This window comes from Pseudomonas nitroreducens, assembly GCF_024170165.1.
Taxonomy (GTDB): domain Bacteria; phylum Pseudomonadota; class Gammaproteobacteria; order Pseudomonadales; family Pseudomonadaceae; genus Pseudomonas; species Pseudomonas nitroreducens_C.
The window spans coordinates 1-57,671 of the sequence record NZ_JALJXP010000005.1 but is presented as its reverse complement, the minus strand read 5'-3'; the positions used below and the strand labels follow the sequence as shown (position 1 = coordinate 57,671).

General features: G+C 65.3%; 47 protein-coding genes (1 of these 47 running past the window's edge). 12 read left to right on the top strand and 35 right to left on the bottom strand.

What is annotated here, in order from left to right; translation table 11 throughout:
- The 6 genes from J2T47_RS11630 to J2T47_RS11600 form a co-directional block, all read right to left on the bottom strand.
- Window positions 1–768: the beginning of a hypothetical protein gene (locus tag J2T47_RS11630; protein ID WP_253446340.1), read on the bottom strand. The gene continues 1,125 nt to the left of window position 1, outside the view; 768 of the gene's 1,893 nt are visible here — the first part of the coding sequence; the start codon lies at window positions 766–768; the stop codon falls past the left edge of the window.
- Window positions 765–2,432: a hypothetical protein gene (locus J2T47_RS11625; RefSeq protein WP_253446337.1), complete on the bottom strand. Its 1,668-nt coding sequence runs from the start codon at window positions 2,430–2,432 to the stop codon at window positions 765–767. Before J2T47_RS11625 ends, J2T47_RS11630 begins: the two co-directional genes overlap by 4 nt.
- A gap of 18 nt (window positions 2,433–2,450) precedes the next feature.
- The gene (locus tag J2T47_RS11620) at window positions 2,451–3,686 is read right to left on the bottom strand and encodes a Druantia anti-phage system protein DruA (protein WP_253446334.1); all 1,236 of its coding nucleotides are present in this window, start codon (window positions 3,684–3,686) and stop codon (window positions 2,451–2,453) included.
- 642 nt (window positions 3,687–4,328) lie between these two features.
- The gene (locus J2T47_RS11610) at window positions 4,329–4,688 is read right to left on the bottom strand and encodes a nucleotidyltransferase domain-containing protein (protein WP_253446328.1); all 360 of its coding nucleotides are present in this window, start codon (window positions 4,686–4,688) and stop codon (window positions 4,329–4,331) included.
- Complete coding sequence (locus J2T47_RS11605; RefSeq protein WP_253446325.1) at window positions 4,637–5,278, bottom strand: hypothetical protein; 642 nt, start codon at window positions 5,276–5,278, stop codon at window positions 4,637–4,639. Before J2T47_RS11605 ends, J2T47_RS11610 begins: the two co-directional genes overlap by 52 nt.
- Window positions 5,275–5,967: an HNH endonuclease gene (locus J2T47_RS11600; protein ID WP_253446321.1), complete on the bottom strand. Its 693-nt coding sequence runs from the start codon at window positions 5,965–5,967 to the stop codon at window positions 5,275–5,277. Before J2T47_RS11600 ends, J2T47_RS11605 begins: the two co-directional genes overlap by 4 nt.
- Before the next feature lie 237 nt (window positions 5,968–6,204).
- Between J2T47_RS11600 and J2T47_RS11595 the strand changes: the two genes are divergently transcribed.
- From J2T47_RS11595 to J2T47_RS11585, 3 genes are all read left to right on the top strand, one after another.
- A complete protein-coding gene (locus tag J2T47_RS11595) occupies window positions 6,205–7,965 on the top strand; it encodes a hypothetical protein (RefSeq protein ID WP_253446318.1) in 1,761 nt (586 codons plus the stop codon).
- Window positions 7,962–9,824: a chemotaxis protein gene (locus J2T47_RS11590; RefSeq protein ID WP_253446314.1), complete on the top strand. Its 1,863-nt coding sequence runs from the start codon at window positions 7,962–7,964 to the stop codon at window positions 9,822–9,824. Before J2T47_RS11595 ends, J2T47_RS11590 begins: the two co-directional genes overlap by 4 nt.
- 855 nt (window positions 9,825–10,679) lie before the next feature.
- Window positions 10,680–11,111 carry a hypothetical protein gene (locus tag J2T47_RS11585; RefSeq protein ID WP_253446304.1) on the top strand — a complete coding sequence of 144 codons (432 nt, stop codon included), beginning with the start codon at window positions 10,680–10,682 and terminating at the stop codon, window positions 11,109–11,111.
- A 143-nt stretch (window positions 11,112–11,254) separates the two neighbouring features.
- Here J2T47_RS11585 and J2T47_RS11580 read toward each other — a convergent pair whose 3' ends face one another.
- From J2T47_RS11580 to J2T47_RS11565, 4 genes are all read right to left on the bottom strand, one after another.
- Window positions 11,255–12,709 (bottom strand): NAD-dependent succinate-semialdehyde dehydrogenase, encoded by a 1,455-nt coding sequence (locus J2T47_RS11580; RefSeq protein ID WP_253446298.1) that lies wholly within the window; start codon window positions 12,707–12,709, stop codon window positions 11,255–11,257.
- 34 nt (window positions 12,710–12,743) lie between these two features.
- Window positions 12,744–14,027, bottom strand: coding sequence for a 4-aminobutyrate--2-oxoglutarate transaminase (gabT, locus tag J2T47_RS11575; protein WP_253446295.1), 1,284 nt, complete (start codon window positions 14,025–14,027; stop codon window positions 12,744–12,746).
- A gap of 158 nt (window positions 14,028–14,185) precedes the next feature.
- Complete coding sequence (locus J2T47_RS11570; protein ID WP_253446292.1) at window positions 14,186–15,754, bottom strand: PucR family transcriptional regulator; 1,569 nt, start codon at window positions 15,752–15,754, stop codon at window positions 14,186–14,188.
- Between the two features lie 138 nt (window positions 15,755–15,892).
- Complete coding sequence (locus J2T47_RS11565) at window positions 15,893–16,930, bottom strand: ABC transporter substrate-binding protein (RefSeq protein WP_253446289.1); 1,038 nt, start codon at window positions 16,928–16,930, stop codon at window positions 15,893–15,895.
- 779 nt (window positions 16,931–17,709) lie between these two features.
- Between J2T47_RS11565 and J2T47_RS11560 the strand changes: the two genes are divergently transcribed.
- From J2T47_RS11560 to J2T47_RS11530, 7 genes are all read left to right on the top strand, one after another.
- Window positions 17,710–18,195, top strand: a complete 486-nt coding sequence (locus J2T47_RS11560) for a BRO-N domain-containing protein (RefSeq protein WP_253446286.1) — start codon at window positions 17,710–17,712, stop codon at window positions 18,193–18,195.
- Window positions 18,196–18,563: 368 nt separating this feature from the next.
- On the top strand, window positions 18,564–19,292 hold the full coding sequence (locus J2T47_RS11555) for a hypothetical protein (RefSeq protein ID WP_253446283.1): 729 nt from the start codon (window positions 18,564–18,566) through the stop codon (window positions 19,290–19,292).
- Window positions 19,293–19,630: 338 nt separating this feature from the next.
- Complete coding sequence (locus J2T47_RS11550) at window positions 19,631–21,466, top strand: monovalent cation:proton antiporter-2 (CPA2) family protein (protein ID WP_253446280.1); 1,836 nt, start codon at window positions 19,631–19,633, stop codon at window positions 21,464–21,466.
- A 10-nt stretch (window positions 21,467–21,476) separates the two neighbouring features.
- Window positions 21,477–22,580, top strand: a complete 1,104-nt coding sequence (locus J2T47_RS11545) for an AI-2E family transporter (protein WP_253446277.1) — start codon at window positions 21,477–21,479, stop codon at window positions 22,578–22,580.
- Between the two features lie 13 nt (window positions 22,581–22,593).
- Complete coding sequence (locus J2T47_RS11540) at window positions 22,594–24,114, top strand: efflux transporter outer membrane subunit (protein WP_253446274.1); 1,521 nt, start codon at window positions 22,594–22,596, stop codon at window positions 24,112–24,114.
- A complete protein-coding gene (locus tag J2T47_RS11535; RefSeq protein WP_437180976.1) occupies window positions 24,111–25,235 on the top strand; it encodes an HlyD family secretion protein in 1,125 nt (374 codons plus the stop codon). The genes J2T47_RS11540 and J2T47_RS11535 overlap by 4 nt, the downstream gene beginning before the upstream one ends.
- Window positions 25,225–26,241, top strand: coding sequence for a DUF2955 domain-containing protein (locus tag J2T47_RS11530; protein WP_253446271.1), 1,017 nt, complete (start codon window positions 25,225–25,227; stop codon window positions 26,239–26,241). Before J2T47_RS11535 ends, J2T47_RS11530 begins: the two co-directional genes overlap by 11 nt.
- Here the strand turns inward: J2T47_RS11530 and J2T47_RS11525 are convergent.
- The gene (locus J2T47_RS11525; RefSeq protein WP_253446267.1) at window positions 26,238–27,965 is read right to left on the bottom strand and encodes a SulP family inorganic anion transporter; all 1,728 of its coding nucleotides are present in this window, start codon (window positions 27,963–27,965) and stop codon (window positions 26,238–26,240) included. The two genes, J2T47_RS11530 and J2T47_RS11525, sit on opposite strands and share 4 nt — an antisense overlap.
- A gap of 180 nt (window positions 27,966–28,145) precedes the next feature.
- Here J2T47_RS11525 and J2T47_RS11520 point away from each other — a divergent pair, with 180 nt between their 5' ends.
- Window positions 28,146–28,820 carry a MarC family NAAT transporter gene (locus J2T47_RS11520; RefSeq protein WP_253446264.1) on the top strand — a complete coding sequence of 225 codons (675 nt, stop codon included), beginning with the start codon at window positions 28,146–28,148 and terminating at the stop codon, window positions 28,818–28,820.
- Between the two features lie 37 nt (window positions 28,821–28,857).
- Here the strand turns inward: J2T47_RS11520 and J2T47_RS11515 are convergent, their stop codons facing one another.
- From J2T47_RS11515 to J2T47_RS11420, 20 genes are all read right to left on the bottom strand, one after another.
- The gene (locus tag J2T47_RS11515) at window positions 28,858–30,207 is read right to left on the bottom strand and encodes a DUF2252 domain-containing protein (protein ID WP_253446260.1); all 1,350 of its coding nucleotides are present in this window, start codon (window positions 30,205–30,207) and stop codon (window positions 28,858–28,860) included.
- 222 nt (window positions 30,208–30,429) lie between these two features.
- A complete protein-coding gene (locus J2T47_RS11510) occupies window positions 30,430–31,359 on the bottom strand; it encodes an electron transfer flavoprotein subunit alpha/FixB family protein (RefSeq protein WP_253446257.1) in 930 nt (309 codons plus the stop codon).
- Window positions 31,359–32,108, bottom strand: a complete 750-nt coding sequence (locus J2T47_RS11505; protein ID WP_253446253.1) for an electron transfer flavoprotein subunit beta/FixA family protein — start codon at window positions 32,106–32,108, stop codon at window positions 31,359–31,361. The genes J2T47_RS11510 and J2T47_RS11505 overlap by 1 nt, the downstream gene beginning before the upstream one ends.
- A 173-nt stretch (window positions 32,109–32,281) precedes the next feature.
- Window positions 32,282–33,421, bottom strand: coding sequence for an acyl-CoA dehydrogenase family protein (locus J2T47_RS11500; protein WP_253446250.1), 1,140 nt, complete (start codon window positions 33,419–33,421; stop codon window positions 32,282–32,284).
- Window positions 33,422–33,434: 13 nt separating this feature from the next.
- A complete protein-coding gene (locus J2T47_RS11495; RefSeq protein WP_253446247.1) occupies window positions 33,435–34,628 on the bottom strand; it encodes an acyl-CoA dehydrogenase family protein in 1,194 nt (397 codons plus the stop codon).
- Window positions 34,629–35,088: 460 nt separating this feature from the next.
- Window positions 35,089–36,240: a thiolase gene (locus tag J2T47_RS11490; protein ID WP_253446244.1), complete on the bottom strand. Its 1,152-nt coding sequence runs from the start codon at window positions 36,238–36,240 to the stop codon at window positions 35,089–35,091.
- Window positions 36,237–36,626, bottom strand: coding sequence for a Zn-ribbon domain-containing OB-fold protein (locus J2T47_RS11485; RefSeq protein ID WP_253446241.1), 390 nt, complete (start codon window positions 36,624–36,626; stop codon window positions 36,237–36,239). The genes J2T47_RS11490 and J2T47_RS11485 overlap by 4 nt, the downstream gene beginning before the upstream one ends.
- Before the next feature lie 14 nt (window positions 36,627–36,640).
- A complete protein-coding gene (locus J2T47_RS11480; RefSeq protein WP_253446238.1) occupies window positions 36,641–37,087 on the bottom strand; it encodes a PaaI family thioesterase in 447 nt (148 codons plus the stop codon).
- Window positions 37,084–38,061, bottom strand: a complete 978-nt coding sequence (locus tag J2T47_RS11475) for an NAD(P)H-dependent flavin oxidoreductase (RefSeq protein ID WP_253446235.1) — start codon at window positions 38,059–38,061, stop codon at window positions 37,084–37,086. The genes J2T47_RS11480 and J2T47_RS11475 overlap by 4 nt, the downstream gene beginning before the upstream one ends.
- A 16-nt stretch (window positions 38,062–38,077) precedes the next feature.
- Window positions 38,078–39,169, bottom strand: a complete 1,092-nt coding sequence (locus tag J2T47_RS11470) for a Zn-dependent alcohol dehydrogenase (protein ID WP_253446232.1) — start codon at window positions 39,167–39,169, stop codon at window positions 38,078–38,080.
- 9 nt (window positions 39,170–39,178) lie between these two features.
- On the bottom strand, window positions 39,179–40,585 hold the full coding sequence (locus tag J2T47_RS11465; RefSeq protein WP_253446229.1) for a coniferyl aldehyde dehydrogenase: 1,407 nt from the start codon (window positions 40,583–40,585) through the stop codon (window positions 39,179–39,181).
- A gap of 26 nt (window positions 40,586–40,611) precedes the next feature.
- Window positions 40,612–41,397: an enoyl-CoA hydratase/isomerase family protein gene (locus tag J2T47_RS11460; protein ID WP_253446226.1), complete on the bottom strand. Its 786-nt coding sequence runs from the start codon at window positions 41,395–41,397 to the stop codon at window positions 40,612–40,614.
- Between the two features lie 67 nt (window positions 41,398–41,464).
- Entirely contained in the window at window positions 41,465–42,613 is a 1,149-nt protein-coding gene (locus tag J2T47_RS11455) for an acyl-CoA dehydrogenase family protein (RefSeq protein ID WP_253446222.1), read from the bottom strand.
- A gap of 78 nt (window positions 42,614–42,691) precedes the next feature.
- On the bottom strand, window positions 42,692–43,519 hold the full coding sequence (locus J2T47_RS11450) for an SDR family NAD(P)-dependent oxidoreductase (RefSeq protein ID WP_253446219.1): 828 nt from the start codon (window positions 43,517–43,519) through the stop codon (window positions 42,692–42,694).
- Window positions 43,520–43,534: 15 nt separating this feature from the next.
- Window positions 43,535–43,942 carry a MaoC family dehydratase gene (locus J2T47_RS11445; RefSeq protein WP_253446217.1) on the bottom strand — a complete coding sequence of 136 codons (408 nt, stop codon included), beginning with the start codon at window positions 43,940–43,942 and terminating at the stop codon, window positions 43,535–43,537.
- A 10-nt stretch (window positions 43,943–43,952) separates the two neighbouring features.
- Window positions 43,953–44,396, bottom strand: coding sequence for a MaoC family dehydratase N-terminal domain-containing protein (locus J2T47_RS11440; RefSeq protein ID WP_253446214.1), 444 nt, complete (start codon window positions 44,394–44,396; stop codon window positions 43,953–43,955).
- Between the two features lie 16 nt (window positions 44,397–44,412).
- On the bottom strand, window positions 44,413–45,597 hold the full coding sequence (locus J2T47_RS11435) for a lipid-transfer protein (protein ID WP_253446211.1): 1,185 nt from the start codon (window positions 45,595–45,597) through the stop codon (window positions 44,413–44,415).
- Window positions 45,598–45,632: 35 nt separating this feature from the next.
- Window positions 45,633–47,189, bottom strand: a complete 1,557-nt coding sequence (locus J2T47_RS11430) for an acyl-CoA synthetase (protein WP_253446208.1) — start codon at window positions 47,187–47,189, stop codon at window positions 45,633–45,635.
- A 424-nt stretch (window positions 47,190–47,613) separates the two neighbouring features.
- On the bottom strand, window positions 47,614–49,302 hold the full coding sequence (locus tag J2T47_RS11425; protein WP_253446206.1) for a GMC family oxidoreductase: 1,689 nt from the start codon (window positions 49,300–49,302) through the stop codon (window positions 47,614–47,616).
- 47 nt (window positions 49,303–49,349) lie between these two features.
- A complete protein-coding gene (locus J2T47_RS11420; protein WP_253446203.1) occupies window positions 49,350–50,480 on the bottom strand; it encodes a CaiB/BaiF CoA transferase family protein in 1,131 nt (376 codons plus the stop codon).
- A 273-nt stretch (window positions 50,481–50,753) separates the two neighbouring features.
- Between J2T47_RS11420 and J2T47_RS11415 the strand changes: the two genes are divergently transcribed.
- Window positions 50,754–53,465, top strand: a complete 2,712-nt coding sequence (locus tag J2T47_RS11415; RefSeq protein ID WP_253446200.1) for a LuxR C-terminal-related transcriptional regulator — start codon at window positions 50,754–50,756, stop codon at window positions 53,463–53,465.
- Between the two features lie 288 nt (window positions 53,466–53,753).
- On the opposite strand, the gene J2T47_RS11410 is transcribed toward J2T47_RS11415, so the two are convergent.
- From J2T47_RS11410 to J2T47_RS11395, 4 genes are all read right to left on the bottom strand, one after another.
- Window positions 53,754–54,587 carry an HpcH/HpaI aldolase/citrate lyase family protein gene (locus J2T47_RS11410; RefSeq protein ID WP_253446197.1) on the bottom strand — a complete coding sequence of 278 codons (834 nt, stop codon included), beginning with the start codon at window positions 54,585–54,587 and terminating at the stop codon, window positions 53,754–53,756.
- A 14-nt stretch (window positions 54,588–54,601) separates the two neighbouring features.
- The gene (locus J2T47_RS11405) at window positions 54,602–55,792 is read right to left on the bottom strand and encodes a CaiB/BaiF CoA transferase family protein (protein WP_253446194.1); all 1,191 of its coding nucleotides are present in this window, start codon (window positions 55,790–55,792) and stop codon (window positions 54,602–54,604) included.
- 79 nt (window positions 55,793–55,871) lie between these two features.
- Entirely contained in the window at window positions 55,872–57,221 is a 1,350-nt protein-coding gene (locus J2T47_RS11400) for an MmgE/PrpD family protein (protein WP_253446191.1), read from the bottom strand.
- Between the two features lie 18 nt (window positions 57,222–57,239).
- The coding region (locus J2T47_RS11395) for an acyl-CoA dehydrogenase family protein (protein WP_253446188.1) at window positions 57,240–57,671 on the bottom strand (432 nt) is incomplete at its 5' end.

The window sequence follows — 57,671 nt, the reverse complement described above, 5'->3', positions numbered from 1 at the left end:
GCGCGCCACCGCATGCGATACCTCTTGCTGCGCCCCGGCCGTTGACTGAGCCAGTTCGCTCAGTTGTTGCAAGCGGTCAGTGACACTGCGCAGCGCAGTACGCAATGCTTCGACATCATGGTCAACACCAGCGAAACTGCCCGTCAGTTGCTTAACCGTTTCAGTCGTTGCAGTGACATTCACTTCCAGTTGGTCGACGCGCTCAGCGGTCTCCTCCGCCGCCGATTCGGCCAGTTCAAAATAACCCTCAATTTTATCCAAACGCCCCGGCAAGCCATCGATCATGCGATCCCTGGCCAGGGTGGACGCCGGATGAAAGCTGTTCAGGGCTGCCTGCATCGCCGGGTTTTCGGCGAAACTGCTGTACGCGGCCAGTCGCTCGACCGTTTCCCGAGGAGCGTCCGGGTACAACTCGGCTAATCGTATGAAGAACTCAGCGCCTGCGTCTGCCGATTGGGATGACTTGTCTGCAGCGGGAAACGCGCTGTCCAAACGGCTCTTTGCCCACGCCACCCACAGGCTAGCGAAAGCTTGCCAGTCTGCCTCCCCTTTCTGACCCGGCTGAGGATGCACCAGGTGCCCGATCAACCGCCGTTGTTTCTCCTTGACTTCTAGCGGGGACCCGCGCCTAAACCCGGGGATCGAGGCTTGACGGTCGAAGAACGACTTGCGAAAGGCATGGGGTACCTCTTCGATGAACTCGGTAATCATCGTGACTCCGAGCGCCGAGATCCGCTCTCGTGCCTCTTGGCTGTACAGGTAGCTCATCGCGAGACTCCATCTCCTGAAAAACGAATTTCAAATCCACAGGCGCGCACAGCAGTCACCAGTTGACGGTAGTGAGGGAGCAACTCCGGCCTAGGCACTAATGCACCAAGCGCGCTGACCAATGCCTGATCACTGCCAGAGATTGCAGTTACCCCACCGACGTGTAGCTGGGATAGAAAGCTCTGCAGACGCAAGCGTAAGGATCGCCCGAGCGACAGCAAAGCGGGTGTGGGAGTGGCCGGCAGTTGTATAGCCCCGATGGCCAACCGGCCCAACCCGCCAAAATCCAAATAGAGCTGGTAATGCGGGTCAGTGAGATATTGTTTGAGCAGGCTATTCATTGCCGGTGGCAACTGGCATGCCTGTGGTGCGTGGTCAGCCGACACTTCGCTAGACGCCAGTCGGCGGTACTCCTTATGCCCACTGGGTGAGACAACCTCCAGCCTACCTTGGGCCCCTCTCGGCATTGTGAGGGAGTCAAAATGCAGCTCCCCCGCTCGCGTGGCCATCACATACGATTGGCTTTGCCTACGGTGCAATGAGGCAACAAGACGTTCGCCACACTCGTCAATGAAGACCAGATCCACCGTAGGGTGTTTAAAGCTTCGTCCCAGCGATGTGCTCTTGAAAAAAAACTTGTCGACATCTGGGTGACCGCTCTTGCCGACCCTGAATTCATCGCTTCCAGCGCGTATCACTGTGAATAGCGCGGGTGATCGATCGGGGGCTGTTGCGGAAATGCGATCATGCTGATTGAAGGCTTGTAAGGTTGGTCCGCCGTCGTGGGGGCTACCCGGCATCCTATGGGCGGCCAGGATGACCGCGTCGGACTCGATATATTCAACCGTATTGATGCTCGCGTTGCGGCTCAGGAACGGCCAAATGGTCGTGATCGCAGGCGCCGCAGGCATCACGCTCAGTTGAGTAAAGGCTTCCAGCCAACTGATACAGGCGTCTGAGGGGGCTTCCGGTACTGTGACCAGGGCCAAATTCCAGCCTTGCCGCGACTTGAGTCTGTCCACCAGCAGTTCTTCAGGGAACTCCGGGGTCACCGGTGCCGACCATAGCAGGGCGTAGGTTTCGCAGCGATTTAGTCCTTGCGCGCGGGGAAACCCCCTTTCGGCGCCTCGGCCAATAGCGGTGAATGCGGCCGCACCCAATGCAGGTAGACCTGGGCACGTCCGAGCAACTTCCATTACGAACGAAGGGTCCGGCTTGCCTTCGAAGGACATGATCCTGTAGTCGTTCGCCGTGGGCTCGGCCATGACCCTGAAGCCTGAGCCCATCCCCCGCATATCGAGCTTTTGTACCCTGCCGCCGACATCGAGTTTGACGAAGGCATGACATGCTCGACAGGGGGGCAGGATTAATTCAATCCACCACGCCCCGGCGTTCTCACCTTTTTTTATCAGCAGGCGCAGGTCCATCTGCCGCGTTGGCAGTTGTTGAACCTTGTCATGACTGACGTGGCTCAATGAGCCCGCCATGAAATAGGGGCAGGAACTGGAGGATACGCCACGCCAATGGGCGAAGTAGTTTTTTCGCGATGGCCCCGAACGAAGTCCGACCCGCTTGCGGCAGTAGGAACAAATATAATAGCCGGTGCGCGACGCTATATCGGCGGTAACCGATTTATTCTTGACCGGGTCTATGGCGCAATCCATCGCTCATATCCTTCGTATTTAACTGCGTAAACCTACAACGCAACGCGACTCGGTGGCTAAGTGGCTGGGTGCTGAAAAATGGCACGCTTGGCTGCCGTACAGGTGAATTAGATCCGTCGGCTTCCAATCGCGAAACTCGGGCCTGTTCCTTGAGCGTGGAATCATCCAGCGATTCAGCGCTAATTCACCGATTTCACCTACCGACAACAGCGATTGGGTGTCTGGTTTTCCGCTGCCGCATTGCAGGAGCTTCGCGGCGTTGCCGGCCAATTGACAGATGAAGACTTCACGCTGGATGCCGTGGCGCATCAGATCGTCCTTGAAGCCCAGTGCCTTCAGTGCCGCGCGCGTGGTGCGCAACCGCCAATTAGGGCCCTGGCCGAAGGCGTGTTGGTCGGCATAATGATGGTCGAGTTCACGAAGATAGTCTCGAAGCTCAATAAACAACCAGTCGGGTATATGAAAATGTCCCCAGCCACCGGTAAAGCCGATGGACTTTAGGTACTCCGTGCCATCCAGTTTCAATCGGTTATAGACCGCGGAACGCCCCATCGACGAGGTTGTCACGACCGCCAGCAGACGCGCATTTTTTTCGGCCTGCGAAATGATGCCTGTAGAACCTCCGTAGGCACTGGCAAAATCATCATAAATGTCCCGACTGCGAAGCAGGCAAGCGACTAGCTTACCGCCCAATAAGGCGTTGTAAGGTGGGACCGATCCAAGGACATAGGCATCCATCAAGTTGACCAGCCGGGCAGCCCTGTCCGCCGTATCCCAGCCGATGAATTTGTCTCTGACGCCAAGGTTGAAAACCGGATCACCTATGGCAATCAACCCCATCAGTTTGCCATTCGCCTGGTCCCAGACAAGGTAACGCAGGCGCCTGCCAAAACCGTTAGACACAGGGACGGACCAAGACAGTGACGCCAGCCGAAAGAGGTCACTTTGCCATGTGCCGGACGACACGCGTTCAAGCACCGGGGAAATCTTTTCCGGTACAACCTCGCAGCCATTCGCAAAATATGGCATCAGTTTGGCACTGCTCCGCGCGATAAAGCGTTCGCTGGCGCTGAGCCGTTCTTCGCGTTGGGTGCCGTGCAAAGCACGGATGGCTTCCTTACCATTTCCAGGAGGACACAGGGCCCCCTCCTGTGTCCTCGTGAAACCTAGCTGATGCAAATGCTCTCGCACTTTTCGCTTGAGATTTGCTTCTCTCGGATTGACTCCAATAATAATCGCTCTGCCAGTTGGCATGTTGCTGCATCCTTGCTTGGAGTTCATCTGAGGTAGGCGAATAAAGGTCGAGCTGTTTCGCCTCCGACGCCCAGAAGTAATTCGCACAGGCGTCAAAGCACCCCACGTCGAGGGGAAATGCACGTAGTTGCCATATTGAGTCCGATCCTACGCCGCCACCACCGTTTTATGAAGAGGCGCGCCACTAAAATGACATCAACGCAGCCAGGCATGCCTGATGGAGCGATTCAGATGTCTTGCCGGCTCTTGGTCTCAGTTGGGCGGGTCTGGCCAAACACCTTAGCTATCCCGAGGCATCCTTGTTGGCCGCTCTACGATCTCAAGCCGCACTGGATGCGGACTTAGCTGTACGTCTTGAGCAAGCAGGAATTGGATCGGCTCGCGATTGGGGCGCGATGCAGATGGCCTACGACCTAGCGCAAGCACGGCAGCCCACGCAGCCAACCATACAGCCATTGAAACCTTGACCCCCTGATAACAAAGGCGATGTGAGAGTTCTTCATCACTATGCCTCCGACAGGGACCAAGGGAACTGCTCGGCGCAGCCCCTTAGTAAGCATGTACCCGGCAGTTGCCGACCCAGGCATTACCAGAGGGTTGAGCAGGAATGGTGGGGCCTGTGAAGACAGGCCGAGGAAGACCTCAAAATAGCTCCTGGACATAGCTAGCTGAGCGAGCCAACTGCGAGAGTGGAACGCACCCCTCACGAGAGACGAACGCCGTGGCCTCCGCCTCTGTCGGCATCATGTATAAGATGTCGAGCGGAAGCTTAGCACCAGCGGCTTTCAACTCACTTTTGAGTCGAACGAGCGGTGCGCCAGATGGACCAACAACCAACACGTCGTAATCGCTGCCGACACCACGGAGTGATGAACCAAACATGAAGGTCTCGAAGTACCGCAACGTCGGGCAGGTTTCGAGTAGAAAGCCTGCCACTTCCGCTGCTGTCATCAGCCCTTCAGCAAAATCGCCCTCAAGTCTTCCCACTTCAGTACTTTGCACCCCAGCTCCCGGCCAGCCTCAATGGCGCTTTGATCTGGTGATCCATTGGGGTTGATGTTCCACGCAATGTCCACCGCACCGAAATCGTCCCAGAGACTGCGGACGGCATCTGCTGTCGGCTCATACTCCCAGATCATCCCTATCCTGAGTGAGCGACCACTAGAAAGGGCAAGACTGAACACACGATCGAACTCACGACGGATATTCGTTACGTAACGTAGCTGCAAAATCAATCGGTAAGAAAATGCGTAGTTTTTGTGAGATGCCCTTCTTACTGAGCCCTTCGGAATTGCCGATCCAAGTGTTCCATAATTTCCCCATCCGATCGGTTTGTCCTCCAGGAAAGCGATTGCCCCCCCCTCCCAAACGCATTCCTTGCGATAACCGCAGAGGAAATCCATCTCCGGCCATTGCTCGTAGAATCGGGCAGCCAATTCGGCGTCCATCTTATAGGTGTCACTGATGACAGCCAAAACGTCAGGTTGCTCACTAACCGAGATGCGAATAGCGTCGCCCCCAGCATGCTCTGCCGAGATGACGCCGCTTTCACGCCGGATGTTTTCCAGCGCATATTTCACCTGCCACTTCATGCAAAAATTCCATCTATTTGTACCGGATAGCGAATAGCGCGGCCGGAGACGCCACAGACGTGACGTTCAACCAGCCCTCGGACATGCTCCTGGTACTGGGCAAAGGCCTCATGCTCGGCCGCGCTCATGTGGTGCTGGTTCGCCGTGATAATGCGTTGGATACGAAAGTGATTGGGCAGGATGACGTTGCGCATCCTGTGCGACCAGGTGTTCGCTGACTCTGACTCCGGGTCATACTCGAAGCTCGTACCCTCGCAAGGAGCGAGCCTCTTCCAGATCGCCTTGTTCTCCGCCATGGCAGTCGTAATGGCGTTTCTAACCTGCGAACGCTCCTCATAGGCGTGCACGCCTTGCTTGCTGGCCAGTGCCGCGAGGTGGTTGCTCTTCCACATCAACAACGTGGCGCGGTTGTACAAGGGTGAGTTCTTGTCGATGGTCGTATGGCAACTGGGGCATAGGAGCAGGAGATTCTCAAAGGAGTCGGCTTCGAATTCACCAGCAGGTCGCTCCTCATGACGTGGCCCCTTTTCACCATGCGGGATCACGTGCGCCATCTCCGCGATGTGCTTTTCACCTCCCATCTCTACCGGAAACAGGGGTTGCAGGCAGTCCGGGTGCTGGCAGTGGCCAGCCGCCTCCGCGAAAAGCCGAAGCTTGATTTCCTTTGGGATGTGCTTTCGATCTGCCATGGTCGCGCTCCAAAAGTTGTGGTACGTAGACTAGCGGTAGACCGTGCAGACTCATAGACCGGCCTTGGGCGGGTCCGACATCAAATGATGCAGTCGGCTGCGATTTTTCCGGACGCTAGCGCCTGAAGCGGTGCCGGCGCTACTGGCCACTCGCCTCTTTCCTGTGGAGGTCGTAACATCGAGTGCATGGCCGAGCTCGGCTACGCCTGAGCAATGGATTGCTTGAAGGGAGCTGAGATGACCACCCCATCGCAAGATGAAATCGTTGTAGCTGCTGCAGAAGGCAGACTGCTTGATCTGATTTTTAAGGACAGTTGGCAGCACGATAGCGCGCCTTTTTCCCAAGCGTTGATCAATGCTCATCAATCAAAGGAGGTCGATCTCCGCACCCTGCTCCCCCTGCCTGAGTCGTCCCGCTTTTCGAACAACGAATTGCATCTGGGTATGGAAGTTCTCCTGCCGGCATTCGGCTCCATTGCAACTAGCTGCGGGGATTTGCTTGAGCTGATGGCTGGGGCAATCCCTCACGATGACCTCTTGCTCAGCCACTCCCCGTACGCTGAGATATTAAAGTGGTGCCAAGCTTCACCAGAGCGCCTGACTGAGCTTCTGCAACTCATCAAATCAGGCGCCCCGCTTTCTCAGCGATTCCATTGCGTCCAGGTATGCATCAGTGCCGGGCTGAAGGCGGATGCTGAATTCTACTTGGGCCAGGCGATTGGGTTTCTCGACAACGGTGACGCCTCTCAGCGCGCACAGGCAGCCAGAGCCCTCTGTAGTTTGTCTGCTGAGGTAAGAGGCTCGGATGTTGGTCTGGTCGAAACCATCCTTGCCGTGATCGAGCGTGAGACCGAGCCTACAGCGCGCGACGCGTTGCTCGCCTTGGCACTTACATGGCAAAAGGATGCCCCGGCCGAACTTGAACGATCGACGTACGAACTAATCAAGCGAGCCGCTACCCCAGTCACTTTGACGGCAAAACAAACTATCGCTCGTGAATTACTGGGCAACTCAAACCCATACACCGCCCAAATACATCGCGATCTTCTTGCGCTTGTGGCGTCAGGTCAGCCAGAGGAGGAAATCGTCCAGTTGCTGGACGTCATCTTGGCTGGGCTAATTAGAAAAGGCGGGGTTTCGGAGGCTCGGGAGGTGATCGAGAAGTTCATCCTCAGTGAACCCAACGTCCCATTCACTCGTTTCGGTTCCGTGCTACATCAACTTGAGAGCGGGGACGATTCAGTCTTGGACGAATGGGTGGTGACTTGGCTTCAGTCTGAGTCAGTGCACTTATCCACGGCGCTCCGACGCGGACTGTTTGCGGCCAGTGAGGGGCGAGTGTTCACGTTTGATTTCCGCCAAGCGTTGGATGTGCCGGAAAGCGATTATTTGTTCATCGCACGCAAAGCGCTTGGAGTGTTTTTCTCGAAGCCCGTTTTCATTGCGTCTCTGATAGTCAGCCTGATGCGCAACGCCACGGATGCGACTGCGCGGGCGCTGCAGAGCCTTCTATTCGATCCTGTTCTGATCAATTATTCCGGTCTGCGATCAGATTATCTGGGCGCGATAGCGGCCAATGCCAGCGATCCCGCTTCAAAGGCAGTACAGCAAGCATTGCAGGAATTGCAGATGTACCTGGACAGCCTCGGCAACACGCACATCCGCGAACTGCAGCCCTCGGAGCGTGAGCGTCAGTTGGAACATTATCGCCGCAATGAGGAAATGCAAAGTCAGATGGTAGAGGCCCGCAAATCATCAATCATGGCGAGCCTGGTGAGTGAAAAAATCCTGCTTTATGGCACTGGCATGGCCAACTGGGTTCCGGAGTTTCCACCATCACAGGGCATGGCCGAAGGTGAAACGGGGCCAATGCGCCGCGTGGAGCAGTCGCTCGCCACTATTCAACACTCCTTCCAGCTACCGCGACATTCGGTTCTAGAGCCCTCCACGCTGGAGCTTCAGATCCTCAACTTTCTGTACGAGAAGCGATCGCAATGAAACTCGTCTTCCGTGAGTACCTCGCGTCGCTCCGAGAACGCAATGAGCTGGACGTCGTTTTGCCTGATCTGTTGAGCGAGCTTGGTTTCAACGTGATCTCCCGTCCATCGACGGGGCCACGTCAATTTGGCGTCGACGTTGCCGCTGTAAGCCCAGCGGTGGACGGCGAGCAAAAGCTCTACCTGTTCACAATCAAGCAGGGGGACTTGACCCGGGCCGAGTGGGATGCGGTACCCCAAGGGGTACGGACTTCAATCAACGACATCATCGACGTCTACATACCCAAGCGGATTTCCACCCAGCACGAGTCATTGAAGATCGTCATCTGCCTGTGCTTTGGGGGCAGTGTGAAAGAGGCAGTGAGAGACAACCTTACAGGTTTGATCAGCAGACTCACCAATGACCGAATTTCCTTTGAGGAGTGGAATGGCGATTACATGGCGGGCTTACTCGCTGATGGATTGCTCCAGCACCAGCAGGTGAGCAAGACCCTGCAGTCGCGGTTCCAGAAGTCCATCGCGATGCTCGATGAGCCTGATGTCTCAGTTCACCATTTTACCGCGTTGATTGAAGGGCTCGTGAAGGCCGACAACCTGGACGCGTCCCAGCGGCTTGCCACGCTGCGGCAAATGTATATCTGTCTCTCGGTGCTGTTCGTTTGGGCACGCACGCAGGAGAACCTCGAAGCGCCCTACCGAGCCAGTGAACTGGTCATTCTGCGTGCATGGGAACTGGTTCAGGGTGACATCGAGGCTGCATCGATCGGACACAAGCATATTGGGCTGACCTTCAGTGAACTGCTGGATCTGCACACCAAGATCTGGGCGGAGCTGATGGAAGTTAAAATCCTGCCACTGACGGCCAAGCGAGATGCGCTAGCCAGTTCCGTGAACTCTCACAGTGCTGTGGACATCAACCTCAAGCTGTTTGAGATCCTGGGGCGTATCGCGGTCAGGGGGCTATGGGTTCTCTGGCCTCACTTGGAGACTGATGAGCTACGAGTGCTTGAAGCCTCCGACGTACCGGAGGAAGCATCCAGCCTCGCCCGGCATATCGTCGAACTCATCAATAACAATCGGGCGCTCTTTTCGCCAATAGCCGATGAACAAGTCATCGAAATCAGTTGCGCTTTGATGTTCCTGTCGATGATGGGGGACTGGCGCAGCTATGCGCAGGATTACTGCCGCGAGCTTTTGACCTACTACCAATTCAATTTCACAAGGCACCATCAATACCCCACCATCCACGGCACCTATCAGGAGCTGATACGGCATCCGCAGGCCAGGACTGAAGAGTATCGGGTGCAGCATACGAAGGGCAGCGCTCTCATTCCGATCATGTTGCTCTGGGCCACTTTGGGTGGCGAAACGGAAGCTAGTGAACACTTCGCTCGATTCGTGCGAAGCAAGATGGCGCATTGCAATCACCAGCTCTGGATGCCGGGGCCTGACACTGAGGCTGCCCTATATCGCGGTGATCCCTCGCACGGCATAGCGCTGTGTGACATACCCATCACAGCTGACGGCGCTGCAGCCAGAAATATTCTGGTGAGAGAATGCTCTGAGGATGGACACTACGCAGGCCTGTCTGCTGTACGCCTAGGCCATTGGCCAGTCTTTGTGATGGCCTGCCGTCATGGTCGGCTTCCACTGCCGCCGCAGCTTTGGTTCCCACTGGTGATGAGAGAAGAGCCTTCTCCAAGCCCTGTTGCACATATTTGGCAACCTACCGTAGGCACCTTCCAGGCGCACTCGATGTGCTGGTTTCCGCGCTGGGCCAGCGCAGACCTGAGGTCAGCCGGGGACAAAACGATTCACTTCGTTTCATTGCCAAAATGGGAAAGCGGTACCTCGGAGTAGCTTCACCCCCTCATGGCCCAGTCCGATGCGCCAATGCGGCCCACCAAAGACTTTAGCTGCATCGACACCATAACCATTGTTTGACCAGAAGCCCTTCACGGCAAACACAGCAAGTACTTCAGACCCTACGGACTGACCACGTGATACGGAGCGCAGACTGACATCACTGCGCCAAACCGAAACATCAGCTTAGCGCCACGATTTTCGTACCGTTCGCCCGCTGCGCGTATGGGAAGACAATCAATCGATGGATTGTTCGTGGACCCGATGCATTCAGCAACCCTTCGCCATCGATTTCTAATCCAGATTCCAAAGCGGGTTTCTGAAAAACAGCATCCCTGAACTGGGACTGTCAAAGGTTGGGGCGGCGAGGCTAAGGCGAGCGGTCAAACAAGGCCTATGAACAGCAAGCTATGAACAACTGCACTCATTTCGAGAGCATTGAGCCAGCACTGGCATAGCCGTGAGCTGCTCATGAACACTTAACATCGCCCATAAGTTAAATTGCGTAGATACATCATGGGATGCTGCTCCCTGGACTTCTGTATGAAACGCCCCTGCCAGATTGTTAGGAATGGATGATGGAAAGCAGCCAGCTGCTCCAGAGAGATTATGGGAAACAAAAATCCACATGCTCTCGTCATGGAACGCTCACGCTGGCTTCTGCAATCTGCCGATGGACTGTGCTTGTCGCGCTCACGCCTGATCGTCCCGATCCCGTTGCCGCGAATGTCGGTTCTGCTTTCGTCAGGCTGGAATACCGAGCGCCATGGCACTGCATGTGGCCTGGAGCGAGCCGCGGTTTACTGACCGGCTCGTGACTGCCTGTGGCCAACCTTGCCGGATGACTGCGCCGTGATGAAGACTGCCTTCGACCACTCGTACCTGGGTGTTGGAATCCAGGATGCCCATTCACTGGAACATGTTGCGAAGCGAATCTCCCTGGCGTTGGGTGTCAGGCTCGAGCGCGCCGGGACATTCGATGAGTTCGCAGCCTTCAGCGTTGCGCAGAAGGATATCGAGTACGTGCTCTGGGGAAGGCCCGGAGACGAGTCGTCAGGGCGTGCCGCCAATCGACCCTGTGACTATGCGCTGACCATCTATATCAACCCTCCTGAGGCGATACAGTCCTCCCCTGCTCTGCTGAATCGCCTGCGCGCTCCCGGCCGGGATGCCGGTGATAAGGAGTTGTCCCTGGCACTTGCCAGCGAGCTGCAGAAACTCGGATTCAACGCGGAAAGCCTGCTCCCCACGCACCGGCAGCCGCATCACGACCCTGGATTCTGAATCCGCGGGGCTCCGCTTCGCGGGAGGCTCCGGGAATCCGCACGAGACCCTGCAAGGCAATGCCCACGGACACTTCCCATGAGCTGATACAGGCCGGCTCGCCAGCCCTCTGCAGGACTGCGAGCCGGATCCCTCATCCCGCCTCAGCGTGGCTCCAGGCCAACGGACACGAACTTGGTGTCCAGGTACTCCTGGATGCCCCAGACACCACCCTCGCGGCCGATGCCGCTCATCTTCACCCCGCCGAACGGCGCCTGGGCAGTGGACGGTGCGCCGTCGTTGATGCCGACGATGCCGTAGTCCAGCCGCTCGGAAACCCGGTGCGCGGTATCCAGGTCACGGGTCCAGAGATAAGCGGCCAGGCCGTAGGGCGTGTCGTTGGCGGCGGCCACCACCTCGTCGACCGTGTCGAATTCGATGATCGGCGCCACCGGGCCGAAGGTCTCCTCTTCGAGGATGCGCATGCCGGGCGCGACGTCGCGCAGCACCGTCGGCTGGTAATAAAGGCCGCCCAGCGCCTGGCCGCCGACCACCACGCTCGCACCACGGCTGAGGGCATCTGCAACGTGCTCGCTGACCTTGCGCAGCCCCTGCTCGTCCACCAGTGGGCCGATCTGCGTAGCGCGGTCGGCGGGGTCGCCGACGCGCAGTTCCTGCACGCGGGCAGCCAGCGCCTCCAACAGTTGCACGCTGATGGAGCGATGCACATAGATGCGGTTGGTGCACACGCAGGTCTGCCCGGCGTTGCGGAATTTGCAGGCCATGATGTCGTCCACCGCGCGGCGGATATCGGCGTCGGCGAAGACGATGAACGGTGCGTGGCCGCCCAGCTCCAGGGACACCCGCTTCATGGTCTCGGCGGACTGGCGATAAAGCAGCACGCCCACCTCGGTGCTGCCGGTGAAGGTCAGCTTGCGCACGCGGCGGTCCTTGAAATACACCGCCGAGACGGTCGCCGCCTGGTTGGAGGTGATGACCTGGAAAGTGCCTTCCGGGCCGCCGACTTCACGCCAGTACTTTTCCAGCAGGATGGCGGTGATCGGCGACTGCTCCGCCGGTTTGACGATCACCGTGCAGCCCGCCGCCAGCGCCGGTGCCACCTTGCGGGTGATCATCGCCGCCGGGAAGTTCCACGGCGTGACCGCGAACACCGGGCCGACCGGCTGCCGGCTGGCGTACAGGCGCTTGTGTTCGTGCTGGCTGGAGAAGGTCTCGCCATACACGCGCTTGGCCTCCTCGGCGTACCACTCGGCGAAGCCGGCGGCGTACATCACCTCGCCCAGGGCTTCCTGGATCGGCTTGCCCATCTCCTGGCTGATCGCCGAGGCCACTTCATCCGCCCCGCGGACGATACGGTCGAACCACTTGCGCAGCAGCTGGCTGCGGTGGAAGGCGGTAGTCTGTTTCCAGCTGTCGAAGGCGCTGACGGAAGCCTCCAGCAGGCGCTCGGCGTCTGCCGCGCCGCAATCGGGAACGCGGGCGAACACCGCCTGGGAAGCGGGGTTGATCACTTCGTAGAAGTTGCCTTCGGCGGGGCCGCCGGCCAATGACGGCAGCTCCCAGTCGGTACCGGGGGCAACGGTTTTCGAGTCATTCACGAATCATCACTCCAGCGAAGAATGTGGGCTTGCGTCATGCGTTCGCCGCCACCAGCGCGCGTTCGAACAGGCGCAGCGCCTCGGCAACGTCCTGCTCGGAGATCACCAGGGGGCAGAGGAAGCGCACCACGTTGCGGTACACGCCGCACTTGATGACCAGCAGCCCCTCCTCCCGCGCGGCATCGATGATGCGCTGCGCCAGGGCGGCATCCGGGGCCTTGCTGTCGCGGTCGGCAACGAACTCCACCGCCGCCATGGCGCCGATGGTGCGCACCTGGCCGATGCTTGCGAAGCGCGATTCCAGCGCGCGGAAACCTTCCATCAGTTGCGCACCAATAGCCTGGCTGCGCTCCAGCAGGTTCTCGCTCTCGAAAATCTTGATCACCTCCAGCGCCGCGGCGCAGCCCAGCGGGTTGCCGCCGTAGGTGCCGCCCAGACCGCCGGGTTTCGGCGCGTCCATGATCGCCGCGCGGCCGACCACTCCGGAGATCGGCAGGCCGCCGGCCAGGCTCTTGGCGACGGTGACCAGGTCCGGCTGGATGCCCGAGTGCTGGAAGCCGAACAGCTTGCCGGTGCGGCCGAAGCCGGTCTGGATTTCATCGCAGATCAGCACGATGCCCAGTTCCTCGGTCTTCTTGCGCAGCGCGCGCATGAACTCCACCGGCGCGGCGACGAAACCACCGTCGCCCTGCACCGGCTCGATGATGATGGCGGCCACGCGGTCGGCGGCGATCTGCGTGTCGAAGACTTCCTGCAGCGCCTCCAGGGCCTTCTCGCTGCTCACCCCGCGGTACTCGTTCGGGTACGGCACGTGGTAGACGTCCGGTGCCAGCGGGCCGAAGTTCTGCCGGTATGGCTGGCTCATGCCGGTGAGGCTCATGCCCATCAGCGTGCGCCCGTGGAAGCCGCCACGGAAGGCGATCACGCCGGGGCGATTGGTGTGGCCGCGGGCGATCTTGATGGCGTTCTCCACCGCTTCGGCGCCGGTGGTGAGGAACACCGACTTGTAGTGTTCTTCGCCGCCGACCAGCTGGTTCAGCCTGGCTGCCAGCTCGACGTACTGGTCATAGGCTGCCACCTGGAAACAGATGTGCGAGAACAACTCCAGCTGCTTGCGCACTGCCTCGACGACGCGCGGGTGGTTGTGGCCGACGTTGAGCACGCCGATGCCGCCGACGAAGTCCAGGTACTTCTTGCCCTGGTCGTCCCAGACATAAGCCCCGGCGGCGCGGTTGAGGGTGATCGGGTGCGCGACCGCCACGCCAGTGGAGACGTGCTGGTTGCGGGCGGCGACAGACGAATACGGATTGGAGGACATGGGCTTCACCTTTGCGGACAGTGGGGAAAGCCTATCCACCGCCCCCGGCGCCAGATACCTGCTTCAGGAAGGAGAATCCACGGAAAACTTAGGACTGGAAGTAGGAAGGTCCGGCGCCATGAAATCGGCCGCCGGCCCCGGGAGATGATCAGCCGCCGCTAGCCGTGCTCATGGATCAGCCGGTACATCTGCGCGGCAACCTGTAGCCGGAAGCGGTCGTCCGGGTTCTCCAGCGAGATGCCGAGGATCGTCTCCATCCGCGACACGCGGTAACGCAGCGTGCTGATGTGGATGTCCAGCGCCTTGGCGGTATTCAGCAGTTGGAACCCCTCGCTCGCCAGGCACAGCGCGGTATCCACCAGCGAGTTGCCGCGCCGGGGATTCTCCAGTGGCGCGATCAGCCGTTCCAGCAGCATGCGCCGGGCGTCCTCGTCGCCCATCAGCGCCCGTGGGAACAGCACCTCGTCGAAGTTGTGCAGCTTGCCCGGGCGCAGCAGCGGCATCAGTGCCGCCACGTCCTCGGCGCCCAGAGCCATGCCGGAAGCGCCGCGGTGCACGCGGCTCACCGCCAGCGCCCCGCCCTCCTCCTTTATCGCCTTCCAGACGCCGTCCGCCGAGACCTCGGCAGGCAGCAGGAAGCTGATCTGGTTCAGCGACACGGAAATCAGCGGCGCCACCTCCAGACCCTGCATCACCTGGGCAATGCGCTCGGCGCTGCGCGCGCGGCGGTTGAAGCCATCCAGCGCCAACGGGATCGGCTCATCGAGCAGCAGCAGGCACACCCGGTAATCGCGGTTCTCGCTCCAGCCGGAAGCCTTGGCCCGCTCGATGGCGCTGGGCGTTGCCGAGAACTTGCCTTCCAGCAGGCCAGCGACGAAGGCATAGCCCAGGCGGGTTTCCTGGTTGGACAGCTCGCGCTGGTGGGTCAGGTGCAGGGCCGCGATCACCGCCGCATGTTCCAGCGCGCGGGAGTCCAGTTCCTCGAATTCGCTGCCGGTGCTCTCCAGCCAGACGATGCCGATGACCTCGTCATGGGCACGGATCGGGCAGCCCAGGCGCGCACTGGCCAGGCCGTGAGAGGCATCGAACAGCGTCGGCGCATTGCCGTGGAAGGCACTGAACAGTGACTGGCGCTGGGTGATCCGGCTGATCAGCGCGCGTTCCTCGGTCTCCTTGCAGCCCGGCAGCGATGTGCCGAGCAAGGTGCCGTCCGCGGAAACGATCGTGGCCGGCTTGTCCAGTGCCTGGTTCAGGGCGATGGCGACGCCCTCCAGGTTGCTGGCGTCGATCGCCGCCGCTGTCAGCGTGCGGTGGATGAGGTCTGAGCGGCGGATGATTTCCGCCTGCACGTTGATGATCCGCGCCAGGACATCGTGGGTGATCTCGCTGAACTGGATTTCCCAGGGCAACTCCAGCAGCGGCAGGTCGCAGCGGTTCGCCTCGTCGATGGCGGCCTGGGTGAAGTGTTCACGGAAATACGGTACCGCCAGCACCACGCCGGCCAGGCCGATACGGCTCAGGTTGCGCACCATCTCGCGGCAGGCCTGGTCGTCCTCCGGCCAGTTGTAGCCGGTGGTCAGCAGCAGCTCGCCGGGTTTCAGCCAGTTGGTGATCTCGGGGTGGTCGACGATGTGCACCCAGGTGATCTCGCGATCCATCGCGCCGCATCCGGCGACGACCGTGGCCTGGCGCAGAACCGTGTTCTCGATGGCGGTGTCGAGCTTCATGGGGCCCCTTCAGATAGCTGAAAACCCGCCGCCCACTCGCGACAAAACCCTCGTGGCGAGGGTTCTGGCGCAGTAGCGGCGGGTCGAACGTTAAACATCAGCCATGGGCCTGCGCCCACGGCTGATCGATTGCATCGCTCAACGACTGGCCCAGGACATGAAGCGCTGCTCCAGCGCCTCGCCGTTCTCGGTCCAGAAGTCCACGTCCATCTGCAGCGCGTTCTTCATGTTCTCCGGCGCGGTCGGCAGCGCGCTGGCCAGTTTCTTGTCGAGCAAGGCGGCCGCGGCGGTGTTGGACGGGCCGTAGGCCATCTTCTCGGTATAGAGCTTCTGCTGCTCCGGGCGCATGGCGAAGGAGATGAACTTGTAGGCGGCGTCCAGGTTCGGCGTGCCCTTGAGGATGGCCCAGTCATCGAACTGGTAGAGGTTGCCGTCCCAGACGATCTTCAGGTTCGCGCCACTCTCCTGCGCGGCGTGGATACGGCCGTTGTACGACGAGCTCATCACCACGTCACCGGACATCAGGTACTGCGGCGGCTGCGCGCCGGCTTCCCACCACTGGATGCTCGGCTTGATCTCGTCGAGCTTCTTGAACGCACGGTCGACGCCGGCCGGGGTGGACAGCACCTTGTACACCTCGCCCGGGGCGACGCCATCGGCCATCAGCGCGAACTCCAGGGCGCCACGGGCGGATTTGCGCAGGCTGCGCTTACCGGGAAACTTCTTCAGGTCCCAGAAATCCTTCCAGCCGGTGGGCGCGACCTTCAGCTTGTCGGCGTTGTAGGCCAGCACGTTGGACCAGACGAAGATACCCACGCCGCACTCGGACTTGGCGCCCTCCACCAGCGGTTCCTTGATGCCCAGGCGCTCGTAGTCGAGCTTCTCGAACAGGCCGTCCTCGCAACCGCGGACGATGTCGGTGTCCTCGATGTCCAGCACATCCCAGGAGACGCTCTTGGTATCGACCATGGCCTTGACCTTGGCCATCTCGCCGTTCCACTCGCCGGCGATCAGCTTGGTGCCGGTTTCCTTCTCGAACGGCTTGTAGAAGGCCCCCACCTGGGCCTCCTTGCTGGCGCCGCCGTAGGAAATGACGGTCACGCTGTCAGCCGCCATCGCCTGGCTGGCCATGGCCAACCCGCTCAAGGCCGCTAGGGCCAGTGCTTTTGCCTTCATTGCTGCGCTCCTGTAAAGCTGCAAGTCATTGTTGGTATTAGAAAAGGCAGAATTGGGGAACAGGCGGATCGGCTTTCTTGTGGGGTATTTCCGCAGTGCCAGGGGCAATGGGCCAGGTGCAAACCGGCGATTTCGTCAGCGTGACCGGCCAGGCGGGATCCGACTGTCCCGAATGATCCTAGGGGAGCCGTGCGCTGGCCGCTATCTACTTCAAGTATCAGGTTGGCGTCTGAATTTGATACATGAAGTGGGAAATTCTCACTGATCATAGCGGCGCAAACGTCAGAAAAGCATCCCCTTCGCGCACCATTAGCTGATGTTCTGTAGGGCGAATAATGCGCAGCGTTGTCCGCCTTCCTTCGCGCCACAGCGAAACGGCCGACATACGCGAACCACACGACCTGTCACCCTCTCTCGCCTTTCCTGAACCTGGTTCCTACGCCGCGAAGCATCCTTCCGGCGCGGCGCTGGTTTCCGGGAAGTTCCTGACTCGCCATCGGCATTGCGATCCTACAAAGCCTCTGCTTAGCGTTCTTCCCGCCACGGAACAGCCGTGGTCAGGTGTGGAAACCTGTTTGATAGAGCCTTGCTGTAGCAGGGACGACCCAGCCTTTCGCGAGGCGGGTTCGTCCCTGGCTGTCTATGGCGGACCGTGTGAGGCGGGCTTCGGCCCGACCGGTCTATGGCTCTATCAGCCGGTTTCCACCCTTGCACGGTCCGCCTCCCCTTTGGGTGGCGGTTTGATCGCTGTACTTCCTGCCCTGAGCAAGGAGAACGCCATGACCCCAAGGATCGAATTCCCGGCCACCCCCGGCCTGAGCGTCCAGACCTTCCACCGCTTCGACCGCACCCTGCGCGCGCTGATGATCGACCACCAGGCCTGGTTCGTCGCCCGCGACCTCGCGCGCCTCACCAACACCCACTTCAGCGCCCGCGTGCCGCGCAAGCTCGATCCCGACCAGTACCGCTGGGAGCTGCTCGCCGGCGGCCGCGAGGATGAACTGCTGGTCAGCGAAAGCGGGCTCTACACCCTGCTGCTGGTCTACTTCTTCCACCCGGAAAACCGCAACCTGCGCCAGTGGCTGAGCAACGAGGTGGTGCCGGTGCTGCGTGATTCGCGCCTGCAGCAAGGCAGCGGCCCGCGCTACTTCCTGCGCAGGGTGCAGGAGCATTCGCTGGCGATGCTGGAGTGGCAAGGCGGCGTGTGGATGCGTGTCGGAGATGCGGCGATGCTGCTGGAAGCGGAAGCCCGCGAATTGCGCTGAGGCTCGTCCCGAAGTCTGTGCGGGATCGCCTGTCGGCGATATCGCGGGCATGGCCCGCTCCTGCAGGAAGCCCACCGACTGCAGGAGCGGACCTTGTCCGCGAATCCATCCGGCCCATTGCGGGCGCTCCGGCTGGATTGTAGGAGCGAGCCTGCTCGCGAACCCGCGGCCGGGGGTGGCGCCGACCGCGATCGCAGGTTGAATCCGCTCCTACAACAGCACCGTGCAGGCGGTAAGGCTTCGCGGACAGGACCCGCTCCTGCGAAAACAGCGGCCTGGGCGTGGTTCGAGCATCATCTGCCGCAAGGCCGACTATTCTTGGTGGCGTACGCCTGCCGGAGCACCGACGGGCCATCAGGAGACGCTACTTGAATCGGATTCGACTGCTCATCGCTTCCTGTCTTTCACTGACTTCCTGCTTCGTTCTTGCCGAGGACTCCGGGGCCTTCCTCCAGGGCCCGGTGTACGAGCTGCTCCGTGATACTTCTCAACCCAGCTGCGTTGCCTGGCCCAAGGGGCTGCCGGATGGCGTCTGGGGCAACGGCGGCGAGTACGTCCCCGATGGCGAGCACCTGAGCGCCAGTGGCGATGTGCTGATCACCTCGGCGATCTACAAGCCCACCGGCATTCGTGTCTCGCACACCTTCTACAAGAGCCGGCAGGCCTGCCTGGCGGACCTTTCCCCGCAACCGCTGGCGGCAGCCGTGAAGAGCGACGGCCAGGGCAGCTACGTCGACAGGCTGCAACGGGATTTCGGCAGCCGGCTGTATTTCAGTTCTGCCGAGGCCGAGGCGCTGGTGAAGAAGATCAATATCGACTGCAAGGCTCCGGACGGGCGCTATCTGCCGCTCTACAACGCGCTGCTGGCCCGCCTCGATGAAGCCAGCACGCCCGATGCCTGGATGGAAACCAGCGTGGTCAACACCGGCAAGAAGCTCCAGGTGTTCGACAGCGTGCGCCTGAAAAGCGGCCGGGAACTCACGCCACAGCTGACCCTGGAGATCAACGAATACGGCGGCTACGAAACCCACGGGGTGCGCCCGCAAGCGCTGTCGAACGCCTGCTTCGGCACCTATGGCCCGATCTGGAAGCTCTAGCCTTTCACAGAGTCTCGTAACTCTTTGAATCTGCTGTGGTTATGTTTTTCATCGGGACGTCTGCGCTTAAGCTCGCCGGCCCGGCAAAAAGCCACGGATCACCCATACTCAATTCACGCTCATCGCTCCCCTTCGAGGCCCGTGTGCAGGAAGTTCCTCGGTGCGAAGCAGTGCGTGAAAGGTGCGACACCGGTACAAGCCCCCTGCTCTCTTTCCCGATGAAGAAGCCCTGTGAGCGTGGGTGACGTGGCAGCCAGGAAGCAGTCGGCGGGAGAGTCACCTCCCGGCGAAATCGACAGGGCCATGCGGCCCGCAAGGAACCACAAGAGGGCTGATGAATGCCAAATGACGGGAGCCTGCTGCAGGCGACGGTTATCTTCCTGCTGACGGTCGTCATACTCGTTCCCCTGGCGCAGCGCGTGAGGCTCGGCGCCGTGCCGGGCTATCTGCTGGCCGGGATCCTGATCGGCCCGTCCGTGCTCGGCCTGGTCAGCCATCCGGAGAACGTCAGCCGCCTCTCGGAAATGGGCGTGGTGATGCTGCTGTTCATCATCGGCCTGGAGCTTTCCCCGCGGCGCCTGTGGATGATGCGCGGTTCGCTGTTCGGCGTGGGCTCGTTGCAGGTGGGACTGACCGCACTGGTGCTGGGCCTGATCGCCTTTGCGCTCTTCGGCCAGTCGCCGGCCGCTGCCGTGGTGCTTGGCGTGGGTCTGGCGCTCTCCTCCACGGCCTTCGGCCTGCAGGTGCTCGCCGAGCGCAAGGAACTGGGCAAGCCCCAGGGCCGGCTGGCCGTGGGCATCCTTCTGTTCCAGGACATCGCCGCCATTCCCCTGATCGCCGTGGTGCCGTTGCTGGCCGGCAGCGGTGACCCTTCCAACGAGGGCGTGCGCCCGCTGTTGACGGTGGCGGTTGGCATCGGCGTGGTGATCATCGGCGGTCGTTACCTGCTGCGCCCGGTCTTCACCTGGGCCGTGGGCTCGGGGCTGCGCGAGCTGTCCACCGCCACCGCGCTGCTGGTGGTGCTGGGCACCGCCTGGATCATGGAGCACGTCGGTGTATCGATGGCGCTGGGCGCCTTCCTCGCCGGCATGCTGATGGCCGAGTCGCAGTTCCGGCATGAACTGGAATCCCAGATCGAGCCGCTCAAGGGCCTGCTGCTCGGCCTGTTCTTCGTCGGCGTGGGCATGACGGCCGACCTCAGCCTGCTGGTCAGCGCGCCGCTGCTGGTGCTGGGCCTGACGGTGCTGCTGGTGGCAATCAAGCTGCCATTGCTGTTCGGCCTGGGGCGCTTTACCGGTGGGCTGCAACGCTCCGAGGCCCTCTGCCTGGCCGTGGTGCTGGCCTCCGGCGGCGAGTTCGCCTTCGTCGTGTTCAAGCTGGGCCTGGATCACCGCCTGCTGGGGCAGAACGTCCACGACGTGCTGGTGCTGGTCATTACGCTGTCGATGGCCGTGGTACCGCTGGTGATGATTGCCCTCGCCCGCCAGCTGCGCAATGCCGCGCCGGCGAAGGAAGTGCCGGACGGCCCGCCGCAGGTGAATGACGAGCCCCGCGTGGTGATCGCCGGGCTGGGCCGCATGGGCCGGGTGGTGGCCAACCTGCTGCAGGCTCAGGGCGTACCCGTGGTGGCGCTGGACACCTCGATGGATGCCCTGGTCCGCCAGCGCAAGGAAGGCCGGATACCGGTCTACTACGGCGACCCGACGCGCCCGGAAATCCTCCACGCCGCCAAGGTCGGCGAAGCGGACCTGGTGATAGTCGCCACCGACGATCCGCAGATCAACCTGAACACCGTGGATGCCCTCTCCCGCCTCTACCCGAAGACCCGGGTGATCGCCCGCGCGCTCAACCGGCAACAGGTCCTGCAGTTGCTCGACCGGGGGGCCAACCCGGTGCGTGAAACCTTCCATTCCAGCCTGGAAATGGGACGCCGCGCCTTCATCGAACTGGGCGTGAGCGAGGAACAGGCCACGGCCTGGGTGCAGCGCTATCAGCAGCAGGAAGTGCAGTCGCTGCTGGAGCTGCACCGCCAGGGCCGTGACGACGAACCCGGAGGGCGTTTCGACGACGACGGCAGCCTTCAGAGCCTTGCCGGCGTCACGCCCGCCGCCCCGGAGCAATCCCCCGAATCACCCTCGCAAGGCGCCGAACCGCGCCAAGACCGCCCGGCCTGAGGAGGACACCATGCAACCAGGCTTCAAGCTCGACAGCGCCCTGTCCCAGAGCATGCTCGACATTCTCATCAAGGCGGGGCTCGTCGCCGCCCTGGTGATCTTCTCCTTCGAGGTGTTCCAGCCGTTCCTCGAACTGATGCTGTGGTCGGTGATCCTCGCGGTCACCCTCTATCCCGTGCTGCGTCGGGTCAAGGCGCGCACCGGGCTGAAGGACGGCCACGCCGCAACCCTGATCGTGCTGTTCGTGCTGCTGGTGCTGATCGCCCCGGTGTACCTGATGGCGACGTCCATCGCCGGGTCGGTGGAAGGCCTCGCGGCACTGCTCAAGAGCGGCACCCTGAGCGTGCCGGCGCCCTCACCTTCGGTCGCCGAGTGGCCGCTGATCGGGCCGCGCGTCTATGACTTCTGGCTGTCCGCCTCCACCAGCCTGAGCGACGTGCTGCGCAGCCTGATGCCGAACATCAAGGACGCCGGGCGCGTCCTGCTGGGCGCTGCCGCCAGTGCCGGCGGGGCCTTCCTGCTGTTCATCGGCGCGGTGATCATCTCCGGCATCATCATGGCCTTCGGCGAGATGGGCACCATCGCCGCACAGCGAATCGCCCAGCGGATTTCCGGTGCGGAGCGTGGCCTGCACATCGCCGCGCTGTGTACCGCCACTATCCGCGCAGTGGCCCTGGGGGTGATCGGCATCGCCTTCATCCAGATGCTGCTGATCGGCATCGGTTTCGTCATCAAGGGCATCCCGGGTGCGGGCATCCTGGCGCTGATCGTACTGGTGCTGGGCATCGCCCAGGCACCGGCGAGCCTGGTCACCCTGCCGGTCATCATCTATGTGCTGAGTACCGAAGGTTTCACCGGCACGACCATCGTGTTCGCCGTCTATATCTTCGTCGCCGGCCTCGCCGACAACGTGCTCAAGCCACTGCTGCTCGGGCGCGGCGTCGACGTGCCGATGCCGGTGGTGCTGATCGGCGCCCTCGGCGGCATGGTGGTCAAGGGCATCATCGGCCTGTTCCTCGGCCCGGTAATCCTTGCCGTGACCTACAAACTGTTCTGGCAATGGGTGGACCAGCAGGTACCGAAGATGGACAAGCCCGCCACTCCGTCCGAATGACCCAGGGATCGCCATGCCAGAGCGCGTCAGACGCTGCACCCTGATCCTCGCCGCCCTGCTGGGCGGCTGCACCCAGGTCGGCCCGGACTACCGGAAGCCGGAGCAGCCGTGGCTGGACGGCTGGAGCACGCCGTTGCTGGATCAGGCCGGCCACCGTGCGGCTGCACCGGACTTCAGCCGCTGGTGGGCGGTGTTCGCCGACCCGACCCTGGATGCACTGATCGCCGAAGCCGATGCTCACAACACCAGCCTGCGCGTGGCCGGCCTGCGCATCGCCGAGGCACGCGCACAACGGGCCATCGCCGAGACCGGGCGTTATCCGCAGCTGCAGCAGATCAGCGCCGACAGCCTCTACCTCAAGCAGAATCAGCACGGCGCTCCCAGCGCGCGGGACTCGGTGTTCTGGCAATCCAGCGTGGGCTTCGACATCGGCTGGGAAATCGACTTCTGGGGCCGCTTCAGCCGCGCCATCGAGTCGGCCGACGCGGTGTATTTCGCCTCCCAGGCCAATTACGCGGACGCCATGGTGCTGCTGCGCGCCCAGGTCGCCGACACCTACTTCGGCCTGCGCACCGCCGAGGCGCGCCTGGATATCGCCCGCGAGAACGCCAGACGCCAGGAGCGCAGCCTGGAAATCACCGAGCGGCTGTTCCGCCACGGCGAGAACGATGAGCTGGACTGGCAGCAGGCACGCACCCAGTACCTGGCGACCCAGGCGACCATCCCCGAGTTCGAGAATCAGGTGAACGCCCTGCGCAACATCCTCTGCGCCCTGCTCGGCCGTCCGCCGGGCGAGATGCCGGAGCTGCTCGCCCGCCACGGCCAGTTGCCGATGCCCAACGGCGCGATCCTCCAGGACGTACCGGCGAGCCTGCTGCAGCGCCGCCCGGACATCCGCGCCGCCGAGCAGGCGGTGGCTGCGCAGTCGGCACTGGTGGGTGTCGCCGAAGCCGACCTGTATCCGTCGCTGAGCCTGATCGGCAGCCTCGGCTGGAGTTTCGTCTCGGCCAGCAACCTGCCCGACAGTTTCAACCTCGCCGCCGGCCCGAGCCTGATCTGGAACCCCTTCGACTACGGCCGGCGCAAGAACGCGGTGCGCGTGGAAGATGCGCGCCTGCAGCAACTGATCGAGCTGTATCAGCAGGACGTGCGCAACGCCGCGCGCGAGGCCGACGACGCCGCCAGCGGCCTGGTGCGCTCGCTGCAGAGCGCCGGCATCCGCGAACAGGCCTCGCAGGCGGCGCAGCGTTCACTGAGCCTCGCCAGCTCGCAGTACCGCGAAGGTTTCGCCGACTTCCAGCGCGTGCTCGACGCCCAGCAACTGCTGCTGCAACAGCAGGACGGCTACCTGGTCAGCCGCGGCAACGCGGTCAGCAGCCTGGTGGCGCTGTACAAGGCGCTCGGCGGCGGCTGGGACAGCCGTCGCGCACCCATCGATTCCGCCACCCGGCAACAGATGCAACAGCGTACTGACTGGGGCGACCTGCTCGATGAGCCCACCCCGGCCGCCCAGGATCAAGGAAGCCCGAAATGAGCGATACACCCGCTACGTCGCCGGCACCGTCCGCGCCTCCCGCCCCCGGCAAGTCCGCGCCGGATCGTGGCATGCGCCTGGTGTTGCTGCTGATCGTCGTCAGCCTGGTCTGGTACCTGCTCGCCGACCGTTTCACGCCCTATACCCAGCAGGCGCGCCTGCAGGCCTATGTGGTGCCGGTGAGCGCCGAGGTGGCCGGCCCGGTGAAGCGCGTGGTGGTGGGCAACAACCAGGAGGTACACAAGGGCGACGTGCTCTTCGAGCTGGACCAGGAGCAGTACCGCATTGCCCTGCAGCGCGCCGAGGCCGACCTGGACACCGTGCGCCGGCAGATCGGCGCGAGCACCGCCGGCATCGACTCTGCCCAGGCTTCGCTGGCCGCGGCGCAGGCCAACGAACGCAAGGCCCGCCAGGACGCCGAGCGCCTGCAGCGGCTCTACCAGGAAGACCCCGGCACGGTTTCCGTGCGCCGTCTGGAAAGCGCGCAGGCGACCCGCGAACAGGCCGCCAGCCAGGTCGCGGCAGCCCGTGCCGAAGTCGAGCGCGCCCGCGAGCAGCAAGGCGGCCACGACGAAGACAACGCCCAGCTGCGCAGCGCCACGGCGAACGTCGCCAAGGCCCGGCTGGACCTGGCCCGCACCACGGTGCGCGCCGACTCCAACGGGCTGATCACCGACCTGCGCACCGACGTCGGCCACTACGTCGGCCCCGGCAACCCGGTGATGACGCTGATCGCCATCCACGACCTGTGGATCAGCGCCGACATGACCGAGAACAACCTCGGCCACCTGCGCAACGGCACGCCGGTGCTGGTGGTACTTGATTCGCTGCCCGGCGAGCTGCTCAAGGGGCACATCCGCAGCATCGGCTATGGCGTCAGCGTCGGCCAGAGCACGCCGCCGGGTTCGCTGCCGACAGTGCAGAACAGCCGCGAATGGCTGCGCTCGGCGCAACGCTTCCCGGTGATTGTCGAGCTGGACCGCGACCAGCTGGAAAGCCCTGCCGGCCTGCGCGTGGGTGGCCAGGCCGAAGTCATGGCGCTGCCCAGCGAAGGCAATCCGCTGAACCTGCTCGGCCGCGGCTTCATGTGGCTGATGAGCTGGCTGTCGTATGCCTATTGAGCTGCGGCGGCGCCGGGCTCTCCGACTGGCCTGGGGCACGGCACTGTGCCTGGCGGCCAGCTACGGAATCGGCATGCCGATTCCGTTCCTCGCCCCCGTGCTTGCCGTGCTCCTGCTGGCGATGCGCGCCCAGGCCCTGCCGCTCAAGGCGGCTCCGGCGCTGGCTGTGCTGGTGATGCTCAGTTGCGGTATCGGCCTGCTGCTGATCCCGCTGCTGCGCCACGCGCCCCTCAGCGGCGTGCTGCTGGTGGGCGTCGGCCTCTACTGCGTGTTCCGCTACGCACTGCGCGGCGGCAACGGCCTGCTGGCGAACCTGCTGGTGATCGGCCTGACCCTGATCGCGGCTGCCGGCACCAGCGATTTCACCCTGGCGTTGTCGGTGGTCGAAGCGCTGGCCAAGGGCATGCTGCTGGCCGTGCTGAGCACCGCCGTGGCCCATGCCCTGTTCCCGGAGCCGGCCAATGCACCCTCGCCTCCCGCCCCGCCGCTGCCCAGTGAGGAAGATGCCGCCTGGATCGCCCTGCGCGCCGTGCTGATCGTGATGCCGGCGTTCCTGCTGGCGATCATCGCGCCGGACCGTTTCATGCCGCTGATCATGAAGTCCGTGAGCCTCGGCCAGCAGGCCGGGGAAACCCGCGCGCGCCACGCCAGCCGCGAGCTGATAGGTTCCACCCTGCTGGCCGGCGTGCTGGCGATCCTGGTCTGGAGCGCCCTGAGCCTGTTCGTGCACCTGTGGATGTTCTTTCTCTGGGTGCTGCTGTTCACCCTCTGGCAGGGGCGTCGCCTGTATGCCGCGGTGGCCACGCGCAAGAGCCCGGCGTACTGGGTCAGCTGCCTGACCACCATGCTGATCCTGCTGGGCCAGTCGGTGCAGGACAGTGCCGGGGGTCAGGACGTCTACCGCGCCTTCGCCATCCGCATGGCGCTGTTCCTGGCGGTGTCGCTCTACGCCAGCGGCATGCTCATCTGGATCGACGGCCGCCGCGCGAAAGCCCGAGCGGCTTAGGGCTTCCAGTCCACCCCGGAGTCGGCCAGGTAGGCATCCACGGCGGCACCCAGCGTCGGGTGGAACGCCGATTCGCCCAGGCCCTCGAACAACTCGAACTGCTTCATCTTGTCCTTCACCGGGTCCTTCATCTCGGCGAACTGCAACTCGACGCCGCGCTGCTCCAGCACCTTGTCCAGCTCGGCGAGCATGTCCGCGGACGTCACATCGATACTGGTCACCGGGCTCGCGGCGATGACCAGCCGCTGTACCGGCGTCGGCGACTCATCCAGCGCCGCCAGCACCTGGTTCTGGAACTGCTCGGCGTTGGCGAAGAACAGCGGCGCATCCCAGCGCAGCAGCACCAGGCCGGGGATGCGCCGGGCATTCGGGTAACGCGTTATGTCATGATAGCCGCGCACCCCGTCAACCCGCCCGAGCACCGCGTGGTGCGGTCGCCAGCCGTCCCAGAGGAACTCGATCACCGAGATCACCACCGCGATGCAGATGCCCGGAATGGCGCCGAACACCGCCACGCCGGCGAAGCAGCTGATGGACAGCCAGAACTCCCAGGGCTGCATGCGGTAGATACGCTTCAGGTCGGCGAACTCGAACAGGCCCAGCGCGGCGGCGATCACCACCGCAGCCAGGGCGCTGTTGGGCAGGTGTTCCATCAGGTTCGGCGCCACCAGCAGCAACAGGGTCACCGCCAGCGCACCGACGATGCCGGTGAGCTGGGTTTTCGACCCCGCGGCCTCGGCCACCGGCGTACGCGAGGAACTGCTGCTGATGGGAATGCCCTGGAACAGCCCGGAAGCGACATTCGCCACGCCGAGGCCGAACATTTCCTGGTTGGGGTTCACCGGGCTTTTCAATCGCGCCGCGTAGGTTCGCGACAGCACGCTGGTGTCCGCAAAGGAAACCAGCGCCACGGCGACGCCGCCCAGCACCACTTCCACCAGGTCGATATCGGAGACCCATGGCAAGGCGAACGACGGCAAGCCTTGTGGCAACTGGCCCAGCACCTTGACGCCATGGCTGCCGAGGTCGAACAGGCTGACCGCCAGCGTTGCCAGGATTACCGCGATGAGGATGCCGGGAATGCGCTTGTAGGGCTTGAGCAGCAGGATCAGTACCAGACTGCCGGCGCCCACGGCGAAACTGGTCCAGTTGGCGCGCCCCTCCATCAGAGCCTGGCCCAGATGCCAGATGTCCCGCAGCGGCCCTTCGCTGTCGACCTTGATGCCGAACAGTTTGGGCAGTTGGCTGATCAGCACCGTCAGCGCGATGCCGTTCATGTAGCCATAGCGGATCGGCTTGGACAGCAGTTCGGTGATGAAGCCCAGGCGCAGCAGGCCGGCAACCATGCACACCACGCCCGACACCAGCGCCATCAGGCTGGCGATGGCAATGGCCCGCTGCGGGTCGCTCGCCGCGTACTGCACCACCACCGCGAGGATCGGCGCGGCCAGCGCCGAATCCGGGCCGAGCACCAGAATCCGGCTCGGCCCGAACAGCGCGTAAGCCAGCAGCGGAATGATGGTCGCGTACAGCCCGTAGATGCCCGGCACGCCGGAAGCCTCGGCATAGGCAATCCCCACCGGTACCAGCATGGTGGTCAGCACCAGGCCGGCGGCCAGGTCCCTGGGCAGCCAGCCCGCCTGGTAGTGGCGCAGGGTGGCGAGGCCGGGCAGCCAGCGCTGCCAGTCGAAGCCGGAACGGGATCGCGACGGGGCTTCGGTCATCGGGGAACGGCTCCAGGCGGGGACGGCGCAAGGCTCAAGCGAAGCGGCAGCCTTATCGTCATACAGCGTAGTTCAGCGCCCGCATCAGCGGTGCTCGAGCATTCCCGATAGTTTCCGTGCCGCCGGCGGATTCGCACCTAAACTCCCCCCAGCCTTCCGCCACTGGAGAAACGCCCTGCCATGAGCAGTTTGTTCGACGCCATCCTACTCGGGCTGCTGGCCTTGCTGCCGCTGATCAACCCGCCGACCACGGTCGCGCTGTTCCTCGCGCTGTCCCAGGGCTTCAGCCGCGAGGAGAAGAACCAGCAGGCGCTGCTGACCGCCTGCTACGTGTTCATCATCATGACGCTGACCTACTACATCGGCGAGTTCATCATGGGGGTGTTCAGCATCTCGATTCCGGGCCTGCGCGTCGCCGGCGGCGGCATCCTCTGCATCATCGGCGGGCGTATGCTGTTTCCCGCGCCCATGCCCTCCCCTGACTCCCGCGAGGAGCTGCCCGAGCGCACCAGTTTCGCCTTCATTCCGCTGGCCATGCCGAGCACCGCCGGACCCGGCACCATCGCGATGATCATCAGCTCTGCCGCCAGCATCAAGCACAGCACCAGCTTCCCGCACTGGGTGATCCTGGTCGCGCCGCCGCTGATCTTCCTCTGCACCGGGCTGATCCTCTGGGGCTGCCTGCGCGCCTCGGACCTGATCATGAAGGCCACCGGCAAGTCCGGCATCGACGCCATCTCGCGACTGATGGGTTTCCTGCTGGTGTGCATGGGCGTGCAGTTCGCCATCAACGGCCTGGTGGAGGTCGCGCAGACACTGATCGACAGCAACGCCCACCTGCTCGCGCAACCCTGAAAGCAGGCGGGCAGCGAAGTACCCGGCGGCCCCGACCCTAGTCTTCTTCCATCAGCACCTTCACCCGTCCTGCCCGCACAGCCTTGACCAGCACGCCGTGATCGCGCTCGGTCTGGTCGGCATAAAGCAGGGCGAAGTCGCCCATGGCCTCGTCGAAGGCGTCGCCCTTGCCCAGGTAGCCGCTGATGGTCGCCGCATCGCCGGACTTGGCATGGGCGCGGGCCAGGGTCAGCCCGCAGATGTCGGCGTAGCGCTCCAGCTGCGTTGCGCTTATGCGCTCCACGGGGACCGACAGCTTCATGTCGCGCAATTGCCGGACAAAGTAGTCACGCCCACCCGGGCTGCGCATCCAGCCCAGGAAGATGTCGCTGGAGGACTGCATCAGGCGCTGGCCCATCACAACCCGCTGGCCCTGATGCACGTACTGGCTCCTGCCTGCATAGGGCTCGAGCACGGAGCGACAGGACTCCTTGAACTGCAGGATCAGCGGATGGTTCTCCTCGGAGAACAGCAGCGCGATGAAGCAGCGGGTGCCGACACTGCCGATGCCGACCACCTTCATCGCTGCATCCACCACCCGATAACGGTCGAACAACACCCGGCGGTCATCCGACAGGCTGATCCGGTAGTCGAGCAGGCTGCTCTGCACGCGCTGCATGAAATCCGCTTCGGCAACGTGGTAGATGACCGGCGGCTGGTCGATGATGCGCGGCTGGCCGCCCACCTGTTCGGCGATCTTCGGAAAGGCGCTTTCCACCACGCGTTCGCGGGCTCGGTCGAACAGTTGCTGGCGGAACTTGCGGGCCTTGGCGTCCGGCGCCATCTCCAGCAGGGTCTGGGTATCCAGGCGGGAGTACCAGACCTCCAGCGGACTCATGCGCGAGTAGGCGCGCAGGTTCTCGCGGTAGGCCCGCGCGCAGGTCGCTGCGACCTCGTGCGCCCTGACATCGCTCAGGCCACTGCTGCGGGCGGCCACGGCGAAGCTCGCCACCAGGCGCTTGATATCCCACTCCCACGGCGCCGGCAGGGTTTCGTCGAAGTCGTTGAGGTCGAACACCAGGTTGCGCTCGGGCGTGGCGAAGAGGCCGAAGTTGAGCAGATGGCAGTCGCCGCAGGCCTGTACGTTCACACCGATATGCGGGGCGCCGGCGAGGTCGTGGGCCATCAGCGCGGCCGAGCCGCGCAGGAAGGTGAAGGGGCTGCGCAGCATGCGTCCGTAGCGGATCGGCACCAGGTCCTTGAGCCGGTCACGGTTGGACTTCTCCAGGATGGCGATGACATCCCGCCCGCGCCCGGGGGGCTTCCACAGGCCATGGGCCTCGCGGGGGATCTTCTGCCGCAGGCGCTGGCCGATGCCCAGCCGCTCCTCGCGGGAGCGAAACTGCACGGCAGACTCGGGGGGACCGGCTTTCTTGCCGGAAGCTTTCTTCGGGGAGGCCATGATGCGTCGACACCAGGGGTCAGGGACGTGCGGCGCACGGAGTCGCAGCGCCGGTCTGCTCGCGGAGCCGGCCCGGGCGCCGGCTCCCCTCCTTTCAAACTAGATCACTTTCGGCGGCGCCACTGGGAGCCGGGCGTGTTTTTATCGCGCACCCGTTCCGCCCCTGGCTCAGAGTGCTCCCTGCAGCTCCGGCACCGCGTCGAACAGGTCGGCGACCAGGCCGTAATCGGCCACCTGGAAGATCGGCGCCTCTTCGTCCTTGTTGATCGCAACGATCACTTTCGAGTCCTTCATGCCCGCCAGGTGCTGGATGGCGCCGGAGATACCGACGGCCACGTACAGCTGCGGAGCAACGATCTTGCCGGTCTGGCCGACCTGCATGTCGTTGGGCACGAAGCCGGCATCCACGGCAGCGCGGGAAGCGCCGACGGCAGCGCCCAGCTTGTCGGCCAGGGAGTAAAGAATGCTGAAGTTGTCGCCATTGCCCATGCCACGGCCGCCGGAAACGACGATCCTGGCAGCGGTCAGTTCCGGGCGGTCGGACTTGGCCAGTTCTTCGCCCACGAAGGCGGACTTGCCGGCATCGGCCGGGCCGGAAACGGCTTCGACAGCAGCCGAACCACCTTCGGCAGCCACGGCGTCGAAGCCGGTGCCACGCACGGTGATGACCTTGATGGCAGCCGAGGACTGCACGGTAGCGATGGCGTTACCGGCATAGATCGGGCGCTTGAAGATGTCGTCGCTAACGACTTCGGTGATCTCGGAGATCTGGTCGACGTCCAGCAGCGCGGCGACGCGCGGCAGGAAGTTCTTGCCGTTGGTGGTGGCCGGGGCCAGTACGTGGCTGAAATGACCGGCGATGGCCGCGATCAGCGGCGCCAGATTCTCCGGCAGCTGATGAGCGTAGGCAGCGTTGTCGGCGACCAGCACCTTGGCAACACCGGCGACCTTGGCAGCGGCTTCAGCCACGCCACCGACGTTCTGGCCAGCGACCAGAACAGCGATGTCACCACCGATCTTCTGCGCAGCAGCGACTGTGTTCAGCGTTGCCGAGCCCAGCGCGCCATTCGAATGTTCTGCAACAACCAAAACAGCCATCAGATCACCTTCGCTTCGTTCTTCAGTTTCTCGACCAGTTCGGCAACGGACTTGACCTTGATGCCAGCGCTACGGGCAGCCGGAGCTTCGACTTTCACGGTCTTCACGGTGGAAGCGGTGGAAACGCCCAGGGCGTCCGGGGTCACCACGTCCAGCGGCTTCTTCTTCGCCTTCATGATGTTGGGCAGCGACGCATAGCGCGGCTCGTTCAGGCGCAGGTCGGTGGTGACGATGGCCGGCAGGTTCAGGGCAACGGTCTGCAGGCCGCCGTCGATTTCACGGGTGACGTTGACCTTGTCGCCAGCAACTTCGACCTTGGAGGCGAAGGTGCCCTGGGCGTAGCCGGTCAGCGCAGCCAGCATCTGGCCGGTCTGGTTGTTGTCGCTGTCGATGGCCTGCTTGCCGAGGATGACCAGCTGCGGCTGCTCTTTGTCGACAATGGCTTTCAGGGCCTTGGCCACGGCGAGCGAGTTCAGCTCATCGTTACTCTCGACCAGCACGGCGCGGTCTGCGCCGAGGGCCAGTGCGGTGCGCAGCTGCTCCTGTGCGCTGTTCGGGCCGACCGAGACCACCACGATCTCGCTGGCGACGCCTTTCTCTTTCAGGCGCACGGCTTCTTCCACGGCGATTTCGCAGAAGGGGTTCATGGACATCTTGACGTTGGCCAGATCGACGCCGGAGTGGTCCGCCTTGACGCGAACCTTGACGTTGTAATCGACCACGCGCTTGACGGCTACGAGGACTTTCATTCGGTTGTTTCCTTGGCTAACGCCGGTTTGCATCGGCGCTGCGATTGAGGAGGTTCGCGAGCAAGCTCGCTCCTACAGGGAGCACCTGCTCTTCGTAGGAGCGAGCTTGCTCGCGAACGGATTCATGCCAAGCCGTCGGGCGGATAACGCTGGCGCGTTATGCGCCCTACGTTCTAGGCCACGTCCATCAGTTGGCTGAAGGCCTGCAGGTGATGGTCGTCGTCGCCGAACTGGTGGCTGATCATCACCAGGTGCTTGGCGTAGTGCGAACCCAGGTATTCGTCGGTGAGGCCGATGCCGCCGTGCAGCTGGATGCACTGCTCGGAGATCAGGCGTCCGGCGCGGACGGTGATGTACTTGGCGGCGGCCAGGGCGCGGCTGCGCTCGGCGCTGTCGGGCTGGTCGGCGACGCAGGCGGCGAGGATCGCCATGCTGCTGGCCTGGTCCAGCTCAGCGCGCATGTCCACCATGCGGTGCTGCAGCACCTGGAAGGAGCCGATGGCAACACCGAACTGCTTGCGGGTCTTCAGGTAGTCCAGGGTCAGCTCGCAGGTGGCTTCCATGGCGCCGACCGCTTCGGCACATTGCGCAGCGATGGCGCGGCCCTGCTGGTAGCGCAGTGCGTTGAAGGCCTCACCGGGTTCGCCGAGCACGCGTTCGCTGGCGACGAAAGCGCCGTCCAGGTACAGCTCGCAGGCCTTGAGGCCGCTGGCGGTCGGGTAGACGCGGCGCTTCACGCCGGCTTCCGCCGGGTCGAGGAGGAACAGGCCGATGCCCTGCTCGTCCAGTTCGCCGCCGGCCACGCGGGCCGAGACCAGGATCAGTCCGGCACTGTGCCCGCCGATCACCGCGACCTTGCGCCCGCTCAGCCGCCAGCCGCCGTTCACCGGTTCGGCGCGGGTGGCCACGCTGTTCATCTCGTAATGGCTCTGTGGTTCCTCGAAGGCCACCGCCAGTTGCAGTTCGCCGCTGGCAACGCGGGTCAGCAGCTGGTCCTTCTGTGCGTCGTTGCCCAGCTGGGCCAGCAGGCCGCCGGCGAACACCACCGACTGCAGGTACGGCTCCAGGCACAGGCCACGACCCAGCTCGGTGTGCACCAGCAGGCTGTCCACGCCGCCGCCGAAGCCGCCGTAGGCTTCGGGCAGGGACACGCCGGTCAGGCCCAGCTCGCCGAGCTGCCGCCAGAAGTCGACGCTGTAGCCCAGCTCGCTGCGGCGATAGGCCTCGCGCTGTTCGAATCCGTAGGCGTCACGTACCAGACGCGCCGCCGTGTCTTGCAGCATCTGCTGCTCTTCATTGAGTTTGAAGTCCATGGTCGGCTGCCTGTCAGAGTCCGAGGTTCACTTTGGAAACGATGTTCTTCTGGATTTCGTTGGAGCCGCCGTAGATCGAAAGCTTGCGCATGATGAAGTACTGGCTGGCGGCGGTGGCGCTGTAGTCGGTGTGCAGCAGGTCGCCCGAGCAGGCCTCCATTTCCTCTTCGAGGAACGGCAGCGCATAGGGGCCGACGGCCTTGCGCAGCAGGTGGGTGATCGCCTGGCGGATCTCGGTGCCGCGCACCTTGAGGATCGAGCTTTCCGCGCCACTGCCGCCACCTTCGCGGGCGGCGGCGAGGATGCGCAGGTTGCTCATTTCTGCCGCCATCAGCTGCATGTCCAGCTCGGCGATCTGCGCGCGGAACAGCGGGTCGTCGAGCAGCGGCCTGCCGCCCTTGCGCTCACGCGCCGCGATGCCCTTGAGCTGGCGCAGCAACTGCTTGGAGAAGCCGATGCCGGCCAGCCCGGTGCGTTCGTGGGTGAGCAGGTACTTGGCGCAGGTCCAGCCGTCATTCTCCTGGCCTACCAGGTTGGCCACCGGCACCTTCACGTTGTCGAAGAAGACTTCGTTGACCTCGTGCTCGCCGTCCAGGGTGATGATCGGGCGCACGGTGATGCCGGGAGACTTCATGTCGATCAGCAGGAAGCTGATACCGCGCTGGGCCTTGGCCTGCGGGTCGGTGCGCACCAGGCAGAAGATCCAGTCGGCGTGCTGGCCCATGGTGGTCCAGGTCTTCTGGCCGTTGACGATGTAGTGCTCGCCTTCGCGCACGGCGCGGGTCTTCAGGCTGGCCAGGTCGGACCCGGAGCCCGGCTCGGAATAGCCCTGGGCCCACCAGTCGGTCATGTCCAGAATGCGCGGCAGGAAGAAGGCCTTCTGCGCCTCGGTGCCGAAATGGATGATCACCGGACCGACCATGACCGCGCCGAACGGCAGCACGCGCGGTGCGCCGAAGATCGCGCACTCTTCCTCGAAGATGTACTTCTGCACCACGCTCCAGCCGGTGCCGCCGTGCTCCACCGGCCAGAGGGAGGCGTGCCAGCCGCGATCGTTCAGGGTGCGCATCCAGAAGACGTTGTCCTGCTTGGAGAGGCGCTTGCCGAGCTTGACCTTGGCGGCCAGCTCGGCCGGCAGCTTGTCGCGCAGGAAGGCCCGCACTTCCTCGCGGAAGGCCAGCTCTTCAGGCGTGTAGTGGATATCCATCGAGGTGTTCCTCAGACCTGTTGTTCTTGTGGGCCGCTTTCACGGCAGGGGTTTCGTCGTCGAGTATCGGGAGGTGGCGCGGGGCTGGCTGTAGTTCGTTCGGACCAATTTCGGAGGGGATTTTCCGGCTGGGGTGAAAAGCAGAAAGCCCGCGCGGCATGGGCCGGGCGGGCTTTCGGTAGATTGCGTGCCTGAGCCTCCCCCTCACCCCAGCCCTCTCCCTCAGGGAGAGGGGGCAGCTCGTGCCGGCTGACGCATTAGTTTCCTCCTGCACCGAACGGTCCCCTCTCCCTTCGGAGCGGGGCGCGCAGCCAGGGTTAGGGAGAGGGCAGCGGATGACGAGGCTGCATAAGTGTCGGTGCCTGGCTCCGCTCCCCCTCCCTAGCCCTCCCCCGCAAGCGGTAGAGGGAACCGTTCGGTGCGGTCGGCGAAATGGAAGTCAGCCGGATTACCCAGCGAACTAGAGCGCCGCCTCACTCCCCAGGAACGCCGTCACCTGGCTCGACAGCGTCCCGCCATTGCCATGCAGCAACGCGATATCCGCCTTCTTCAACTGCCGCTCCCCGGCCTGACCGCGAATCTGCGTCACCGCTTCGAGGATCAGGAACATCCCGTACATTCCCGGATGCACGCACGAAAGGCCGCCACCATTGGTGTTCACCGCCAGCTCGCCGCCGGGGGCGATGCGCCCGCCCTGGACGAAGCGTCCGCCCTCGCCCTTCGGGCAGAAGCCGAGGTCTTCGAGGAACAGGAGGGTGTTGATGGTGAAGGCGTCGTAGAGCATCACCAGGTCGATATCGGCGTGGCTCACGCCGGCCATCTGCATGGCCCGCGGGCCGCTTTCCGAGGCGGCGGTGACGGTCAGGTCGGGCATGCACACCACCGAGCGGTGCCACTGTGCGCCGCCTGCGCCGAGGAAGTAGGCCGGCTTGTTCGGCAGGTCGCGGGCGCGGTCGGCGCGGACCATCACGCAGGCCCCGGCGCCATCGGTGACCAGACAGCAGTCGGCGGCGCTCAGCGGGTCGCTGACCATCCGCGCGCCCAGCACGTCGTCCATATTCAGCGGGCCGCGGGCGAAGGCCTCCGGGTTGAGGTTGGCCCATCCGCGCGCCGCCAGGGCCACTTCCGCCAGCTGCTCGCGGGTGGTGCCGTACTGGTGCATGTGCCGGCTGGCCGCCAGCGCATAGGAGGTGATCGGGTGCCGCGGCTTGTAGGCCGTCTCGTGCCACTGCGGTTCGCTCATCGACACCAGCTTGCCGCCGGCGGTGCGCTGGTTGGAGCCATAGCAGATCAGCGCCACGTCACACAGGCCAGCCTGCAGTGCCAGGGTGGCCTGCAGCAGGTGCCATTCGAAGCTGGAACCGCCGACGTTGGTGCCGTCGACGAACTTCGGCTTGATGCCGAGGTACTCGCACACCGACAGCGTCGGGAAGGCATGGGAACTGGTAGCGGAGAACACCGCATCGACGTCGGAGAGCCTGAGCCCGGCATCGGCGACGGCCTTCAGCGCAGCCTGGCCGAGCAGCTCCATGGCGCTGAAGCCGTGGGCTTCGCCGATTCCGGCGCTGCCGATGCCGACGATGGCGGTCTTGCCGCGAAGGGACGAATTCATGCCTGCACCTCTTCGATCACGTCGAACACCACGAGCGCCTGCCCGTCTTCCTCGATCACCCGCGCCTTGACGCGGCTGCCGATGGGCGCGGTTTCCCGGCCTTCGATGCGCGACATCAGGCGCACGCCTTCGTCGAGGTCGATCAGCGCCACGTTATGGCTGGCGTTGCGCGAGCGGTTCACCGTGATGGCGTAGATGCGCCCGGTGCCGGCGGCCTCGACCCATTCCAAGTCGGTCTCGCCGCTGCCAGGGACCGCCACGCGCGGGTAGAACACGTGGCGGCCGGTGGAGGCGCTGCGCTGGATCATGAAACGGCCCTGCTGGAGGAACCGCAGGTACTGCGCCTCCGGCCCGACGGGCGCGGTGGCTGGGGGATGCTCGGCCATGGCTGGCTCCTGGGTCATTGCGTCCGGCCGTGGAGGCTGCGCGTATTGTTGATGAAGGTGCCCTTGCCGCGCGCCAGCAGCTTGTCGCCGTCGCGCAGGTCGCAGCTGGCCACGCAGATGCTGCGGCCGAGCTTGTGGATCTGCACATGGACCTCGATCCAGCGTCCCGGCAGCGCCGGGCTCAGGTAGTCCATGTCGAGGTTGATGGTGGCCGGCGGCAGTTCGCTGCCGGCGGTGAGCTTGATTGCCGTGCCGAAGCCGGTATCGACCAGGGTCGCGAGAAAGCCGCCGTGGGCGATGCCCAGCGGGTTCAGGTGCTCCTCGAGGACTCGCGCCGCCACCACGCGGCGTTCCAGGTTCACGTACACCCCACCGCAGTTGTTGACGAAGCCGGGCCGGGACATGGGCTGGAAGCCGGCGGGCACCGCGCCCTCCTCTGCGATGAAATCACTGGCGCTCATGCTTCGCCCCCCGCGAAACGCTGGGCACGCTGCAGGCTGGCCCGGCACTCGCGGACCATGCGCTGCAGCAGCTCGGCGCAGCTGGGAATGTCGTCGATCAGGCCGACGCATTGCCCGGCGGTGACGATGCCGTCGTCCGCCGCGCCACTCTCCAGCGCCGCACGGCCACGGGCGCCGGCCACCAGGTGACGGATGTCCTCGAACTGCGCGTTGCCGCGCTTCTCGATGCTCACCACTTCCTCGGAGATCGGATTGCGCAGCACCCGTGCGGTGTTGTGCAGGGTGCGGAAGATCAGCCGGGTGTCGCGCTCGGTGGCGCCCACCAGCGAGCGCTTGATGTTCTCGTGGATCGGCGCTTCGCGGGTGGCGCAGAAGCGCGTGCCCATGTTCACCCCTTCGGCACCCAGGGCCAGCGCGGCGGCCATGCCCTCGCCATCGGCGATGCCACCGGAAGCGATCACCGGTATCTGCAGGCGGCGTGCCGCCAGCGGGATCAGCACCAGGCCGGGAACGTCGTCCTCGCCCGGATGCCCGGCGCACTCGAAGCCGTCGATGGACACCGCATCCACGCCCAGGCTCTGCGCCTTCAGCGCATGGCGCACGGCCACGCACTTGTGGATCACCGTCATCCCGGCGGCCTTGGCGCGGGCGATGAACTCGCCGGGGTTGTTGCCGGCGGTCTCCAGCACCTTCACGCCGCTGGCGATGATCACGTCCAGGTAGCGCTCGTAGGGCGGCGGGTTGATCGACGGCAGCAGCGTCAGGTTCACGCCGAAGGGCTTGTCGGTGAGGGTTCGGCAGCGCTCGATCTCCTCGCCCAACGCCTCCGGGGTCGGCTGCGTCAGCGCGGTGAGGATGCCCAGCCCGCCGGCATTGGAAACGGCGGCGGCCATCTCGGCGCGGCCGACCCACATCATGCCGCCCTGGATGATTGGGTAGCGGATGCCGAGCAGTTCGGTAATACGTGTCTTCATGGGGTTTCTCCGCGTTTCACTGGTCGAAAACGATGACCGAGCGCGCCAGTTCGCCCCGGCGCAGCTCGTCGAAGCCCTGGTTGATCTGGGCAAGATCGATGCGCTGGGAAATCAGCTCGTCGAGCTTCAGCCGGCCCTGCAGGTAGAAGTCCACCAGCCGCGGGAGGTCCACCGGGAATCGGTTGGAACCCATGAACGAGCCCTGGATACGCCGTTCGGCGAGGAAGTCCAGGCCGCTCAGTTCCAGCTTCACGCCGGGCTTGATCATGCCGATGACCGTGGCGCTGCCGCCGCGCGCGAGCATGGCGAAGGCCTGCTCGGCGGTCTGCTTCAGGCCGATGCACTCGAAGGCGTGCTGCACGCCGCCACGGGTCAGCTCCAGCACCTGCTGCACGGCATCGCCGTCGGCAGCGTTGATCACGTCGGTGGCGCCGAAGGTCTTCGCCAGCTCCAGCTTCGAGTCGAGCCGGTCGATGGCGATGATCCGCCCTGCCCCGGCCAGCGCCGCGCCATTGACGGTGGACAGGCCGATGCCGCCGCAGCCGATCACTGCCACGGTCTCGCCCGGCCGCACCTGGGCGGTGTTGAACACCGCACCGGTGCCGGTGATCACCGCGCAACCGAGCACGGCGGCGCGGTCCAGCGGCATGTCGCGGCGGATGGCGACGCAGGCGTTCTCGTGCACCAGCATCTGTTCAGCGAAGGCCGAGAGGTTCATGAACTGGTTCACCGGCTTCAGGCTGGTGACTTCGCTCAGGCGCGGCTCATCGTCCTTGCCGCGCCTGGTCTCCGGCGACACGCACAGCGACAGGTGTCCGGAAACGCAATGCGGGCAGTGCCCGCAGAAGGCCGAGAGGCAGGTGACGACGTGGTCGCCCGGCTTCACCGAGCGCACCTCGGAGCCCACCTGCTCGACGATGCCGGCAGCCTCGTGGCCGAGGATCACCGGCATCGGCCAGGGATAGGCGCCCTCGATGAAATGCAGGTCGGAATGGCACAGGCCCACGGCACGGGTGCGGATCAGCACCTCGCGCGGGCCGGGCTTGCCGATGGCGACTTCCTCGATGGACAGCGGCGTGCCCGGTTGGCGCAGTACAGCGGCTTTCATGGCAGTTCCTCAGCGGCTGATCAGCGCGGCGACGGCCTGGCGCACCGGTTCGACGTAGGGCGGACGCATCAGGTCGGGGCCGTCGGCCGGCTTGAACACCGCCTTGGCGTGGCTGAAGGTGCGGAAGCCATCGCGGCCGTGGTACGAGCCCATGCCCGAAGGACCGACACCACCGAACGGCAGGCTCTCGATGCCAACGTGCTTGATCACGTCGTTGATCGTCACCCCGCCGGAAGTGGTGCGGCGCAGCACCAGCGCCTGCTCGTCGGCATCCACACCGAAGTAGTACAGGCCCAGCGGACGCGGGTGGGCGTTGATGTAGTCGATCACCTCGGCGATGGTCTTGTACGGCTTGATCGGCAGCAGCGGGCCGAAGATTTCGTCCTGCATCACCTTCAGCTCGTCACCGGGGTTGCGCAGCAGCGTCGGCACAAGCTTGTGCCCGGTTTGCGCGGCGAAGTCCTCGCCGGCCGGGTTCAGTTCGATCAGCTCCACGCCCGCCGCCCGTGCCTCGTCCAGGTAGCCCTGCAGGCGCTGCTGGTGGCGGACATTGATAACCGAGGTGTAGTCGGGGTTGTCGCGCAGGCTCGGGTAGATGCGCGCGATCACTTCACGGGCGCTGGCGATGAAATCGTCCAGCGATTCCTCGGGGACGAATACGTAGTCCGGCGCCAGGCAGATCTGCCCGGCGTTGTGCAGCTTGCCGGCGATGATCTTCTGCACTGCGGCCGGAAAATCGGCCGAACGGGAAATGATGGTCGGCGACTTGCCGCCCAGTTCCAGGGTCACCGGCACCAGGTTCTCGGCGGCGGCGCGCATCACCTGGCGACCGATGCTGGTGGCGCCGGTGAACAGCAGGTGGTCGAAGGGCTGGGCGCAGAACGCCTGGCCGACTTCCGGCCCGCCGGTGATCACCGCCACTTCGTCCTCGGCGAACACCGAGGCGATCATCCGGGCGATCAGTGCCGAGCTGTGCGGGGTGAATTCCGATGGCTTGATGATGGCGCGGTTGCCGGCGGCCAGCACCCCGGCGAGGCCGGTGAAGACCATGTTCACCGGGAAGTTCCACGGCGTGACGATGCCCACCACGCCCAGCGGCTGGTACTCCACCCAGGCTTCGCCGCGCTCGCAGTGACGCGGCTCGGGCTGCATCCAGCCGAGCAGCTGGGCCCTGGTCTGCTTCAGGCTCATCAGTGGCGAGAGCACTTCCACCACGCGGGAGAAGTCGTCGCTGCGCTGGCCGAAGTCGGCGCGCACCGCTTCGACGATGGCCTGCTGGTGATCGACCAGCAGGCCGATGGCGCGGTCGATCAGCTCGATGCGCCGCTCGGCGCTCAGCGGTTCACTGGACAGGTGCGCGGCGCGCTGACGGTCGAGCACGGCGCGGATGGCGGCGCCGGGGCTGGTCTGGCTCATGGGGGTCTCCTGATGGACTCTTCTGGTTATTCGGTCGTCGGCCACTGGTACTGCGGGGCTTCCTTGCGCAGGAAGCGCGCGGAGGCCTCCTTCACGTAGCTGGAAGTGAGCGCCACGGCCTGGGCGGCAGCTTCGGCGTCGAGCTGGGTCGCCAGGTCATTCTCGAAACTGCGGGCCAGCAGGCGCTTGCTCATGGCGAAGGCCGGGGGCGACATCTCTGCCAGGGCCCGGGCCAGTTCCTCGGCGCGTTCAACGGCGCGCTGGCCTTCATGCCGCTCCAGGGCGATGCCCAGCTGCACGGCCTCGGCGGCGCCGATCTCGCGGGCGGAATAGATGATCTCGCGGGCGCGCTGCATGCCCACCAGGCGCGGCAGCAGCCAGGAGGCTGCCAGGTCCGGCACCAGGCCGATGCGGGCGAAGGCCATGCAGAAGCGGGCGCGCTCGCTGGCAATGACGAAGTCGGCAGCCAGCGCCAGGCTGAAGCCGGCGCCGTAGGCCACGCCGTCCACCAATGCGACCACCGGGCGATCGAAGTCCGCCAGGGCGGCGAGCAGGCGGTTGGTTTCCGCCATGCGCATGCGCACCGCGCCGGCTTCGGGCGTGCCGCCCATGCTGCTGACGTCGCCGCCGGAGCAGAACGCCCCGCCAGCGCCGCAAAGCAGCAACGCGCGTACTTCCGGGTTGCGCCGCAGCTCAGTGAGCGCGTCGATCAGTTCGGCGACCATCGCCGTGGACAGCGCGTTCCTGCGTTCCGGGCTGGCCAGCGTCAGGCGCGCCAGTCCGTCTTCGATGGAGAGTTCGGTGCTCGACATGCGTACCTCGCGGCGGGCATCCCGGCGGGAATGGCCGGACCGCACGCAGCGGCCCGGCCCACCCGCATCACAGGGTGCGGGCGATGATTTCCTTCATGATTTCGTTGGAGCCGCCGAAGATGCGGCCCACCCGGGCGTTGGCGTACATCCGCGCAATGGGGTACTCGAGCATGTAGCCGTAGCCGCCGTGCAGCTGCAGGCACTCGTCGATCACCTTGCAGTTCTGCTCGGTGCTCCACCACTTGGCGATGGCTGCGGTCTCGCCGGACAGCTCGCCCTTGAGCACCTTGACCATGCAGTCGTCGACGAAGGCGCGGGCAATGACGGCGGTGCTCTGGCACTCGGCGAGCTTGAAGCGGGTGTTCTGCAGGTCCAGCAGGGTCTGGCCGAACACCTTGCGGCTGCGCACATACTCCACCGTCTCGGCCACCGCGCGCTCCATGGTGGCCAGCGCGCCGAGGGCGATGATCATGCGTTCCTGGGGCAGTTGCTGCATCAGCTGGATGAAGCCCTTGCCCTCCTCCGGGCCGAGCAGGTTGCTGGCCGGCACACGCACGTCGTCGAAGAACAGTTCGGTGGTGTCCTGGCCCTTCTGGCCGATCTTTTCCAGGATGCGGCCGCGGCGGAAGCCGGGCAGGTCCCTGGTCTCGATGACGATGATCGAGGTGCCCTTGGCGCCCTTCTCCGGGTCGGTCTTGGCCACCACCAGGATGAGGTCGGCGTGGTAGCCGTTGGTGATGAAGGTCTTCGAGCCGTTGATCACGTACTCGTCGCCATCACGCACGGCGCGGGTCTTGATCGCCTGCAGGTCGGAGCCGGCGCCCGGCTCGGACATGGCGATGGCACCCACCATCTCGCCGCGGGCCATCTTCGGCAGCCAGTCGAGCTTCTGCTCTTCGCTGGCGTAGCGCAGCAGGTAGTGCGCGACGATGCCGCTGTGCACGTTGGTGCCCAGGCTGGAGCACATCGCCCGGCTCTGTTCCAGGGTGACGATGGCGTCGTGGGCGAAGGTGCCGCCACCGCCGCCGTACTGTTCGGGGATGCTCGGCAGCAGCATGCCGAACTCGCCGGCCTTCAGCCAGATGTCGCGGTCGATGTACTGCTGCTTCCACCAGCGCTCTTCATGGGGCACCAGTTCGTTGGCGATGAAGCGGCGGATGGAGTCCTGGAAGATCACCAGGTCGTCGGTGATCCACGGCGATTGAGTGGCGCTCATGGCGGCTCCTCGGCAGACGATTCGGGAAACGATCGGTATAAGACGGCCGGCCGCACGGGGCGGCCGGCAAAGGGACGGTCAGGGGCGACCGCCGCCGACAACCAGCACCTGGCCGGAGACGTAGTTCGACTCGGGGATGCAGAACAGGTAGACGCTACCGGCGGCCTCTTCCGGCGTGCCGGCGCGGCCCATGGGGATCATGGCGGCGACGTTCTTCGCCATCTGCTCGCTGATGCCGACCTTCAGTTCGCGGCCACCGACGTTGATGGTGGCGCCCTCACCCGCTGCGGCGGAGGTCAGGCGGGTCTCGATCAGGCCGAAGGCGACGCTGTTGACGCAGACCTTGTAGCGGCCCCACTCCTTGGCCAGGGCCTTGGTCAGGCCGTTGATCGCGGATTTGGCGGCCGAGTAGTTGGCCTGGCCGGGGTTGCCCATCACGCCGGAGACGGAGGAAATGTTGACCACCTTGCGGAACACCTCGCGGCCTTCCTCGGCCTCCTTCTTGGCGGCTTCGCGGAAGTGCCCGGAAGCGGCGCGCAGGATGCGGAACGGCGCGGAGACGTGGACTTCCATGATGTCGTCCCACTGCTGGTCGGTCATCTTCTGGATCACGTTGTCCCAGGTGTAGCCGGCGTTGTTGACGATGATATCGAGGCCGCCGAAGGCCTCCAGGGCGGTGTTCACGAAGCGCTCGCCGAAGTCCTTTTCAGTCACGCTGCCGACGCAGGCGACGGCGCGGCCACCCTCGGCGACGATCTGCGCGACCACTTCCTCGGCCGGGGCGGCGTCGAGGTCGTTGACCACCACGGCGGCGCCGTCGCGGTGCAGCTTGAGGGCGATTTCACGGCCGATGCCACGGCCGGAACCGGAAACGATGGCGACCTGGCCTGCAAGTTTGTTGTTCATTGTTGTTCTCCTGTTTCAGGCGTCCAGGGCCACGACGGCTTCGCCGGACAGTTTGATTTCACCCGCCTGGTTGCGGGTGGTGATTTCCAGGCGCAGGGTGCCGGCGGCCGCGTCCTTCTCCAGCACGCGGCCGGAGCAGGTGATGGCGTCGCCCAGCTGGGTGATCGCAGCGAAGCGCACCGAGTAGCTGCGCAGGCGCTCCTGCGCCACCCAGTTGGTCAGCAGCCGGCCGAGGTAGGCCATGGACAGCATCCCGTGGGCGAACACGTCGGGCATGCCGGCCTTCTTCGCGAAGTCGATGTCGACGTGGATCGGGTTGTGGTCTCCCGAGGCGCCGCAGTACAGCGCCAGGGTGGTGCGGTTCACCGGGTCGGTGGTGAAGCTCGGCAATTCGTCGCCGACGGCGATGGCATTCAGGTTCACGTTCGGCTCCTTATCCGTTGCGTACGACGAGGCTGTTGCGCAGTTCCGCCACCAGTTCGCCGGCGCCGTTGCTGACGCGGGTTTCGCGCACCACGAACTCCAGGGCGCCGCCCTTCTTGTCGTAGATGTCGACGATCTTCGTCTCGAAGCTCAGGCGCTCGCCGGCGAAGGCCATGCGGTGGTAGGTGAAGCCCTGCTCGGCATGGAGAATGCGGCCGAGGTCGATGTTCAGGCGCTTGAGCACCGAACCCGAGCCGCCGGCTTCCATGTCCAGGCAGAAGAGGAAGGTCGGCGGCACCGGCAGGCCGGGGTAGCCGGCGTCGCGGGCGGCGGTTTCGTCGCTGTAGCGCGCATCCGTCTGGCCGGTGGCCTTGGCGAAGAAGCGCAGGCGCCCTGCCTCGACCAGTTGCGTGTGGCTGGAGACCACCGCGCCGATATGGCTCTTGTCGATCATGCTCGCGGCTCCCCGGTTACTGGCGCTGGAACAGGGTGACGACGCAGGCGCCGCCCAGGCCCAGGTTGTGCTGCAGGGCGAAGCGCGCGCCTTCCACCTGGGTGGCGTCGGCGGTCCCGCGCAGCTGGCGGGTCAGCTCGAAGCACTGGGCCAGGCCGGTGGCGCCCAGCGGGTGGCCCTTGGAGAGCAGGCCGCCGGAGGGGTTGGTGACGATGCGGCCGCCGTAGGTGTTGTCGCCGTCGAGGATGAATTTCTCGGCGCTGCCCTCGGGGGTCAGCATCAGGCCTTCGTAGGTGATCAGCTCGTTGGCGGTGAAGCAGTCGTGCAGCTCGACCACCTGGATGTCCTGCGGGCCGACGCCGGCCTTCTCGTACACGATGTTGGCGGCATTGCGGGTCATGTCGTAGCCGACGACCTTGCGCATGTCGCCTTCGTCGAAGGTGCTGTTGCGGTCGGTGGTCATGGCCTGGGCGGCGATCACCACGTCGGTGCGCAGGCCATGCTTCTTCGCGAAGGCCTCGGTGCAGACGATGGCGGCGGCCGCACCACAGGTCGGCGGGCAGCACTGCAGGCGGGTCAGCGGGTCGAAGATCATCGGCGAGGCCATCACTTCATCGACGCTGACCACGTTGCGGAACACCGCCAGCGGGTTGCGCGCGGCGTGCTGGCTGGCTTTGACGCGGATGCGGGCGAAGACTTCGCGGCTGATGCCGTATTCCTTCATGTAGGCGCGGCCGGCGCCGCCGAAGAACTGCGCGGCGCGCGGCGCGGCCTCGTCGAAGCCCTGCACCTGGGTCATGGTCTTGGCGAAGCGGTCCATCGGGCCGGTGCGGTCGGTATAGGCGCCCTTCAGCGCGCCGGGGACCATCTGTTCGAAGCCCAGAGCGATGGCGCACTCGACGGCGCCGCTTTCCACCGCCTGGCGTGCCAGGAACAGCGCAGTGGAGCCGGTGGCGCAGTTGTTGTTGACGTTGACCACCGGGATGCCGGTCAGGCCGACGCCGTAGACCGCCGCCTGGCCGCAGGTGGAGTCGCCGTAGACGTAGCCCACGTAGGCCTGCTGTACCAGCGCATAGTCGATGCCGGCGTCGGCCAGCGCGGCCTTGGCCGCATTGGCGCCCATGATGTGGTACTCGTCGCTCTGGCCCGGCTTGGTAAAGGGGATCATGCCGACCCCGGCCACCACTACTTTATTGCTCATGAGTTTCTCCTTGGGGATGGGCGTGTCGCGCGCCGTCAGTTGACGGCGCGGTTCTGGTCTTTCCAGTAGGGAGCGCGGAGGTCGCGCTTGAGCACCTTGCCGGCCGCCGAGAGCGGCAGCGCGGCAACGAACTCGACGGATTTCGGGCACTTGTAGCCGGCGATGTGCTGGGCGCAGTGGGCGCGGATGTCGTCGGAGCAGACGTCGCTGCCGGCGTGCAGCACGACCACCGCGTGCACCGCCTCGCCCCAGCGCTCGTGGGGGATGCCGATCACCGCGCAGCTCTGCACGGACGGGTGGCGGGCCACGACGTTCTCGACCTCGGCGGAGTACACGTTCTCGCCGCCGGTGACGATCATGTCCTTGAGGCGGTCGACGATGAACAGGAAGCCGCGCTCGTCCATGTAGGCGCCGTCGCCGGTGTGCAGCCAGCCGTTGCGCAGGGTCCTGGCGGTCTCCTCCGGGCGGTTCCAGTAGCCGAGCATGACGTTGGGGCCGCAGACGATGATCTCGCCGACCACGCCACGGGGGACTTCGTTGCCCTCCTCGTCGACGATCTTCACCAGGCCGCCGAAGCCACCGCGCCCGGCGCTGCGCACCAGGCCGCTGGCGATGCCCTCGGCCTGGTGGGTCCAGTCCGGGCTCACCGAAATCACCGGCGAGGTCTCGGTCATGCCGTAGGCCTGCATGAAGGCGATGCCGGGGAACTTGGCCAGCGCCTGCTCCAGCACCGGCAGGGAAATCGGCGAGGCGCCGTAGGCCATACGCTTGAGACAGGACAGGTCGTGGCGCTCGAAGTCCGGGTGGTTGATCACCGCCTGCAGCATGGTCGGCACCAGCAGCATCTCGTTGATGCGCTCGCGCTCGATGGTCTGCAGCACTTCCAGCGGGTCGAACATCGGGATGAACACGTTGACGTAGCCGCCGATCACCTGGCTCAGGCAGCGCGCCATCGCGGCGGTGTGGAACATCGGCGCGGCGTGCAGGGTGCGCGAGTCGTCTTCGGCGGGGAACTCGGCCATGCGCGCCACGGCGGAAGACCAGAGGTTCAGGTGCGACTGCATCACGCCCTTGGGCAGGCCGGTGGTGCCGCCGGTGTACATGATCGATGCGAGGTCGTTGCCGCCGCGCAGGACGTCGGCGATGGGCTCGTGGCTGGCGATCAGGCCTTCGAAGGAATGCATGCCCTCGGGCGCCGCGCCGTCACCGACGTGGATCAGCACGGGCGCGCTCCTGGCGCCGGCGCGGATGCCTTCGGCCAGATGCAGGAAGTGGTCGTCGATCAGCAGGATTTCGGTCTGGCAGTCGTCCAGCGAGTAGACGATCTCCGGCACGCTCCAGCGGATGTTCACCGGGTTGAGCACGCCGCCGCCCCACCAGGTGGCGAGCATGTACTCCAGGTAGCGATCCGAGTTCAGGGCGAGCATGCCGACCCGGTCGCCATTGCGCATGCCCAGCGCCTGCAGGGCCGCGGCCAGGCGCGAGACGCGCTCGCCCTGCTCGCGGAAGGTCCGCGTGCGGCCGCGGAAGATGGTCGCGACGTGGTCCGGGTCCTGCTGCAGCATGCGTTGCAGGCCTTGGGTCAGGTACATGGCAGGTCTCCAATCGATGTTGTTCTTGTGAGTTCGATACTAGGGAGCGGCGTTTGGCGCGGCGTCGGTCGAAGGGATGAAGCTGCGGTGGTTTGGCGGGTGGTTCGAAGGGACTAGTGCGTTGGGGGACAGCGATCACGGGCATGGGACGCGGCTTGAAGCCCTGCCCTCTCCCTAACCCTGGCTGCGCGCCCCGCTCCGAAGGGAGAGGGGACTGTCCTGAGTCAATCGCCGCTCAGGAGCTCGCCTGTCGCTACCGGCTGAGGCCGATCCATTGCCGTGCACCGGACGACCCCCTCTCCCTTCAGGGAGAGGGCTGGGGAGAGGGAGCGATGCCAATCCACTACGCCAAGGCAAAAACCCTGGAACCAAAAAGGGCCGGGCGCCCGAAGCCGCCCGGCCCTTCCCCCGTACAACCTTCGTATCAGCTGGGCTGCAGTTCACCCAGCGATGCGGCGCGGCCCAGCTGGGCGTCGTTGCGCTCGGCCAGCAGCAGGTCGGCGCACTTCTCGCCGACCATGATGGTCGGCGCGTTGGTGTTGCCGCCTACCTGCAGCGGGATCACCGAGGCGTCCGCCACGCGCAGGCCCTGGACGCCGCGCACGCGCAGCTGCGGGTCGACCACCGACTGCTCGTCGCCACCCATCCGGCAGCTGCCCACCGGGTGGTAAACGTTGTCGCAGTGCTCGCGGATCATCTGCTTCACCGCTTCGTCATCGCTGCCGTCGAATTTCAGGTGACCATGGAACAGCGGTTTGCCGCCGAAGCGCGTGAGTACCGGCTGCTCGAGGATTTCATGCACCAGTTTCACGCCCTTGAGCATGGTCGCCATGTCGCGTTCGTCCTTGAGCAGGTTCAGCTCGATCAGCGGGTCGTCGCGCATGTCGGCGCTGTGCAGGCGAATCTGCCCGCGGCTGTGCGGGCGCAGCACGCAGACGTGGATCGAGTAGCCGCTGCCGTAGTGGAAGGTGCGCCCGTGGTTGTCGCCCGAGGACATCACGAAGTGCAGCTGGATGTCCGGGTCGGCCAGCGTCGGATCGGTCTTGAGGAAGGCCCCGGCCTCGGTGAAGGTGCGGGTGAACAGGCCGCCGCGCTCGCGCTTGTACTTGCGCCACTGCCCCAGGTAACTGAGGGCGCCGCGCACGGTCACGCCGAACAGGTCGGTGCTGAAGAGGCGCTTGTGCAGGATCAGGTCCGGGTGCTCCTGCAGGTTCTGCCCCACCTCGGGTGCGTCGTGCAGCGGCGCGATGCCCAGTTGCCGCAGGTGCGCGGCCGGGCCGATGCCGGACACCATCAGCAGTTGTGGCGAGACCAGGCTGCCGGCGCAGACGATCACTTCCCGCGAGGCATGCAGTGCCACTTCCTGGCCCTCGCGCTCCACCAGCACGCCGGTGGCGCGCGTGCCCTGGAACAGGATGCGCAGCGCCCGGCTGCCGGTGAGCACCTGCAGGTTATCGCGGCCGCCGTTGTGCGTCGCATCGTCGGCATTGCCCCGGTGCAGGTAGGCGCGTGCGGCGTTCCAGCGTTCGCCGTTGAACTGGGTGACCTGGAAGTAACCCACGCCCTCCTGCTGCGGCCCGTTGAAATCGTGGTTGTAGGCGTGGCCGGCGCTGGCCGCCGCCTCGATGAAGTGGCGCGCCCAGGAACACGGCGAGCGCGGATCGGTGACGTGCAGCGGGCCGCTGCCACCGTGCAGCGCGTCGTCCTTGCCGGCGGCGCGCTCGTTGTTCTCGGCGCGCTTGAAGTACGGCAGCACCTCTTTCCAGCTCCAGCCTTCGCAGCCGGCAGCGGCCCAGCCGTCATAGTCCGAAGGCGTACCGCGCAGGTAGAGCATGCCGTTGATCGAGGAGCTGCCGCCCAGCCCGCGACCGCGCGGCAGGTAGCTGGCGCGACCGGCCAGGCTCGGTTGTGCGGTGCTTTCGTAGGCGTAGTTGTAGTCACCCTTGCGCGGGATGGTCAGGACCAGCCCCACCGGCACCGTGACCTTGCCGTGGTGGTCGTGGCCGCCGGTTTCCAGCAGTGCCACCTTGCAGCCGGCATCGGCCAGCCGCCCGGCCACTGCGCAACCGGCCGAGCCGGCGCCTACCACGATGTATTCGTACAAGCGTTCCATGGGTTCACCTTTCTTGTTGTTGTGCGTTTGCCGCTGCTGAAGCGGGTTCAGATGACGCCGGCCTGCTGCAGGTCGGCGATGCGTTCGTCACTCAGTCCCCAGTCGCGCAGCACGGCTTCGCTCTGGGGTTCGCCCGCTGCCGGCGTCGGCGTGGCGGCCGGGGTGCGGCTGAAACGCGGCGCTGGTGCCGGCTGCAGGACGCCGCCCAGTTCGAGGTAGGTGCCGCGTTCGCGGTTGTGCGGGTGCTCGGCGGCCTCGGCCCAGTCCAGCACCGGGGCGAAGCAGGCGTCGCTGCCTTCGAGCAGCTCGCACCACTGGGCGCGGCTGCGCTGGAGGAACAGCGCGGTGAGCTTGGCCTTGAGCTGCGGCCACTGACGCGGATCCATCTGCTGCTGGAACTGCGGGTCGTCGATACCACAGCGCTGCAACAGCTCGGCGTAGAACTGCGGCTCGATGGCGCCCAGGGCGATGAAGCGGCCGTCAGCACAGGCGTAGGTGTCGTAGAAGTGCGCGCCGCCGTCGAGCAGGTTGGCGCCGCGCTCATCGCTCAGGCGGCCGCCCGCACGGAAGCCGTACATCATCGCCGAGAGCAGCGCGGTGCCGTCGGTCATGGCGGCGTCGACGACTTGCCCCTTGCCGGAGCGCTGAGCCTCCAGCAGCGCGCAGAGCACGCCGAAACCCAGCAGCATGCCGCCGCCGCCGAAGTCGCCGATGTAGTTGTGCGGCACCACCGGCTTCTCCCCGGGCCGGCCGATGGCGTGCAGTGCGCCGGCCAGGGCGATGTAGTTGATGTCGTGGCCGGCGGCCTGGGCCAGCGGGCCGCTCTGGCCCCAGCCGGTCATGCGGCCGTAGACCAGTTGTGGATTGCGCTGCAGGCACTGCTCCGGACCCAGGCCCAGACGCTCCATCACGCCGGGGCGGAAACCCTCGATCAGCGCGTCGGCGCCCTCCGCCAGTTGCAGCAGGGTTTCCACCCCTTCGCTCTGGCGCAGGTCCAGGGCGACGGCGCGGCGGCCACGGCCGAGCACATCGAAACGCGCCCGCTCGCCCAGCGCCTGGCCGGGGCGTTGCACGCGAATCACCTCGGCGCCCATGTCGGCCAGCAGCATGGCGCAGAACGGTGCCGGCCCCAGGCCGACCATCTCGATTACCTTCAATCCCGTCAGCGGGCCCGCCATCGCATCGCTCCTGTCTGGCTGTGCAAGCGCCGGGATATCCGGCGGCACCCCAGCCTAGCGACGGGCCAGCGGGCAACAATGGATCGAACGGACGAAACACGGACTAGTCCGCGCGGGGCGAATCACGGGGCTCGGACGTGCCTCAAACTGCCGAGTAGTTCGAATGGACGACTGCGATCCCGCCGCCGGCCGTGGCAAGATGCCGCCACATAGAAAAACAAATGAGCCGGCGGCGCGCCCAGCGCAGCCACAGGACCGGCCCGCGGAGTTGCCATGTCTGCCCAGTTTTCCGCCCCCTCTGCCACCGGGACCGCCGCGCCGCCGCGCATCCTGTCGAGCAAGTTCGCCACCCCGTCGGTGTCCGCCAGCCACCTGCCCCGCCAGCACCTGCTGGAGCAGATGGAGCAGTCCAGCGCGCGGCTGATCCTGATCCGCGCTGCCGCCGGCTTCGGCAAGACGACCCTCCTGCAGCAGTACCGCGAGCGCTGCCTGGCCCAGGAGCGCCAGGTGCTCTGGCTCAATCTGGATGCAGCGGACAACGACCTGCAGCGCTTCGTCGCGCACCTCGGCAACGGCCTGTGCCAACTCGACGCCACGCCGACCGCCGAGCCGCAGGGCCTGTCCCAGCAGATGCAGACGCTGCTGGAAGAACTCTCCGACCGCACCCGCCCCTTCGCCCTGCTGCTGGACGAGTTCGAGGCGCTCCACAACCCGGCGGTGCTCAACTTCGTCCAGCAACTGATCGACACCCTGCCGCCCTGCGGCGTGCTGGTACTGGCCTCGCGCTCGACCCCGGACATCGGCCTGGGGCGCATCCGCGCCCGTGGCCAGCTGCTGGAGTTCAACCCCGGCGCGCTGCGTTTCTCCCTCGAAGAGGCGACGCGCTTCATCCGCGACAAGCGCGAGCTGCCGCTGCGTGACGCCGAGATCGCCACGCTCTACCGCTGCACCGAGGGCTGGATCACCGCCATCTATCTCGCCAGCCTGTCGCTGCAGGGGCGCAATGACCACGCGGCCTTCGTCTCCAGCTTCTCCGGCAGCAACCTGGAGCTGGCCGAGTACCTGACCGAGGACATCCTGGCGCGGCAAAGCGAGGCCTGCCGGCAGTTCCTTCTGCTCACCAGCGTGCTCGACCAGCTCAGCGTACCGCTGTGCAATGCCGTCACCGGCGGGCAGGACGGCCAGGAGATGCTCGCCTACCTGGAACGCGCCAACCTGTTCCTGTTCCCGCTGGACAGCGAACACCAGTGGTTCCGCTACCACAGTCTGTTCGCCAGCTACCTGCGCGATGCCCTGCAGCGCTACTACCCCGGCCAGGCCGCGCGGCTGCACCAGCTGGCGGCGCAGTGGTACCTGGCCGAGCAGCGCCCGGTGCCGGCCATCGATCACCTGCTGCAGGCCGGCGCCCGCGACGAGGCCGCGCTGCATCTGACCCGGCATGTCGGCGAATTCATGGACGTGGGCCGCTCGCGTCTGCTGCTGCGCTGGCTCGACCAGATTCCGCCGCAGACCCTGCAGCGCTACCCGAACCTCTGCCTGGGCTACTCCTGGACCCTGGCCCTGCACCGCCGCTACAGCGACGCCCTGGCCAGCATCGCGCTGATCCATGGCGCCACCGAAGACGGCGAGCAACCATTGGCGCTGGAAGCGGAAACCATCCGCTGCCTGCTGTTCGCCCTCACCGACCAGGTGGAAGCCTGCTGCGAGGCGGGCCTGGCGCATATTTCACGGATCCCCGATGACGAGCAGTTCCAGTACGGTGTGATCGCCAACTGCCTGGGCTACAGCCTGGTTTCCACCGGCCGTTACGAGGAGGCGCGGCGCCTGCTGTCGCGGGCCATCCTGCGCTGCTCGCAGAGCCGCACCCAATCCATGGGCAGCGTCGCCAGTTGCCTGGAGGGCGCGCTGGATATGATCCAGGGGCGCCTGGGCAATGCCGTGGCGCGCCTGCAGGCGGCCTTCCCGACGCAGATCGCGGGCGGCGCGGAGAAGATCCTCGCCGGGCGGCCGTCGCTGGAGATCACCCTGTCCATCGCCCTCTACGAAACCGACGCGCTGGACGAAGTGGAGCAGCTGCTGGGCGAGGTCCTGCCCCACGCCAAGGAAAGCAGCCCGCCGGATTCGCTGATTTCCTGCCATGTGCTGCTGGCCCGCGTCGCCCTGCTCAAGGGCGACCGCGACGCCTGGCTGCGCCTGCTGGCGGACCTGGAACAGATCGGCCAGCAGTCCGGCTCGGCGCGGGTGATCTGCTCGGCCTGGCTGGAGCGTGCCCGCGCGGCAACCCTGGAGAATCGCCTGGAATCGGCGCGCCAGTCGCTGCGTTACGCGGAACTGCATGGCGACTGGGAGCGGCCGGGCATCCTGCTGCACGGCAACGACGTGGACACCCCGAGCATCGCCCGCTTCCGCCTGCGCATCGCCCAGGGCGACTGCGAGGACACCGAGCGCGAGCTGCGCGAAGCCATGGCCGAGGCCAACGCCCGCCAGCACCATCGCCGCGAACTCAAGCTGCGCCTGCTGCACGCACTGGCGCTCGGCGCGCTGGAGCGCACCGAGGAGTCCTTCGAGGCGCTCAGCGAAGCACTGCGCTTCGCCAGCCACGAGGGCTTCATGCGCACCTTCCTCGACGAGGGCCCGCGCCTGGGCAGTCTGCTGCAACGCTGGGCCGTACCGCACCAGGCGCAGTCGCGGGCGCTGGGGATCGAGCCGCGCTTCCTCACCACCCTGCTGCAGCGCTTCGTCGGCCACGGCGAGACGCCGAATAACGGCCAGACGCCCGGTGCTGCCGGCGAGGGCCTGACCACCCGCGAGATCCAGGTGATCCGCCTGCTGGCGGCCGGGCACCGGAACAAGGTGATCGCCGAGAAGATGTTCCTCTCCGAATTCACCGTGAAATCCCATCTGCGCAACATCAACGCCAAGCTCGGCGCCCAGGGGCGTACCGAGGCCGTGGCGATTGCAAGGGCGCGGGGGTTGCTGGATTGAGCTGAACAGCGCGAGTCCGACCTGCGCGCTGGTATTCCCCTGCAGGAGCGGCCGGGTGTCCCAGCACAAAGGCACGGGATTCGTGAACAGGGATGAGGGCTGGACGCCCGGCCCCGCCCTCTCCCCCCGCCCTCTCCCTGAAGGGAGAGGGGGCTATCCGTGCCGACTGACGCCACGGTTCCCACTGGTGCCGATCCAGTCCCCTCTCCCTTCGGAGCGGGGCGCGTAGCCAGGGTTAGGGAGAGGGGAAACCCAGGCGCGGAATTTCAGAGAGCGATAAAGAGGCCGTCAGTCGCCCGCGCTGGCCAGCAACCGGCGGGCGCGGCCCAGCACCGGGGCGTCGACCATCTGCCCGTCGACCTGGAAGGCCGCCGCACCACTCTCGGCGGCAGCCGCCACGCGCCGTGCCCAGTCCAGCTCATCGCCGCTCGGGGCCAGCGCCGCATGGGCGACACCCACCTGTTTGGGATGAATGCACAGCGCACCGAGCAGGCCGAGGTCACGGCCATGGCGGATGGTCGCGGCGAAGCCTTCGGCGTCGTCGAAAGCCGGGAACACGGTATCCAGCGGCGGCTGCAGGTCGTTTACCCGCGAATGCAGCAGCAGGCTCAGGCGCACCTGGTCGTAGACCACGGCGGCAGCCTGGGTACCGCTGCTCATGCCGATGTCCAGCGCCAGGTCGAGGCCGCCGAAGGTCAGGCGCTCCACACCCTCGCAGGCAGCGATTTCGCCCAGCGCGAGCAGGCCACGGGCGCTCTCGATGAGCGGCCAGACCGGCTTGCCGCAGGAGGCGGCAATGCGCACCTGCATCGCCCGCTCGGCCTTGGGCAGCAGGATGCCGATGACGCCCGGCAGGCGTCGGCAGAGTTCAAGATCGGCGGCCTGCTCCGGATCGCCGGCGGCGTTCACCCGCACCCGCACGCGGGCCTCCGGGTTGGCGTCGAGGTAGGCCTCCAGGTTGTCACGGGCCTGGGCCTTGAGCGACGCCTCGACGGCGTCCTCGAAGTCGACGATCACCGCGTCGGCGCCGCTGGCCAGGGCCTTGGCGAAGCGCTCCGGACGGCTGCCGGGGACGAACAGCGCGGTGCGGACGATGGAATCCACCGGGCTTTGCTGAATCATTGGGTTCTCCTGGGTCATACCGCACCCTGCTCGTGCAGGCGCTGGATATCACCGGGGGTATAACCCAGTTCCTTCAATATGTCATCGGTCTGCTGACCTAAAGCCGGCACGCCATCCATGCGCGGTGCATAGGCGTTGCTGTTCACCGGCGGCAGCAATGCCGGCAGGCGACCGGCCGGGCTGTCGATTTCACGCCAGCGGTCGCGGGCGGCCAGCTGCGGGTGCTGCCACAGCCCACGCATGTCGTTGACGTGGGCGTTGGCGATCTGCGCCTGCTCCAGGCGTTCGACCACCTGCTCGGCGCCAAGGCTGGCGAAGGCTTCGACGATCAGCCCACGCAGGGCATCGCGGTTGGCCACGCGCAGGCTGGTCGCGGTGAAACGCGGGTCGACCGCCAGCTCCGGACGCTGCAGGACCACTTCGCAGAACAGCTTCCACTCGCGCTCGTTCTGCACGCCGAGCATGACGCTGCCGCCATCGCCGGTGGGGAACGGCCCGTAGGGATAGATGGTGGCGTGGGCGGCACCGGCGCGCGGTGGCTGCGACTGGTCTTCGAAGGCGTAGTACATCGGGAAGCCCATCCATTCGGCCATGCCTTCGAGCATCGACACCTCGACGCGGCTGCCCTCCCCCGTGCGGCCACGCAGCAGCAGCGCGGAAAGGATGCCGCTGTAGGCGTACATGCCGGCGGAAATGTCGGCAATCGAGCAGCCGGCCTTGGCCATCTCGTCGGCGCCCGGCCCGCCGGTCACCGAGAGGAAGCCGCTCTCGCTCTGGATCAGCAGGTCGTAGGCCTTCTTCTGCTCATAGGGGCCGCCTTCGCCGTAGCCGGAAATGTCGCAGACGATCAGCCGCGGGAAGCGCTCGTGCAGCGCCTCGAACGACAACCCCAGGCGCGCAGCGGCGCCCGGCGCGAGGTTCTGCACCAGCACGTCGGCGCTTTCCAGCAGTTGCTCCAATACGGCCTGGGCCGGCTCCTGCTTGAGGTCCAGGGACAGGCTTTCCTTGGAGCGGTTGGTCCAGACGAAGTGCGAGGCCAGGCCGCGCACGCGCTCGTCATAGCCACGGGCGAAATCACCGACGCCGGGGCGTTCGACCTTGATCACGCGGGCGCCGAGATCGGCCAGCTGGCGGGTGCAGAACGGCGCGGCGATGGCGTGTTCCAGACTGATGACGGTGATGCCGTCGAGGGGACGCGAACTCATGGGCAACTCCAGACGCCGGCCGGCCGGCCGACGCTACGATTCGGTGGGAACGGGCGGTTTGACCGCCCGGAAAGCGCTATCAGTGGAAGTCGTCGAGGTTCGGCAACTGGTGCAGAGCCCAGCTGGCCTGCACCAGACGATCCGCCTCGGCCTCGCTGCGCTGGCCGGCGAAGGCCAGCAGGCGGCGGAACTTGTCTTCCAGTTCGGCGCGGCTCAGGCCATTGCCCGGATCGCCCTTGGGCTCGTCGATGGCGCCATGCAGCTGGCGGCCGTCAGTGGTGAGCACGTCGACGCGGCCAAGCCAGCGCCGCGGGTAGGCGCCGTCCACTTCCGCATCGAGCTGCATGCTGACCTTCTCGCGGAACGCCGATACCTCGGCGTCGCTCAGGGAGAATTCCTCGAACTCCACCAGACCGGCCTTGCCGTGCACGGCGATCAGGCCCAGCACGGTGCCCATGGAGAACTTTGCCTGGTGCACCGTCTGCGGCACGACTACGCGGCCGAGCACGTCGATGGCGCCCTGGTGCACGCGGGTGGTGACCTGGGCGATGTCGCCATGCTTGAGCCCTTCGCGCTGCATCAGGCCCAGCAGCGCATCGGCGGCGGGATGGGTGTGGCGGCAGGAGGCGTGGAACTTGTAGGAGGTCTCGCAGAGCGCCCAGCGGGTACCCAGGCCATCCACCAGACGGCTCGGGTCGGCGTCGCTGGACATGCCGGCAGCCATGCCCTGCTCGCCTTCGAGGATGTTCTGCGCGCCAGTCAGGCCATCGGCCGTCAGGTAGGCGGCGAGCAGGCCGTCAGCGGCGGCCTTGGCAGTGTGCAGCTGCTTGGAGTCGGCGGCGTCGCGGAGGAATTCCCAGAGCCCGGCGGCCTGGGTGCCGGCGCTGCCCAGGCAGTTGACGAACTGCCGGCTGTCCAGGCCCAGCAGCTTGCCCACGGCCACCGCGGCGGCCAGGGTGCCGACCGTGGCGGTGGTGTGGAAGATGCGGTAGTGCGAACGGCCGAGGAACTCGCCGATGCGGATGCCCGCCTCGTAGCCGGCGACGCTGGCGAGGATCAGTTCGCGGCCGGACTTGCCCAGCTCCTGCGCGGCCGCCAGGGCCGCCGGGAAGACCACGGTGGCCGGGTGCAGCACCGAGCTGTTGTGCAGGTCGTCCTGCTCCACCAGGTGCGAGCTGGCGCCATTGACCAGCGCAGCGAAGTACGCCGAGGTCGAGGTGCCGTCCACCAGCACGCGGCTCTTGCCCCTGGCCGGGCCCATGCGCTGGGCGTAGCGCTGGAACAGCGGGATCGGGTGGCGGTTCTGGCTGGCCAGGGCCGAGCCGAGCCAGTCGAGGAACAGCTCCTCGGTGTACTCGACCACGGCCGTGGGCAGGTCTTCGTAACGCAGGCCGGCAAGGAACTCGGCAAGGGCGTGGGTATTGTTCATTGTTCTTCTCGTCCCGGCTCAGAAGGAACGCGGCAGTTCGAGCAGGTGCTCGGCCACGTAGGACAGGATCAGGTTGGTGGAGATCGGCGCCACCTGGTACAGACGGGTCTCGCGGAACTTGCGCTCGACGTCGTATTCGTTGGCGAAGCCGAAACCGCCGTGGGTCTGCAGGCAGGCGTTGGCGGCTTCCCAGCTGGCCTTGGCGGCCAGGTACTTGGCCATGTTGGCGGCAGCGCCGGCGTTCTTGCCGCTGTCGTATTCCTGGCAGGCGCGCCAGCGCATCAGGTCGGCCGCCTCGATCTCGATATGCGCCTCGGCGATGGGGAACTGCACGCCCTGGTTCTGCCCGATCGGGCGGCCGAACACCACGCGGTCGCGGGCGTACTGCGCGGACTTCTCGGTGAACCAGCGGCCATCGCCGATGCACTCGGCGGCGATCAGGGTGCGCTC

Coding starts and splice junctions, on each gene's coding strand:
- J2T47_RS11525 (WP_253446267.1), bottom strand. CDS start 27,965: ATGACCGAAGCCCCGTCGCGATCCCGTTCCGGCTTCGACTGGCAGCGC.
- J2T47_RS11480 (WP_253446238.1), bottom strand. CDS start 37,087: ATGAGCGCCAGTGATTTCATCGCAGAGGAGGGCGCGGTGCCCGCCGGC.
- J2T47_RS11455 (WP_253446222.1), bottom strand. CDS start 42,613: ATGAGCGCCACTCAATCGCCGTGGATCACCGACGACCTGGTGATCTTC.
- J2T47_RS11550 (WP_253446280.1), top strand. CDS start 19,631: ATGCCAAATGACGGGAGCCTGCTGCAGGCGACGGTTATCTTCCTGCTG.
- J2T47_RS11440 (WP_253446214.1), bottom strand. CDS start 44,396: ATGATCGACAAGAGCCATATCGGCGCGGTGGTCTCCAGCCACACGCAA.
- J2T47_RS11595 (WP_253446318.1), top strand. CDS start 6,205: ATGACCACCCCATCGCAAGATGAAATCGTTGTAGCTGCTGCAGAAGGC.
- J2T47_RS11495 (WP_253446247.1), bottom strand. CDS start 34,628: ATGGATATCCACTACACGCCTGAAGAGCTGGCCTTCCGCGAGGAAGTG.
- J2T47_RS11405 (WP_253446194.1), bottom strand. CDS start 55,792: ATGAGTTCGCGTCCCCTCGACGGCATCACCGTCATCAGTCTGGAACAC.
- J2T47_RS11400 (WP_253446191.1), bottom strand. CDS start 57,221: ATGAACAATACCCACGCCCTTGCCGAGTTCCTTGCCGGCCTGCGTTAC.
- J2T47_RS11490 (WP_253446244.1), bottom strand. CDS start 36,240: ATGAATTCGTCCCTTCGCGGCAAGACCGCCATCGTCGGCATCGGCAGC.
- J2T47_RS11435 (WP_253446211.1), bottom strand. CDS start 45,597: ATGAGCAATAAAGTAGTGGTGGCCGGGGTCGGCATGATCCCCTTTACC.
- J2T47_RS11520 (WP_253446264.1), top strand. CDS start 28,146: ATGAGCAGTTTGTTCGACGCCATCCTACTCGGGCTGCTGGCCTTGCTG.
- J2T47_RS11565 (WP_253446289.1), bottom strand. CDS start 16,930: ATGAAGGCAAAAGCACTGGCCCTAGCGGCCTTGAGCGGGTTGGCCATG.
- J2T47_RS11620 (WP_253446334.1), bottom strand. CDS start 3,686: ATGCCAACTGGCAGAGCGATTATTATTGGAGTCAATCCGAGAGAAGCA.
- J2T47_RS11415 (WP_253446200.1), top strand. CDS start 50,754: ATGTCTGCCCAGTTTTCCGCCCCCTCTGCCACCGGGACCGCCGCGCCG.
- J2T47_RS11430 (WP_253446208.1), bottom strand. CDS start 47,189: ATGTACCTGACCCAAGGCCTGCAACGCATGCTGCAGCAGGACCCGGAC.
- J2T47_RS11470 (WP_253446232.1), bottom strand. CDS start 39,169: ATGAAAGCCGCTGTACTGCGCCAACCGGGCACGCCGCTGTCCATCGAG.
- J2T47_RS11500 (WP_253446250.1), bottom strand. CDS start 33,421: ATGGACTTCAAACTCAATGAAGAGCAGCAGATGCTGCAAGACACGGCG.
- J2T47_RS11540 (WP_253446274.1), top strand. CDS start 22,594: ATGCCAGAGCGCGTCAGACGCTGCACCCTGATCCTCGCCGCCCTGCTG.
- J2T47_RS11485 (WP_253446241.1), bottom strand. CDS start 36,626: ATGGCCGAGCATCCCCCAGCCACCGCGCCCGTCGGGCCGGAGGCGCAG.
- J2T47_RS11510 (WP_253446257.1), bottom strand. CDS start 31,359: ATGGCTGTTTTGGTTGTTGCAGAACATTCGAATGGCGCGCTGGGCTCG.
- J2T47_RS11505 (WP_253446253.1), bottom strand. CDS start 32,108: ATGAAAGTCCTCGTAGCCGTCAAGCGCGTGGTCGATTACAACGTCAAG.
- J2T47_RS11425 (WP_253446206.1), bottom strand. CDS start 49,302: ATGGAACGCTTGTACGAATACATCGTGGTAGGCGCCGGCTCGGCCGGT.
- J2T47_RS11420 (WP_253446203.1), bottom strand. CDS start 50,480: ATGGCGGGCCCGCTGACGGGATTGAAGGTAATCGAGATGGTCGGCCTG.
- J2T47_RS11590 (WP_253446314.1), top strand. CDS start 7,962: ATGAAACTCGTCTTCCGTGAGTACCTCGCGTCGCTCCGAGAACGCAAT.
- J2T47_RS11465 (WP_253446229.1), bottom strand. CDS start 40,585: ATGAGCCAGACCAGCCCCGGCGCCGCCATCCGCGCCGTGCTCGACCGT.
- J2T47_RS11570 (WP_253446292.1), bottom strand. CDS start 15,754: ATGAAGCTCGACACCGCCATCGAGAACACGGTTCTGCGCCAGGCCACG.
- J2T47_RS11530 (WP_253446271.1), top strand. CDS start 25,225: ATGCCTATTGAGCTGCGGCGGCGCCGGGCTCTCCGACTGGCCTGGGGC.
- J2T47_RS11410 (WP_253446197.1), bottom strand. CDS start 54,587: ATGATTCAGCAAAGCCCGGTGGATTCCATCGTCCGCACCGCGCTGTTC.
- gabT (WP_253446295.1), bottom strand. CDS start 14,027: ATGTCCTCCAATCCGTATTCGTCTGTCGCCGCCCGCAACCAGCACGTC.
- J2T47_RS11560 (WP_253446286.1), top strand. CDS start 17,710: ATGACCCCAAGGATCGAATTCCCGGCCACCCCCGGCCTGAGCGTCCAG.
- J2T47_RS11625 (WP_253446337.1), bottom strand. CDS start 2,432: ATGGATTGCGCCATAGACCCGGTCAAGAATAAATCGGTTACCGCCGAT.
- J2T47_RS11600 (WP_253446321.1), bottom strand. CDS start 5,967: ATGGCAGATCGAAAGCACATCCCAAAGGAAATCAAGCTTCGGCTTTTC.
- J2T47_RS11450 (WP_253446219.1), bottom strand. CDS start 43,519: ATGAACAACAAACTTGCAGGCCAGGTCGCCATCGTTTCCGGTTCCGGC.
- J2T47_RS11545 (WP_253446277.1), top strand. CDS start 21,477: ATGCAACCAGGCTTCAAGCTCGACAGCGCCCTGTCCCAGAGCATGCTC.
- J2T47_RS11535 (WP_437180976.1), top strand. CDS start 24,111: ATGAGCGATACACCCGCTACGTCGCCGGCACCGTCCGCGCCTCCCGCC.
- J2T47_RS11605 (WP_253446325.1), bottom strand. CDS start 5,278: ATGAAGTGGCAGGTGAAATATGCGCTGGAAAACATCCGGCGTGAAAGC.
- J2T47_RS11475 (WP_253446235.1), bottom strand. CDS start 38,061: ATGAAGACACGTATTACCGAACTGCTCGGCATCCGCTACCCAATCATC.
- J2T47_RS11460 (WP_253446226.1), bottom strand. CDS start 41,397: ATGTCGAGCACCGAACTCTCCATCGAAGACGGACTGGCGCGCCTGACG.